Origin of the sequence: Brevundimonas naejangsanensis DSM 23858 (assembly GCF_000421705.1) — a bacterium.
GTDB classification, from domain to species: Bacteria; Pseudomonadota; Alphaproteobacteria; order Caulobacterales; family Caulobacteraceae; genus Brevundimonas; species Brevundimonas naejangsanensis.
In genome coordinates, this window is sequence record NZ_ATXN01000002.1 from 446,303 (window position 1) to 502,341 (window position 56,039).

The window sequence follows — 56,039 nt, forward strand, 5'->3', positions numbered from 1 at the left end:
ACCCAGTTCCGCGTCCCGGCCGACGCCCGACCTCAACTGGACCTGTTCGATCTGGCGTCCTGATCAGCGCCGGAAGACGCCGACCAGTTCGATATGAGTCGACCAGATAAACTGATCGATCGGCGTGACCTTCTCCAGCTGGAAACCGGCGTCGACCAGCACCCGCGCATCGCGGGCGAAAGTCTGGGGATTGCACGACACCCCGACAACGACTGAGGCCTTGGTTCCCGGCAATTGCTGCGTCTGCTCCAGTGCGCCTGCGCGCGGCGGATCCAGCACAATGGCTTCGCAGCCCTTGAGGTCATAGGGCGACAACGGACGGCGGAACAGGTCGCGCGCCTGAGCTTCGATTCCCTTCAAACCCTGAGCCGTGCTCACGCCTGCCTTCAGGGCGGCGATGGAAGAAGCAGCAGAATCGGCGGCGGTCACGCTGGCGACATCGGCCAGCGGGAAGGTGAATGTGCCGGCCCCACAGAACAGATCGGCGACTTTCTTGGCCCCCTTCACCGCCGCGACCGCGCGCGCGACCATCGCAGCTTCCGCAGCGGGCGACGCCTGCAGGAAGGCGCCCGGCGGCAGGGGTACGGAGGCGCGCCCGAACCGCACGCGCGGCTGGCGCGCCATGACCAGCGTGTCGCCATCCAGACTGAGCCGCGCCAGATCGGCCTCGGCCGCCGCCGCGATGGCCAGCGCCAGTTGATCACCGTTCAGGCCGCCTGACCGCTTCTCAACGCCGGTCACGTCAACATCCAGACCGCTATCGGTCAGGGTGACATGCAGGGTCGGCGCCGATTTCGGATGCCCCAGCAAGGGCGCGGCGACTTTCGCCAGGGCGGGCAGAGCCGCCGTCAGTTGCGGATCCGACAATGGACAGTCGGTCAGTTCGACCACACGCCACGACTTGCGCGCCTTGAACCCCAGGATGACCCGCCCGTCCGGCGCCTTGCGCGCGTGCAATGCCAGGCGCCGACGACTGCCCAGCGGCGTGGCCACGGCCGCCTCGACTTCAGTCTCCAATCCCTCACGCGCCAGCGTCTGGATGACCACCTCGCGCTTCCAAGCCAGATAGGGTTCCTCGGCCCAGTGCTGCAGCGGCGCCACGCCGCATTCGGCATAGGTCTGCGAGTGGATCGGGCGCCGATCAGGGCTGGCCTCGATCAGGTCGAAGCGCTCGGCCCGGCCGTCCTTGACCTCGGCGGCGACCACCTCGCCCGGCAAGGCGCCCGTCACGAAGACCGGGCCGTCGGCGGTGTCGGCGATCCCGTCGCCCTGATGGCCCATGCGGGCGATGGTCAGCGTCTGCATCATGCGCGCCTTCTAGCGACATCTGCACGAAAATCGAAACATGAACGAAGATGAACGAGGCGCTCAAAAGCCGTTCAGCTTCGCCGTCCTATCAATGGCTGCAACAGACGGCGGCCTGATCCGTTCAGGTGCGGCATCCGTCGAAGGAACAGAAACGATGATCGCTCTCATCTCGAAAAAAGCCTCGGCCGCCGCCATCGCCGCCCTGGCCTGCGCCTCTGCCGCCGCCCTGCCCGGCGTCGCCTCGGCCCAGAGCTACGGCTACGACTATCCGCCTGCCTATGGTTACGGCGCCAACGGCTACAGCCAGGGAACCTATTACGACCCCTGCGTCCGCGATCAACGTCAGCGCGCCACGACCGGCGGTGTTCTGGGCGCCGCCATCGGCGCCATCGCCGGGTCCCAGATGGCCGCGCGCGGCCGCCGCACCGAAGGCAGCGCCCTGGGCGGGGTTCTGGGCGCCGCGATCGGCGCGGGCGTGGGCAACAGCTCGGCCGCCTGCGACAGCCGCGCTCGCCGCGACGCCGACTACGGCTATCAAGGGACCTATGTCCCGCCGGCCTATGGTTATGACAACCGGGGTTACGACAGCCGCAGCTATGACAATCGCGCCTATGACCGTCGTTATGACGACCGCCGCGACAGCTATGACTACTATCGGGAGTATCCCGACACCTACGCCTCCACGCCCCGCGACGCCGATCAGTGCCGCTTGGCCGAGAGCAACATCCGTCTTCCCGACGGTCGTATGGAGACGCGCTACGTGCGCACCTGCATGGACCAATCGGGCCGTTATCGCGTCGTCGATTAAGTTTCAGCCCCCCTGTCAATCGACGATGTGAAGAGGGCCGCCGGCGATCCGGCGGCCCTCAAATCGTTTCAGTCAGGGCTTTTGCGCCCAGAGCAGGAACTCGACATTGCCGTCGCCGCCGGTGATCGGACTGTCGGCGACCTCACGCACGCTCCAGCCGCCAGCTTCCAGCCAGTCGCGCACGCGGGCCACGGCTGCGGCATGCGCCTCGGGGTCCTTGACCACGCCCTTCTTGCCGACCGCTTTGGGGCCCTCCGCCTCGAATTGAGGCTTCACCAGAGTAATCAGGTCCGCCCCCGACGCCGCCAGTTCGAGGGCGACGGGCAGCACCTTCAACAGGCTGATGAAGCTGGCGTCGCAGACGATCAGAGACGGCGCGTCGGTGATGAGCTCAGGCGTCAGGTCGCGGGCGTCCGTCTTTTCCAGATTGGTCACACGGAGATCGGCGGCGACTGTCGGGTGAAGCTGGCCCGTGCCGACATCCACGGCGAACACCCGCGCCGCGCCGCGATCCAGACAGACCTCGGTGAAGCCGCCAGTCGAGGCGCCGACGTCGAGCACGACCCGCCCCTCGACCGCGACCGGCCACAGGTCCAGCGCTCGCTCCAGCTTCAGCGCGCCGCGTCCGACCCAGCGATGGGCGGCCTCGGCCTCGATGACGGCGTCCTCGGCGACCTTTTCCGAAGGCTTGGCGACCGCGCGGCCGTCGGCTTTCACCAACCCCGCCTCAATGGCGGCTCGGGCGCGAGCGCGGCTGTCGAAGACGCCCCGCGCGACAAGAAGCTGGTCGATCCTCACGCCCTTACAGGGATTCCAGCCGCTTCAACGCAGCCTGCAGGCGGGCCTTGCCCTCCTCCGCTTCAGCCAGTTTGGCGCGCTGTTCATCGACGACTTCCGGCGCCGCACGCGACACGAAGTTGGGGTTGCCCAGCTTCTTATTCACATGGCCGATGTCAGCGTCGAAGGCGGCGATTTCTTTCTCGAGGCGCGCGCGCTCGGCGGCGAGGTCGATGATGCCCGCCAACGACAGGGCGACCGTCGCCCCGCCCGAAACGAAGGTCACGGCCCCGGCCGGCGCGGCCTCGGCCACGGCCAACTCGGACACGCGGCCCAGGGTCAGGATCAGGTCGCGGTGGCGCGTGATGCGCTCGGCCGTAGCCGCGTCCGGGGCGACGAAGGCCAGCGGCGGCTTGGCCGACGGCGGCACGTTCATCTCGGCCCGCAGGGCGCGGATTTCGCCGATCAGATCGACCAGCCAGCCGATCTCTGCCTCGGCCGAGGCATCGACAAAGGCATCCGGCAGCACCGGCCAGGTCTCACCCATCAGCAGGCCGTCGCGCGCCGGGCCTTCCCTGCCCAGTTCGGCCCACAGTTCCTCTGTGATGTAGGGCATGACCGGGTGCAGCAGCTTCAGCGTCTGGTCGATGGTCCAGGCGGTCATGGCGCGCGTCTCGGCCTTTGCCGCTTCATCAGCGCCGTTGAACACCGGCTTGGCCAGTTCCAGATACCAGTCGCAGAAGACGTTCCAGATGAAGCGATACAGGGCGCCCGCCGCATCATCGAAACGACCGCCTTCGATAGCGTCCGACACCTGACGCTCGGCCTTGGTCAGTTCGCCGCGGATCCAGCGGTTGATCGTCTGCTGCACGCCAGCAGGGTCGAAACCCTCGACGCGACGCGCCTCGTTCATCTGGCTAAAGCGGGCGGCGTTCCACAGCTTGGTGCCGAAATTGCGATAACCTTCAATGCGCTGTTTCGAAAGTTTGATGTCGCGCGTGCCCGACAGGATGGCCATGGTGAAGCGCAGCGGATCGGCGCCCAGTTCGTCGATGATGCCCAGAGGGTCGATGACGTTGCCCTTGGACTTCGACATCTTCTGGCCCTTCTCGTCGCGGACCAGACCGTTGATGATGATGCGCTTGAACGGGACTTCGCCGTCCATGAAGTGCATCCCCATCATCATCATCCGGGCGACCCAGAAGAAGATGATGTCCGCCGCCGTGACCAGATCGCTGGTCGGATAGAAGCGCTCCAGATCTTCGGTCTTTTCCGGCCAGCCCATGGTGGAGAAGGGCCACAGGGCAGAACTGAACCAGGTGTCCAGAACGTCCTCGTCCTGGGTCAGCACGACCTCGGAATCATAGTCGGACAACGCCTGTTCACGGGCGTCCTCTTCCGTTTCGGCGACGTAGATTTCGCCATTCGGACCGTACCAGGCTGGGATGCGGTGCCCCCACCACAGCTGGCGCGAGATGCACCACGGCTCGATGTTGCGCAGCCATTCGAAATAGATCTTCTCATAGCTCTTCGGCTCGAAGACGGTCGCGCCGTGCTCGACCGCCTTCAGGGCGGGCTGGGCCATGACCTTGGCGTCGACGTACCACTGGTCCGTCATCCACGGCTCGATGACGACGCCAGAGCGGTCGCCGTGCGGGACCATGTGCCTGGTCTTCTCGATCTCACGCAGCCAGCCCTCTTCCTCGGCGCGGGCGACGATGGCCTTGCGCGCGGCGAAGCGGTCCATGCCCTCGTATTCTGCGGGCACGTCCGGCGTGTCGGCGGCGGTGATGCGACCGAAGGCGTCCATGACGTTCAGGGCTTCAAGTCCTGCACGCTTTCCGACCCCGAAGTCATTGAAATCGTGGGCAGGCGTGATCTTCACCGCGCCAGAACCTTTGGTCGGATCGGCATAGTCGTCGGCGACGATCGGAATGCGACGGCCGGTGATCGGCAGGGTTACGAACCTGCCGACCAGACCCTTGTAACGCTCGTCCTCAGGATGAACGGCCACGCCGGTGTCGCCCAGCATGGTCTCCGGTCGGGTCGTGGCGACGACGATGAAGTCGCGCGTCTCGAACTCCGTCGCCTTGCCGTCCTCGTCGAAGGCGACCGGGTGCTGATAGGTCACGCCGTCCGACAGCCTATAGGCGAAGTGCCAATAGGCGCCGTCGACCTCCTTCTGCTCGACCTCAAGGTCGCTGATGGCGGTCTGGAAATGCGGGTCCCAGTTCACCAGACGCTTATCGCGATAGATCAGGCCGTCCTTGTGCAACTGGACAAAGACCTTGCGGACAGCGGCGTTCAGCCCCTCGTCCAGCGTGAAACGTTCGCGCGACCAGTCGCAGGAAGAGCCCAGACGGCGCAGCTGGCGCACGATGGTCCCGCCGGACTCGGCCTTCCACTCCCACACCTTCTCGATGAAGGCGTCGCGGCCCAGATCGCGGCGACCGATGTTGCCCTCAGCCGCCAGCTTGCGCTCGACCACCATCTGGGTGGCGATGCCCGCGTGGTCGGTGCCGGGCAGCCACAGGACGGCCTTGCCCTTCATGCGGTGATAGCGGGCCAGAATGTCCTGAAGCGTGTTGTTCAGGGCGTGGCCGATGTGCAGGCTGCCGGTTACGTTCGGCGGCGGAATGACGATTGAATAGGCGTCGGCGGCGCCGTCGGTGGGCTTGGCCGCGCGCGGGGCGAACAGGCCGCTGTCCTCCCACCGGGCGTAGATGCGCGGCTCGGCGGCCTTGGGTTCGAACGTCTTCTCAAGCATGGTCATCTCGTTTCCCCGCGGCGTCGCGCGAATGCGCCGCTGATCGGGGCTGGAATTCTTCGGTAAAGCAAAGGGCGGCCCCGCCGGAACCGCCCTTATGTGACTTAATGATCGCCGCAGCCCACGGCTAGGTCAAATCAGTGCCGTCGCGGCGAGAACCACTCCTGCCCCGTGCGCTGAATCGACCCCACCGCGGCCAGGATCGCCAGCATCTGCTCAACGCGATCCGTCTTGCGGCGGCCGTTCGGCCCGGCGAAACGGCTTGACAGTTCACCAAGCGACAGCGGCCCGCCCTCAAGCCGCAAAACATCCAGGACTTCTGCGGCCAGCTCTTCCGGAGCCTCCGGCAAGGGACGGATATCCCTTATCTGGGGGCGCAATGTCTCGACCGCCCGAGCCCGCCCCGCCGGCTTCACCCGGTCCTGCTGATAAGCGGGTCGCAAGAAACGGATATCGCCTCTCGCCTCCTGACCCGCACGCTCCTGGTTCAACGCCAGCAAGGCCGCCAGAATAGCCTGATCCGTCATAGCCGAAGGCCAGCCATAGGCTCGATGAACCGCTGCATCCAACTCCCGGTGCAGACGATCCAGCTCGTCAAATCGGCCTGAGCATCGCTCATTATAGAGCGCCGTCATCGTCAGGGCGTCGTCCAAAGCCATCAACTCCTGACGCTGGGCCTCGATGGCTTCGGCAGCGACGCCGATCTCCAGGCCCGCCATTCCATCGAGACACGGGAACGGAAAGGAGTCGAAACAGGCCGTTATAGACGGGCCGGTCCTCGAGGCGCCCGCCCTGCGCCAACGCCCACAGCCCATGCGCACGGGACGACAGCACGCCCAGAACACGTGGATCATCCGACGCGACCGCCACCACCGTGTTGTCAGGCAGAACATCCGCATCCAGAAAGCGGAACCAGCGGTGCTTGGATTTCTCGACCGTAGCGATGTAGCGGGGCAGCCCGCGCAAGGCGTCGCGAAAGGCGCCTCGCGGCTCACCGAACACCCACCATTTGTCGCGATAGGCAGCCCGACTGTTCCCGTCACGCTCGACCTTCACCGTGTCTTTCAGGCGCCCAAAGAGCTGTGGCCAAAAGCGCCGGACATCGTCCTCTTCCAGGCCGTACAGGTCGATCACCTTCACGCCGCGAGGGCGGGCCGCCAGATCGCGCCCGTTTCGATAGGCCCGGATCGGCGGCGCATCCACGCAATCGCGCGCCAGTTCGTCGGCCTCGCTCTCCGAAACGATAAAGCCCGCGCCGTGCAGCTTGACGCCCGGCGAACACAGGAGTGCGTTCGCCCTCAACGGCTGCGCATGGGACATCCCGCCGCCTATGGTCAGATCGGCGCCGATATCACCCCGCTTTTCATCGAATTGAAGGACGATCTCCCCGCCTGCATCCAGGCGCTCCTCGCGGATCGTCAGCAAACGTCCCTGTCCGTTCGGGGCGCCGCGCTCGGCCACAGTCATGGCGATACGCACCTCAGCGCCACGTTCCTCGCCCTTGCTCCAGGGATGGTCAGGAATGGCGAAGGTCAGCCGCATGGGCGGCTCTCCGGTCAGGTGATGCTCCAGCACGCGGCGCGAGAAATTCTGAGTGATGGAGTTGGTGGTGATGAAGCCGAACCGCCTTAGCTGGCTCTTGGGCGCCGTCAGGATTTCAGCGGCGCGATCCCACCACGCCATGACCAGATCGGCGGAGCGGAATCGCCCCTGCCGCACATGCCACAGGGCGTCGACATAGCCATCGCCTAGCTCGCGACGAAGGTTCTTGCCCGCAATGAAGGGCGGGTTGCCGATGATGAAGTGGGCGACAGGCCATTGGGTGGGCTGGGGCCGACGATAATGCACGACCTCCGTTTCCCGGTTGAACCGCCACAGACTGATCGGGCGGCCGCGCGCATCGCGATGCAGATCTTCACCCGCCGACACGAGCAGGGCGTCGGCCCGGATGATGCGGTCGCGCCCCCGTCTTGGGGCCAATTGGCCGGCGGCGGCCAGCTGGGACGGCGCCTCTCCGTTGCGGATGCGCCATTGCAGGTACCCGATCCACATGACGACCTCGGCGATCGAGGCGGCGTGGTCGGATTTCTCAATGCCCCAGAACTGGGTCGGGTTGATCTTGCGGCGCACAGCCGCGTCGGTCGCCTCGCCTCCCAGTTGCTGCAAGGCGCTGAGGACGTCCCTCTCCAGGTCCTTCATCATGGTCATGGCGACATAGAGGAAGTTGCCCGTTCCGCAGGCGGGGTCCAGCACCCGGATCGTGCATAGTCGTCGCTGGAACCGCCGGACCGCCGCTCGCGCAGCCACGGCTTCGCCCCGGGCGTAATCGCTGAAAGCACAGGCTCGCACCGCCTCCCAGTCCGCGCGCAGCGGACCTATGATCGTCGCATCCACCAGCCGCTGCACATAGGCTCTCGGCGTGTAATGCGCGCCGAGTTCGGTGCGGTCACCGGGTTCCAGCGCGCGCTCCAGAAAGCTCCCGAAAACAGCAGGCTCTACGGCTGACCAGTCGCAGCCGGCGGCGCGTATCAACACCTCCAGATCAGCCTCGCTGAGCGGCAGCGCCACCTCCTCGCGAAACAGACCGCTGCCGAACGCAGGGACATCCTGACGCAAGGCGGCGCAGTGTCCTCCGCGCGCCAGACTGCGAAATACGGTCGCCGCGCTCAGGTGAAAGCGGGCTGCATGACCGCGATAGCTTTCCAGCAGCGTCAGAAAGCCCTTTTGGCGGATCAGACCAACGCTGTCGGCGTACATCGCCAGGATGCACTGCATCACGAACATGAAGATGCGACGATCCGTGATCGGCTGAAACGCCTGCGATGGATCATGCAGCGCCCGAGCCCGCATCGAACGCACCAGGCGCCCCAACACGCCCGAAATCTCCTGCGTCGCCGCATTCACCGGACGTTGCGTGTCAAGGCTGCGGGGGGCGTCCCATACCTTTCGCAGACGTTCCCTGATCGCCGGATCACGCAAATCCGTCAGATCGATGCGGCTGCTCTTCGCATCTGGAAACGGCGCATAGCCCCTCCCCGCCCGCTCGAAGTCAGCCCACAGGTGAATGGCCGCGCCGACATCGACCATCATCAAGAACGGCGGACATTCCGGCAGGGCCGCCGCATAGTTTTCAGCTTGAGCGTGCGCCTTGCCCATCAAGCGATTCAAGGCCTCCACGCCGTCCTTCGGCGCCTTTCGTCCCGGCCATTCAACAGGGCCGCCAACTGACGCAGGTCCATATCCTCGCCCGTAGCCTGTTGGGGCGACAGCTTGAGCTCCATCACGAAAGAGCCGTGCTTGAAGCAGTCGATGGATTTGTTGGTTATACGCCCCTCGCCGAGAGGGAATTTCACCGTGCGCTCGAAACAGTAGTCACGGTCCCCAACTGCCTGCTGCCCCGGCGCCGCGACGCCCAGGACGGCGCAGAGTTCGATGATGAAGCTCTGGCCGTTCGCCCTTTCGCTGATCGTCGCCTCGCTCCAGCGCGCGATGAATTGTTCGACGTCCATAAGCTGGTTCCTCCCCCGAAGAACCTAACCTTACCGCGAATAAATATATAACTACAACTTATTCGCGCATTCAGGACAACGCTCACGCCGACCACCTGACCGCGGCCGCCCTAACCGAGAGAGAAACAAATGTATCGCGTACCGGCACGAGGCCGCGCTCCCGCGGACCGCTTGCGTCAGAGTCCGGCTGCGCGACCCGCCACATATCGGCAGTGCAGCAGGGGCTTGCCCAGCCAATAGGCCAGTTCGGCCGGGCGGCTGATGTCCCAGACGGCCAGATCGGCGGCCTTGCCCGCCTCCACCGTGCCGATCTCATCATGCAACCCTAGCGCGCGGGCCGCATTGCGCGTGGCGCCCGCCAGAGCCTCTTCCGGCGTCAGACGGAACTGGACGCAGGCCAGGTTGATCGCCGCCGTCATCGAGGCCACGGGGGAAGTGCCGGGGTTGCAGTCCGTCGCTACCGCCATGCGCGCGCCATGCTGGCGCAACAGGGCGATCGGCGGCGCCTGCGTCTCGCGCAGCATCAGGAAGGCGCCCGGCAACAGCACCGCCACCACGCCCGCCTCGGCCATGGCCTTCACGCCCGCCTCGGTCGTGTGCTCGATATGGTCGGCCGACAGGGCCTGATAGCGGGCGGCCAGCGCCCCACCGCCGCCGTCCGATAACTGGTCGGCGTGCAGCTTGACCGGCAGGCCCAGTTCCTCGGCCTTGTCGAACAGGCGGCTGACCTCCTCGACCGAGAAGGCGATGGGCTCGCAATAGGCGTCCACCGCGTCGACCAGCCCCTCGGCATGGGCGGCGGGCAGGATTTCATCCACAGCCTTGTCCACATAGGCGGCGCGGTCGGCCTTATGCTCCGGTGGGACGGCATGAAGGCCGAGATAGGAGGTGCGCACCCGCACCCCGGCCTCGCGCCCGATGCGGCGAGCGACGCGCAGCATCTTCAGTTCGCTGTCGTGGTCTAGGCCATAGCCGGACTTGATCTCGACCGTGGTGACGCCGGTCGCCTTCAGCCCTTCCAGCCGCGCCAGGGCCGAGGCGTAGAGCTGATCCTCGCTCTCTTCGCGCGTGGCGCGCACGGACGAGACGATGCCGCCCCCGGCGCGCGCGATCTCTTCATAGGTCGCGCCTTCCAGCCGCTGCTCGAACTCGCCCGAGCGGTCGCCGCCGAAGACCAGATGGGTGTGGCAGTCGACCAGCCCAGGCGTGACCCAGCGCCCGCCCAGACGGTCGGTTTCCACAGCCTTATGCACAGGCAGGTCCGCGCGCGCCCCGACCCAGACGATGCGCCCATCCTTGATCAGGATGGCGGCGTCCTCGATTGCGCCATAGGGCTCGCCGCCCTCGGTCATGGCGGCGACGCGGCAGTCGGTGATCAGCAGATCGGCGTCGATCATCGGGCGGCGACTCCAGCCAGAATTTCACAGAACCACCGCCCTGCCGTCAGGGAGCCGAGGTCGCCGACTTCCAGCGACGGGTCGTATTCGGTCAGGTCGACGGCGCGCACCTTAGAGCAGGCGCCGATGGCGCGGGCGGCATCGAAGAAGTCGTGGACCGACACCCCGCCCGGCCGTGCGCCGGGGCTGGCGGGCCACTGGCTGCGGTCGATGACGTCGATATCGAAGTCGACGTAGATGACTTCGCACAGGGACGACAGCCGCTCCAGTTCCTCGACCACGACATTAGCCAGACCCCGCTGGCGACACTCTCGCGCGGTGCGGACGCTGATGCCTGAGCCTTCCGCCTTTTCGTGGGCGCGGCGTGTGTTGGCGAAGGGGGCGAGGCCGACCTGGCTGATGCGATGACCGTCGAGCCCATCATCCAGCAGGGCCTGAATCGGGTTGCCGTTGGTCAGGCCCTGATCCGTGTCGCGCAGGTCGAAGTGGGCGTCCAGCGTCAGGACGCCGACGCTCGAAAGCCCCTTGGCGAGCCCCAGCGCGTGGACGCCCGGCCGGGTGATGGCGTTGTTGCCGCCGACCAGAATCGTGAGGTCGCGATGGGCCTGCGCCGCCACCGCGTCGCGCACCGGCTCAAAGGCATCAAACGGCGAGACGGCCTTCAGCGCCACATCGCCCGCGTCGTGGACCTTGATATCAAGCTCCAAGCCAGTCTCAACGTCGTAGGTCGACAGGCGCGGCAGAACCCCACGCAGCGCCTTCGGCCCCAGATCACAACGGCCCGGCGTCAGCGACCGCTCGTTCAGCGGCGCACCGATCAGGGCGACGCGCGCGTCGGGATGATGGCCCACCAGATCGCCGACAGATCGCCACCCCAGGGCTTCAGACGGTTCGCTCATCGGGTCATCCTTTGGTCGGAGAGAAGCGGGCGACCAGATCATAGGCCGCGCCGGGGAAAATCTGTGAGGCCCAGGTCACGCCCTGACCGTCGCGCCAGGTGCGACGCTCAAGCCGCAGACAGGGCGCGCCGTCGGCCAGCCTCAGACCCGCCGCCGTCTCATGATCGGCGCCGACGGCAGAAATGCGGTGCTCGGCCTCGGTCCAGGGCATATGAGCCAGCAGCCAACCGCCTGGCGGCTGCGTGGTGAAATCGGCGGCTTCCGCCTCGGGCGCCGCCGTCAGTGAGATCAGGCGTCTCTCGAACACGAACGGCAGGTCATCCGCCAGATGAAGCGTCTGCAGTTCAATCACCCGCTCGCCCAGACCCTCATCGTCCTCACCCGCAGGGCGCACGATTCGGCCCAGCAGGCGGTGGGAATAGGCCAGCCCCCTGCCCTCGACCTCGGACTGGATGTCGGGGATGGCGACAAGGGCCGAGGAATGCACGGGCGGATGGGCCACGACCGTCCCAGCGCGGCGACGGCGCACCACCAGTCCCCTCGCCGCCAGATCGGACATGGCCCGCGACACCGTCATGCGGGCGCAACCGTATTCCGTGGTCAGTTCAGCCTCGGTCGGAATGCGGAAGCCCGGCCGCCACTCGCCCGAGGCGATGCGGCGCTCGATGTCGCCCGCGATGCGACGATGAAGCGGCTCCTGATCCATCATGCGAAACTGCCCCTTGCGCGCATTAATGTCTAGACATAACACTGAGCCCAACATTCGACGGCCGAAGCCGCATGGAGGATTCGATGTCCACGCCAAACACTCACCAGAATACCAGAGTGGTCCGCAGCCCGCGCGGGCCTGAAAAGACCGCAAAAACCTGGGCCGCCGAGGCCGCCATGCGGATGCTGATGAACAACCTCGACCCCGATGTGGCCGAGCGCCCTGAAGACCTGGTCGTCTATGGCGGCATCGGCAAGGCCGCGCGCAACTGGCAGGCCTTCGACACCATCGTCGACCAGCTCCAGAGGCTGGAAGCAGACGAGACGCTGATGGTCCAGTCGGGCAAGCCGGTCGGCGTGTTCCGCACTCATGTCGATGCGCCGCGCGTGCTGATCGCCAACTCCAACCTGGTGCCCAAATGGGCGACGTGGGACCACTTCAACGAACTCGATAAGAAGGGCCTGGCCATGTACGGCCAGATGACCGCCGGATCGTGGATCTACATCGGCACCCAGGGCATCGTTCAGGGCACCTATGAGACCTTCATGGAAGCGGGTCGCCAGCACTATGGCGGCGACTGGTCGGGCAAGTGGATCCTGACGGCGGGCCTGGGCGGCATGGGCGGCGCCCAGCCGCTGGCCGCGACCATGGCCGGCGCGTCCTGCATCACCATCGAGTGCCAGCGCAGCCGCATCGAGTTCCGCCTGCGCACCCGCTATGTCGACGTCATGGCCGAGACGCTGGACGAGGCCCTGACCCTGCTGGAGCAGTCATTCAAGGACAAGAAACCCTTATCGATCGGTCTGTTGGGCAATGCGGCTGATCTTCTGCCCGAAATGGTCAAGCGCGGCGTCCGCCCCGATCTGGTGACGGATCAGACCAGCGCACACGACCCGGTCAACGGCTACCTGCCCTCGGGCTGGACCGTCGCCGAGTGGGAAGAAAAGCGCGTCAGCGACCCGGCCGCCGTCGAGACCGCCGCCCGCGCGTCGATGGCGACCCACGTCAAAGCCATGCTGGACTTCCAGAAGATGGGGGTCCCCACGACCGACTACGGCAACAACATCCGTCAGGTCGCCTTTGACGAAGGCGTCGAGAACGCCTTCGACTTCCCCGGCTTCGTGCCCGCCTATATCCGCCCGCTGTTCTGCCGCGGCATCGGGCCGTTCCGCTGGGCCGCTCTGTCGGGTGATCCCGAGGACATCCGCAAGACGGATGAGGCGATGAAGAAGCTGTTCCCCGACAACGCGGGCCTGCACCGCTGGCTGGACATGGCGGGGGAGCGCATCGCCTTCCAGGGTCTGCCGGCGCGCATCTGCTGGATCGGTCTGGGCGACCGTCACCGCGCGGGCCTGATGTTCAACGAGATGGTCGCTTCGGGCGAACTGAGCGCCCCCATCGTCATCGGCCGCGATCACCTGGACAGCGGCTCCGTCGCCAGCCCGAACCGCGAGACCGAAGCCATGATGGACGGCTCGGACGCCGTGTCCGACTGGCCTCTGCTGAACGCCCTGCTGAACACGGCGTCGGGCGCGTCGTGGGTGTCGCTGCATCACGGCGGCGGGGTCGGCATGGGCTATAGCCAGCACTCAGGCGTGGTCATCGTCGCCGACGGCACCGAAGAAGCCGCCAAACGTCTGGAACGCGTTCTGTGGAACGACCCGGCCACCGGCGTCATGCGCCACGCCGACGCCGGATACGACATCGCCAAGGACGCCGCGCGCGAACATGGCCTGAACCTGCCCTCGCTGGACCTGTAAGCTTATGACCACCACCATTGAAATCGGCGCCGCGCCGCTCACCCTCGCCCAGCTTCGCGCCGTCCTGAACGGTCCGGTCACGGTCAGCCTGACCGACGCCGCCTGGGCTAATGTCGAAAAGGGCGCGGCGACCGTCGCCGCCATTCTGGACGAAGGCCGCACGGTCTATGGCATCAACACCGGCTTCGGCCTGCTGGCCAACACCAGCATCGCGGCGGAAGATCTTGAAACCCTTCAGAAGAACCTGGTGCTCAGCCATGCCTGCGGCGTCGGTGAGCCGCTGAGCGAGGACACCACCCGCCTGCTGATGGTGCTGAAGATCGCCAGCCTGTCGAAGGGCGCCTCGGGCGTACGTCGTCACACGCTGGAGACCCTGATCGGCATGGTCAACGCCGAGGTCCTGCCGCTGATCCCGTCAAAGGGCTCGGTCGGCGCCTCGGGCGATCTGGCGCCGCTGGCCCATATGTCGTGCGTCCTGATCGGCGTCAGCGAAGCCCGCTATCAGGGTCAGGTGCTGGACGCCGTTTCGGCTCTGGCCAAGGCCGGACTGAAGCCGGTCGTACTGGGCCCCAAGGAAGGTCTGGCCCTGCTGAACGGCACCCAGTGCTCGACGGCCCTGGCCCTGACCGGCCTGTTCGCGACCGAGGACGTCTTCGCCGCCGCCATCGCCGCCGGTGGCCTGTCGGTCGACGCCCTGTTGGGCTCGGACGCGCCGTTCGATCACCGCATCCACGCCCTGCGCGGCCAGCCGGGTCAGATCGACGTGGCCCGTCGTCTGCGTGAACTGCTGAACGGCAGCGCCATCCGCGACAGCCATCGTCACGACTGCGCCAAGGTGCAGGACCCCTACTCCCTGCGCTGTCAGCCGCAGGTGATGGGCGCGACGCTGGACGTGCTGCGCAACGCCGCCGCCATGCTTGAGCGCGAAGCCAACGCCGTGACCGACAATCCGCTGGTCTTCATCGAGGACGGCGATGTCATCTCGGGCGGCAACTTCCACGCTGAACCCGTTGCTTATGCAGCAGATCAGATCGCCATGGTCCTGTGCGAGATCGGCAATATCTCCGAACGCCGCACTTCGATCCTCGTCGATCCCAAGATGACCGACCTGCCCGCCTTCCTGGTCAAGGACAGCGGCGTGAACTCGGGCTTCATGATCGCCCAGGTGACGGCGGCGGCCCTGGTGGCCGAGAACCGCATGGTGGCTCACCCCTGCGTCATCGACACGGTGCCGACCAGCGCCAATCAGGAAGACCACGTGTCGATGGCCACGCACGGCGCGCGCCGACTGCTGGACATGGCCGCCAATACGGCGACCGTCGTGGGCATCGAACTGCTGGCCGCGGCGCAAGGCATCGAGTTCCGCCGTCCACTGACCTCCTCGCCGGAGCTGGAGCAGACCTACGCCATCGTGCGCGAGGCCTGCGGCGCCTATACGGAAGACCGCTATTTCGCGCCGGACATCGCCCGTGCGACCGAGGGCGTCCGTGCTGGCCGCTATCGCGCCTTCGCCGGCGATCTGCTGCCTTCGGCTTGAACTGGACGGCGGTTGAGCGCTTTCGTAATCAGAACGAACGCAGGATGCCGCCGATCATGAGCAGAAGCGCCGTCATTATGGCCTCCGCCGCCCTGGTTCTGACCGGACTGGGGGCGGCGGGCTGGGCCGTCTGGAACTCCACCTCGGCCGCGCACGGCGGGCGGGCCCCTGGGTACGGCGTGACCGTCGAGGTCGTACCACCGGTCGAGCCGGATCTGCCGCCCGGCTCCATCATGACCGTGGGCGAGCTGCGCGACGGCTATGAGCACGATGCGGAGCGCGTCGCCGCCCCTCCCCGCGACGACGAACCCTATGTCGAAAGCGCGTGGCTGGAACTGACGCCGGAACCGTCACAGCCGCCCTATTACGACACGCCGTCCGATCCCGGCCCGCCTCTCTCGTCCCGACCGGCGCCGGAGCTGGAACGCGACCACTACGGCTTCGGCTTCGATGCGCCGCAGCCGGACTACGCCGCCGAACGCGCCGCGCGTCAGTCGGCGCTGCAGGAGCGGCCCCAGCGCCACAACAGGCCGGCGGCCGAAGAGATGTTCTATTAAAAAAGGCCCCGGTTTCGCCGGGGCCTTTTGCGCATCACCGCATGGTGGTGACGGAAACCGTGTAGTCGCCTTCCTGCGCCGAACTGAGGCTGTTGGCGCGGAAAGAATAGGAACCGGGACGCAGGGTCTCGGTGATCATGGCGCTGGTCCCGCCGCCGCTGTCGTCGTCGGCGGCCAGGCTCTCGCCATCGCACTGCGGCCCTTCGTGTAGCGAGAGGTAGGCGTCGAACTGCGCCGAATCCATGCGGATCGACACATTGCCTCCGTTGCTGATGTTCAGGGCATAGCAGTCGTAGAAGGAGCCGTCGTCGGCCTGGCGGTCGCTGAACTCCAGACGGCCCTGACGGCTTTCACCAACCGAGATCGGCACGATCTGGGTGGTCGGCCGCAGGCGCTGGCCTTCCGAAACGGTCAGGCGGAACGACCCGGTCTCGCCTTCGCTCAGCGTATTGGCGCGGATGATCCAATTGCCGCCGTTCGAGATGAAGCGTAGCTGCGAGTCGGTGCCCATGTCCGGCCCGTCGTCGTTCGTCACCGAGGTCTCGTCGCAGTCCGTCCCGGCGCCGGCCATCAGATAGGTGTCGAAATCCGACGACCGCATGGTCACCGTATAGGCCTGACCGGCCTCGGTCTGGACGACGTAGCAACGATAGTGCGAACCGTCGTCCATGCGCGCGTCCTTGGCGCTGAAGTTGCCGTTGACGGTCTGCCCCGGCCGGATGGAGCTCTGGGCAGCCGCAGCGCCGGCCAGAAGGAGCGAGGACGCCAGAACCGACGTCATCAACACAGCGCGCATGGGAATCTCCTTGGGTGCGACGCAAAAATCTAGGGGCGGAAATGCCCCGCTTATGTGACAGGAAGCAACGGAACTCGTTTCAACGCCGCTAAATTTGAAGCGTTTACGCAGAAACACACGGTACGCAGCTGCCTTATGACCAGTTGAAACTGTTCAATGACGGCCTCGGTCGAGACGGTAGCGGCCTGAATCACGCCCGAGGCCATGCCCACCATGTCGGCGCCCAGCCGGATCGCCTTGGCCGCATCCACCCCATCCCGGACGCCGCCCGACCCGATCAGAAGGGCGTCCGGCAGGGCGTTGCGCGCCTCGGCCAGGGCGCGGGCCGTCGGTATGCCCCATCCGGCGAAGGCCAGGGCATGGGCCTTGTCTGCGGGATCGGTCGCCCGTTCGCCTTCGATCAGGCCCCAGTTGGCGCCCCCGGCACCGGCCACATCCACGCCCGCCGCCCCCATCGCCATCAGACGCTGGGCCGTGACGGCGGAAATCCCCGCCCCCGTCTCCTTGACGATGACCGGAGCGTCCAGATCGCGGATCAGGGCCTGAAGCGCCGCGCCCACGCCCCACCAGTCGCGATCTCCCTCAGGCTGGCAGGCCTCCTGAAGGGGGTTCAGGTGAACGACCAGGGCGTCGGCGCCGATCATGTCCAGCGCCCGGCGCGCCTCGTCCCGCCCGAAGCCGCGCGTCAGCTGGGCCGCGCCGATATTGGCCAGGATCGGCGTGTCCGGCGCCTTGAGCCTGAGCGCGAAGTCCAGCCCGCCCGCCGCGCCGCCTTCCAGCGCCGCCCGTTGCGAACCGACGGCCAGGGCGATGCCCAGATGCTGGGCCGCTTCGGCCAGACGGGCGTTGATCGCCTCGGCCCTGGCAGGGCCGCCGGTCATGGCGCTGATCAGCAGGGGCGCCTTCAGCCGCCGTCCCAGAAAGTCGACGCCCAGGTCGATCCGGGCATGGTCCACGTCCGGCAGGGCTTCGTGCACGAAGCGCCAGTCGTCGAACCCCGCCGAGACAGCATGACGCCCTCCGCCCGCCAGCACCACGTCCAGATGCTGATCCTTACGACCCAGGATCAGGGCCGAGGCGGCGGTGTCGCTGGCGTTGTTCAGGGCTGCCGCTCCGTGATCAGCACATAGTCGCCGGTCGAGTTGGCGCTGAAGCTGCGGGCGCGCAGCACATAGGTCCCGTCGCGCGGCGCGGTCCAGCTCAGGCGAGCGTGGGTGTCGGACAGGCTGTCGTCATCCGTGTCCAGCTCGAAGTAGTCGCCGTCCTTCTCCTCGCCGACCTCGACCACCGCGTCAAAGCTGCTGGCGATCAGGGTGAAGCGCAGCTTTTCGTCGGCCTTGGCCTTGAAGTGATAGGCGTCATAGAAGACGCCTTCGTCGGTGATGCTGGCCCGTTCGGTCAGGCGGCCGCGCACGGTCGATCCGATCAACAGGCTGCCCGGCGAAGGCTCTCCCCCCAGATCCGTCAGCTCCAGCGAATAGAGCCCCTTGGCGTCGCGCGACCAGGAACGCGCGCGCAGCACATAGTCGCCGGTCTCAGGCAGGGTGAAGATCAGGCGCGCATCCGTCCCCTGACCCAGACCGTCGTCGTCGCTGGCGATCTCGCTGAAATCGTCCTCGTCCTGACCCAGTTGCAGATAGGCGTCGAAGTCGCCCGACCGCATGACGGCCTGAATGCGCTGGCCCTCGGCCCCGCTGAAGACGAAGGCGTCATACAGGCGTCCGTCATCATCGGTGGCGTCGCTGGTCGCCAACTCGCCCTCGACGGTCTGGCCGAAGGCGATGGCGGACGGCGGCGGGGGCGGCGCGATCTCTTCGATCTTGAGCGTATAGGGCCCCTCGCCGCTGGAGAAGGCGCGCGCCTCGATCAGATAGTCGCCGTCCTCAGTCAGGGTGTGCGTCAGCCGCGAGTTCAGGTCCCCGGCGCTGTCGTCGTCGCTGGCCAGACTGTTGTGATTGGCGTCGAACAGTTCAAGGAAGGTGTCGAACCCATCGGCCTTCATGGTGATGGCCAAACGCTGTCCGGCCCGGCCGCTGAAGCGGTACAGATCCGCCGGAGCGCCGGAATCGCTGCTGGCGCTATCCGGCGTCAGGCGCCCACGCGTTTCATCGCCGACCGAGACCGGCGTGGCGGTCGGCGCGGGCGGTCCCTGTTCCAGCGCCAGTCGATACGTCCCCTGCGCCGAGCCGTCATAGGAGGTGGCGCGGACCAGATACTCTCCGTCCTGGGGCGCCGTGAACACCAGTCGCGCGTTCAGGCTGGACCCGCCGTCGTCATTCTCGGCCATCTGCACGAAGGCGCCGTTCACAATACGGCCGACGCGCAGGAAGGCGTCGAAATCGTCCGATTCCAGGTCGATCCTCACCCGCTCGCCCGCCGAGGCCCGGAAGGCGTAGGCGTCATAGCGATTGCCGTCATCATCCTCGGCGCTGTTGGCGCCCAGGCGGCCAGAGGCGTCACGACCGATGGCGACGCGGCCGGGACGCGGCAAGCGCGGCGCGGCGCGCTCCTTCAGCGACAGGCGATAGTCGCCGGTCTCCATCCCCGAGAAGGTGCGCGCACGCACGATATAGACCCCGGATTCCGGCGCAGTGAAACGCAGGCGCGCATTCAGGCTGCCTGCGCTGTCGTCATCGCTAGCCAGCGACTGTCGCATCGAGCCTTCGGCGTAGACTTCCAGATAGGCGTCGAAATCATCCGCCGTCATCTCGGCTTCCAGCCGCTGGCCAGCGCGCAGGTTCAGCCGATAGTCGTCATAGCGATAGGCGTCCCCGCCCCGCGTGCGGGCGTCGCCCTCTTCCAGCCGCCCCCGGATGTCGTCTCCCAGCCGGGCATCAGCCGCCGTCTGGGCCCAGGCCGCGCCGGTGGACAGGAGGGCGACGGCGCTGGCCGCAGCGAACAGGGAATAACGCATAAAAACCTCTTTGCTGGCGTCATCATAGACGCCGAACCGCAGCGCCTGTAAATCGCGGCCACGCTTTCCAGTTCCCGGCAGATGGAGCCAAATATGGCTGTCGAACCCGCCCGCGCCTCTCTGATCGACGGCAAGGCCTTCTCACAGACCCTGGTGGAGCGCGTCGCAGCGGCCGCCGCCCGGCTGGAATCCGCCCACGGCGTCAAGCCCGGTCTGGCCGTCGTCATCGTCGGCGAAGACCCCGCTAGCCAGCTTTATGTCCGCAATAAGGGCGAGACGACGCTGAAGGCCGGGATGCGGTCCGACACCCACCGCCTGCCGGTCGAAACGAACCAGGACGAACTGTTGGCCCTGATCGCGTCGCTGAACGCCGATGCGGGCATCCACGGCATCCTCGTGCAGCTGCCCCTGCCCAAACATATCGATTCGTCCGCCGTTCTGGACGCGATCTCGCCGGACAAGGATGTTGACGGCTTCCACGTCGTCAATGCCGGACGTCTGGCTGTCGGCCTGCCCGGCATGATCCCCTGCACCCCGCTGGGCAGCCTGATGCTGCTGAAGGACCAGTTGGGCGACCTGTCGGGCCTGAACGCCGTCATCGTCGGCCGCTCCAACATCGTCGGCAAGCCGATGGCGCAACTGCTGCTGGGCGAAAGCTGCACTGTCACCATCGCCCACTCGCGCACCCGCGACCTGCCCGCCCTGTGCCGCACCGCCGACATTCTGGTGGCCGCCGTCGGCCGCCCCGAAATGATCAAGGGCGACTGGATCAAGCCGGGCGCCGCCGTCATCGACGTCGGCATCAACCGCGTCCCCTCGCGCGATCCGGTCAAGGCCGCCGAGGGCAAGACCCGCGTGGTCGGCGACGTGGACTTCAACGAGGCGGTCGAGGTCGCCGGACGCATCACCCCTGTCCCCGGCGGCGTCGGCCCCATGACCATCGCCTGCCTGCTGGCCAACACCTACACCGCCGCCTGCCGCGCGGCGGGCGTAGAGCCGGAAGACGTGAACGGCTGAGGCCTGCGTCAAAAATCCAGCCTTGAAGCGGAGCCTTTCGGCCCCGATAGTCTTTAGCGATCAGCGGTCATGAGGACCGCCCCGCAGGAGCTTCTTCATGGCTGGATTTTCGCCTCGCATCGCGGCCGTCGCCGCCGTCGTCGTCCTGGCTCCGGCCGTGAGCGCCTGCGGCTACAACACCATTCCGACCAAGCAGGAGCGCGCCGAAGCCGCCTGGGCCGACGTTCAGAGCCAGTATCAGCGCCGCGCCGATCTGGTGCCCAATCTGGTCGCCACCGTTCAGGGCGCGGCCATTCAGGAACGCACCACCCTGACCCAGGTGATCGAGGCCCGCGCCAAGGCCACCAGCGTCAACATCGACGCCTCCAACCTCGATAACGCCGCCGCCTTCCAGCAGTATCAACAGGCGCAGGGCGAGCTTTCCAGCGCCCTGTCGCGGCTGCTGGTGACGGTCGAGGCCTATCCCCAGCTTCAGGCCAACCAGAACTTCCTGACCCTGCAATCGCAGCTGGAAGGCACCGAGAACCGCATCTCTGTGGCGCGCCGCGACTACAATGAGGCCGTGCGCGACTACAACACCACCCTGCGCACCTTCCCGAGCGTGATCTGGGCCAAGACCCTGCACGGCGGCTCCAAGCCAATGCAGCTGTTCACCGCCACGGCCGAGGCCCAGTCGGCGCCCAACGTGAACTTCGACCTGGGCGTCCAGCCCGGCGGCGGCGCGCCTGCGACGACGCCCGGCGCCGCGCCCGGTTCGACGCCGCCCGCCCCGGCGGCGCAGTAAGCCTGAAATGAACCCTTCCGCCCTCGCCCTGAGGGAAGGCGCGGCGCGGGGCCTCCTCCCCGCGCTGATTCTGGCCCTCACCCTGTGGCTGACCGCCCTGCCCGGCGCCAGCCTGGCCGCCGAAATCCGTTTTCCGGCGCTGACCGGCCGCGTGGTCGATGACGCCCAGCTGCTGACGCCGGAACAGGAACAGACCCTGACCGGCAAGCTGGCGACGCTGGAACAGCAGACCGGCGACCAGTTGGTCGTCGTCACCCTGCCCTCGCTCCAGGATCAGGAGATCGAGGACTTCGGCTACCAGCTCGGCCGTCACTGGGGCATCGGCCAGAAGGAGAATGACGGCGGCGCCCTGCTGATCGTCGCGCCGAACGAGCGCAAGGTGCGGATCGAAGTCGGCTATGGACTGGAGGGCGTGCTGACCGACGCCTATTCCTCGCTCATCATCCGCAACGACATCCTGCCGGCCTTTCGTCAGGGCGACTATGCGGCAGGCATCATCGCCGGGACCGACTCCATCATCGCGCAACTGACCGCCGATCCGGCCGAGGCCCAGGCGCGTGCTGAAGAAGCCAAGAGCCTCGCGACAGAGTCGACCAAGCCGGTGCTGCCGGCGATCATCATCCTGTTGGTGTTCGCCTTCATCTTCTTCAGCATGGTCGGCGCAGCTGCGGGCGGTCGCAAACGGCGGGGCGGACGCGGCGACGGCCTGTCCCCGATCCTGATCTGGGCCGCCAGCGAAGCCTTGAAAGACCGCAATCGCGGCGGGCGCGGCGGCGGCTGGGGCGGCGGCGGATTCGGCGGCGGTGGTGGCTTTGGCGGTGGAGGCGGCGGCTTCGGCGGCGGCGGCGCCTCGGGGGGATGGTGATGCAGTTCACGACAGACGACCACGCGCGCGTCGCCAGGGCCATCGCTCAGGCCGAAGCGCACACGTCGGGCGAAATCTTCTGTGTCGTGGCGCGACAGGTGTCCTCCTATCGCGACGTCAGCCTGGGCTGGGCGGCCGCTACGGCCCTGCTGCTGCCGCTGGGGTTGATCCCGTTCGGATTCAACGGCGACTGGCTGGCTTTCGGCCACGGCTGGGAGATCGCCCATGCGCCCGCCGCCTCGGCCGAGATCGGGCGCGCCCTGGCGGCTTATGGGCTGGTGCAGGCGGGCGTCTTCCTCGCCGTCTTCCTGCTGTCGCTGATCCCGGCCGTGCGGCGACTGCTGACGCCCGCCGCCCTGCGCCGCACGCGCGTCCGCCGCGCCGCCATGCAGCAATTCCTGGCCCACGGCCTGCACGTCACCGAGGCGCGCACCGGCGTCCTGATCTTCGCCGCCCTGGCTGATCATCAGGTCGAGGTGGTGGCCGACGAAGGCATCCATTCCTGCGTCAGTCCTGAGGTCTGGGCCGACGCAGTCGCCGCCTTGACCAAAGCCCTGCGTCATGACCGCCCGGTCGAGGGATTCGAACAGGCCATCAACCTGTGCGGCGGGGTGCTGGCGGAACGCTTTCCGCCCAAGCCCGCTGATCAAAACGAGATCCCCGACAGACTGGTTGTCATCTAGTCTGGCTATCAGGGCCTCGCGACCGCCGCATTGAGCCGCGACAGTCGCTGCGATCGCGGGCAAGGAATTCATGCCGAGACTTCTGACCTACAACGTCCATCGCTGCGTCGGCGTCGACCGGAAGCTGGACGTGAACCGCATCGCCGATGTCATCGCCGAGCATGAGCCTGACGTGGTCTGCCTGCAGGAACTGGATGTCGGCCGCGCCCGCACCGGGCATGTCGATCAGGCCAGCGCCATCGCTCAACACCTGGCCATGAGCGTGCAATTCCATCCCGCCATGAAGGTCGAGGCCGAGCTCTACGGCGACGCCATCCTGACCCACCGTCCCGAGCGGCTGGTGCGCGCCGCCGCCCTGCCCACCCTGCCCGGCATCAAGGGGCTGGAGCCGCGCGGCGCCCTGTGGTCTGCGGTCGATTTCGACGGGGCGGTGGTCAACATCATGAACACCCACCTGGGCCTGATCCCGCGCGAACAACGGCTACAGGTCGCCGCATTGATCGGCGAGGAATGGCTGGGCGATCCAATGTGTCAGGGACCGACCATTCTGACCGGCGACTTCAACGCCACCTCCATCACCCGCCCCTATCAGGCCCTGACGCGGCGGCTGGACGACGCCCAGCGGCGCTTAGGACTCAAGCCCTCCATCAAGACCTTTCCCTCCAGCTTCCCGGCCATCCGCATCGACCACTGCTTCGTCAGCCGCGAGATCCGCGTGACAGGCGCCCGCACCCCGTCCTCGCCTCTGGCGCGCGCCGCGTCGGACCATCTGCCTCTGATTATCGACTTCGAGATCGAAGGTCAGCGCCAGGATCAACCCGGCGCCTGACCGCCCTCGGACCTGGGCCGGGTGCGGTGCGAGCGGTTCAGCCGCTTCCACGGCCGCCAGGCGTCGGTCGCCGACACCGGATCGCCGAACTGCCACTCGGCGAACATCCGCTCGACCCGCGTCGGCTCTGCGGCGCCCAGCGGCTTCATCCGCGCCTGACCAAAAGTCTGGATCGCCTGCGCCACCGAACCCAGCAGGGTTTCCGCCTCGGCGAAGGCCTCGCCCGAGACGCCGATGAAATGGCCCAGCGAGTGGCGACGAAAGCGCCGGATCACATCGCGCTGCTGATCCGTCTGCGCCTCGACGGCCACGTCGCATTCCGTGTCCAGCCCCATCGAGCGGTTGTTCAGATTGCTGGAGCCGATCCGCAGCAGCTTGTCGTCGATGATGGTCATCTTGGCGTGAACAATGATCCGCTCGCCCTCGTCCGTCACCGGATAGAAGGCGGTGAAGCGGTCATGGCGGTCCGCCTGCTCCAGCCGATACAGCACCTCGGCCCGCGCCGTATCCATCGTCAGACCGTCGAACCAGCTGGGGCTGCGCCCGGTCGAGACCAGCACCACCTCCGGCCCGTCCGGCTCGGCCAGACGTTCGGCCAGCGCCGCCGCCAGCAGGGGCGAGGTGAAATACTGGTTCTCCATATAGATCAGCGACCGCGCCTGCCGGATGGCCTCCAGATGCAGGGCCTCATTCTCGCGCACCTCAGGTCGGCCCCGGACCTGCGGTTCCGTGCGGGAGATAGCGACCGGAACATCATGCAGCGTCGGCTCGACGCCATCGGGCCAGGCGTCGCTCCCTCGCGGCGTCGAAGCTTCCAGCACCTCGCCCGTCGCCCGCCGCCAGCGTTCGCGCGCCAGCTCGCCCAGGTTCTGCGCCGCCGGTCCGTCCAGTACGCACATCACCTCATGCCGCGGCGCCGGAATGACGCCGGTCGGCTCGCACCGGCGCGGATCGCCCGAGAAATGCTCTTCGGTGTCCCAGCGGTCGGTCGAGATGTCGCCGCCGCCGCAGAAGGCGATCTGATTGTCGATCACCACCACCTTCTGATGATGGCAGGCGCCCAGAATACCCGGCCCGTCCAGCCGGAACTCCACGATCCGGCGGCGGAACCACCTCTGGGCCTTGTGCGGGTAGAAGCCCTGCGACGCCGCGATCAGCAGGGGCGAGCGCCAGATCAGCAGGCGCACGTCCAGGTCCGGCTTGTGCCGCACCAGAGCCTTCAACTGATGACCGATCTCGGCCCGGCGGTCGGTCAGCGGCCCCTCCGGATCGAGCCGCGTGCGGGGATCGAACTGCCAGCCCAGAATCAGGATCGACCGTTTCGCCTTGTGCAGCGCCGAGGACAGGGCGTCGAAATAGGCCTTGTTCTCCATCAGCGGCGCGAAACGATGCGCAGGCGCAGACCGCCACACGCCCGGACCCGGCTCGATCAGACTGGCTTCATAAGAACGATCTGGCCCCATGACCCTCCGATGGCCGATTCGCGTGACGGCTTGATGCGCGGCCTCTACAGCAGAGGTCGAGCGGTTGCAGATCGTTCCATTTTCGCATCAGCACGGTCAATGGCGACGCTCCTTCACTTCGCCGCATTGTCGCCGGAACCGTGATCTGTCATTATGCGCGCCATGCAAGCTCTGATCGAAATGGTGATCGGCCTCATCGCACTGCTCGCCGCAGTCGCGCTGTCGCAGTTCGGCGTCGATCTCAGCCCGACGAAGAAGTCGGATGGCGAGATCCACCGGGTCGAAAAGAAGTGCGGCGACGCCCCGTCCACCCACATTCAGGTCAACGCCCCGACCTCCTGCTGATCCACAGCTTAGGCTTAGTGAAGCCGCCGCTTCAGGCCGGATAATACGCCCTCCAGCCTTTTCGCTTCTCGTTACAGTCGTTAGGGTCGCTCCGCACACGACCTCGCCCGCGTCTCCAGGCGACCAGTAATCGAGATCGACGCCCATGAAATCCCGCCCTCGGCCGCCGCTCAACCTGACCGACTCCGAGCCCGCCCTTGAGGACGAGGCCCCCGTGATCGCGTCCGACGCCCAAGCTGATGCGGCCACGCCCGAGCCGATGCCTGAGCATCCGCCGCTGCCTGAATCCGCCCCCGTCCCAGAACGGCCGATGTCTGAGCGTCAGCGCCGCCGCCTGGCCGAACAGCAGGCGATCGCCGAACAGCGCGCGGCTGAGGCGGAAAAAGCAGCCCGCACCCTGGCCATTCTGGGCGAGTCGGCCGACGCGCCGCCCGCCACCGTCGAATCAACGCCCCTTACCGTTCCCCCCTCCCCTCGCGCCAAGTCGGCCAAGGGCGGCGCCAACCACGCCTATCTGATCGCCGGGCTGGCGTCGGCCCTGTGGGTCGGCGGGCTGGCGTCCTGGTTCGCCTATGAGCTGGGCTCCGGGATGATGGAGTTGGATCCGCTGCGGCTGGCGGTCTACGGCCTGATCCTTCTGGCGCCGGTCGGCCTTTCGATCCTGCTGGCCCACGCCGTGCGTCAGGGCGCCGGTCTGGCGCAAGAGACCCGTCGCGCCCGCGAAATGGCGAACGCCCTGGTCGGCCCGACCGCCCTGGCCGCCAACGAAGCCGGTCAGGTGCTGACCAGTCTGCGCGGCGATATCGACCTGGCCGCACAGGCCGCCGAACGCGCGCGCAACGACATGGCCCAACTTCGCGAGGCCCTGGCCAAGGAAACCGCCCTGCTGAACGAGGCTGCCGAACGCGCCGGCGGCACGGCCCGCCAGTTGACCGAAAAGATGTCGGCCGAGCGGGAGCAGATGCACGGCCTCAGCGGCCGTCTGGAAACCCAGGCCTCCAACGTGGTCGAAACGGTCGAGCGCCAGTCGCGCATGGTGGCCGACGCCTCCGACCTGGCTCAGACGCAGTTGCGCGAGGCCGAAGCCGCCCTGGCCGCCCGCGCCGCCGACCTGGCCGCCGCCGCCAATGAAGCGCAGGACGCCGCCCGCGCCGCCGCCGACGACCTGGCCCGCCAGACCCTGCGTCTCGAAACCGCCGGCTCCGGCGTCGCTGAACAGATTCAATCGGTCGAGGAAGGTCTGGGCCAACAGCGCGCCGCCCTGGTCACCGCCGCCTATGCCCTGCGCACCGATCAGGAAGACTTCTCGGCCCAGGTGGAGAGCCAGCGCGCGCAGCTTCTGGATCACCTGTCCCAGACCCGCACCGCCGCCGACGACCTGAACCTGAAGGGCGAAGAGGCGGCCAACGCCATCAAGGCCCAGGTCGAGGCCGTGGTCGATCAGTTCCAGGCCCTGGTGCAGTTGTCTCAACGTGAAGCCGACGGCTTCGACCACGCCACCAAGCTGGCGCTGGACCGGTTCGAGGCGCTGTCCGCCGAATCCCGCGACCTGCTGGTCGAAGAGACGCGCCGTTCGCTGGCGGCGCTTCAGGCCACGGCCGACGCCCAGCGTCAGGCGGCCGACACGGCCATCGAACAGGCGCAGATTCGCGCCGACCGCCTGGGCGAATCCCTGTTCGACGCCGCCCAGCAGGCCGACGCCGCCGCCGAGGCCCGCATCGAGGGCGCCCGTCGCATCATCGGCCAGACGGCTGAGATGGTGGACCAGACGGGCGAGCGCCTGATCGACAGCCTTCACGCCACCCTGACCCGCGTCACCGAGGCCCTGACCCAGGTCGAACAGGCCGTGTCCGAGATGGACGAACGCGCCAGCCGCCTGCCCCAGGAAGCCCAGAACCGTGTGGACTCGGTCCGCGCCGCCGTCGAAAACGGCCTGACCGCCCTGAGCGCCGCCTCCCGTAAGGCGGCCGAGGACACCGAAGCCCTGGAAAACGGCTTCCAGGAACGCGTCCGTCGCAACTACGACATGCTGACCGAGGCTGTGCGCCTGATGGGCGCCGTGTCCGGCGAAGGCGGCCGTCGTCGTCCCTTGAACCAGCCCGCCCCGACCGAGCGCTCCGCTGAACGGCCGCATGACAGCCTGCGCGGACGGCTGCGCCCGCAGAACGCACCGGAGGGAGACATCGAAGCCATCCCGGCCGCGCCGCAGGCCCGACCGGCGCCGCCGCCGCGTGATACGACGCCGCCCGCGCCGCCCCACAGACACGAGGCGCCCGCCGCCGATCTGGACTGGAACGATCTGTCCGCTCCCAACGGCGGCCCTCAGACCGACGCCGCATCGCACGCCCCGGCGGCGCCGATCGGTTCGCCCGAAGAGATCGACGCCTTGGCCTCGCGCATCACCGACGCCATTCGGCGCATGGGCGTGGACCCCAACGCCCTGCTGCCGCGCCCACGCATCGAGGAAACGGCCCAGGCCTTCGCCGCCCATGACCCGTCGCGCGCCCGCCAGATCGTCCGCCGGGTGGCGCCCGCCGCCGTCCGCAGCGTCTCGCGCCGCGTGCTGAGCGACGACGCCCTGCGCGCCGACGCCGAGGCCTATGTGCGCGCCTTCGCCCACGGCCTGAGGCTTCAGGCCGAGCGCGGCGACGCCCATGACATTCAGGCGCGGCTGGCCACGGACGAAGGCCGCGCCTTCATGCTGCTGGACGCCGCCGTCGGCGACCTGAGCTGAGAAATCAGCTCAGGCTTGACCTCACGACGATTTTACCGGCACGCTCACTGAGCATAGCGCCATCCCGACGTACAGGAGCCACGCCCCTTGGTGGACACGGATTCCCGCACCCGTCCTGATCGACGCCCCGCCCTCGCCATCTGCGTGTGGAATCCGGATTACCCGACCTGGGATCTGGTCGAAGACCTGTCCGGCGAGCCCTGGAGCCCGCCCGGCGCCCGCACCCAGCCGATCCCGGGCGATACCGACGCCCCGGCTCTCGCCGACCGCCTGATCGCCGCGCTGAAGGATCAGGACTGCGCCGCCCTGCTGCTGATCGGCCGCACCAGCCATCCCGGCCCCTTCCTTCTTCAGATGCGGGCCGAGAACCGGCGTCTGGACGGCGCCGGCCGACTGGATGAGACCGGCCCGGGCGTTGCGCGCGTCACCGCCCCAATCGCCGAGATGTTGCGCGATCTGACCGCTGCGGGCCTGTCGGCCATCGCCGCCTCTGACGCCGAAGAAGACGCGGGCAGCTACATCCTTTACCGCGCCCTCGCCGACCTGCCCGACAGCCTGAACTCACCCTCCATCGGCCTGCTGCGCGCGCCCGAGGGCGCGACCGAAGAGGCCATGCGCACCGCCATCAAGGCCGTCGCCTCGGCGATGGCGCGTCATTTGACGCCCCTGCCCCGCTCAAGCGCGGCCTGAGCCGCCCAACCGTCGCGCCAACAGCAGTCCCGTCACGCCGCCGACCAGCGCCAGTCCAGCCATGCTGAGATAGGCGCGCGAACCGAAAGCGTCGTACAGCGGCCCGCTGGCCAGGGTCGCCAGGCCGATCAGCACCCCGGCGGAAAGGGCCGAGCTCAAAGTCTGCGCCGCCGTATGGCTATCCGGCGGACACAGGCGCTCGACGATCTGCACGCCCGCCAGATAGGTGGCCGCGAACGTCAGGGCGTGCAGCGTCTGCAACGGCCACAGCAGCCACAGCGGCGGCGCAAAAGCCATGACGGTCCAGCGCAGCACCGCCGCGCCCGCGCCCAGCGCCAGAATGAACCAGGGCCCGATCCCCCGCCTGCGGCGCCACGGCTCGACCACCCACATGAAGCCGATCTCGACCAGGACGGAAAAGGCCCACAGCAGGCCCGTCATGCTCTCGGCCACGCCCTGCGCCCGCCACAGGATGGCGGAGAAGCCGTAGTAGAAGGCGTGCGCCGCCTGCACCGCACCTACGGCGAAGATGGCGGTCATGAACACCGGGTCCGCCGCCAGACGCCCCAATCCGCGAAACCGCTCGAACCCCGACAGCGGCCCGTCGTCGCCTACCCGCTCGTCCGGCAAGATGCGCCACGCCGTCACGGCGATCAGCAAGGACGCCGCCACGGCCCAGATGATCACGACGTCCGCCGACATCCGCGTCAGCAGCCAGCCCATTACGACATTGGCGACGACAAAGGCCGCCGAACCACACCCGCGCGGCAGGGAGAAGGGAAAGCCCTCTCGCGCCGCGACCTTAAGGGTCAACACGTCGCTGAGCGGGATCAATGCGGCCGCGGCCGTCGCCCCGATCAGCCAAAAGACGGCCCACGGGACGACGCCCTGCACCAGCCCCGCCCCGCCATAGCCGACCGCCATCGCCAGCCCCAGCAGGGCGATCGGCGTGCGTCGGCGCCTGAAACCATCGGCCCAGACAGCGATCAGCGGCCCGGTCAGCGCCCGCGCCAGCATGGGGATCGCCAGGAGGGCGCCGATCTGCGCACCGCTCAGCCCCTGAGCGCGGAACCACAGCCCCGCGAACGGCAGAGTCACGCCGCTGGCGCCGAACAGAAGGATGTATTGCAGGGCCATGCGCGGGGCGGACATCATGGCGCGCCATAGCAGACTTCCCCCGATTTGTGGTCTAGACATAAGCCATGAGGTCCTACCGCAAGCTTCTTGTCTTCGCCGGGTTCAACGGCGCCATGGCCGTGGCGCTGGGGGCCTTCGCGGCCCACGGCGCAGCGCCCGCTGTCAAAACCCTGCTGACCACGGGCGGCCAGTATCAAATGGTCCATGCGGCCTTAGCTGTAGCGCTGGCGCTATGGAACGGCGGCGGGCGTCTGGCGCGCCTCGCCGGATGGCTGGCTGCCGCCGGGGGGCTGATCTTCTGTCTGGCCCTGGCCATGATCGGCCTGCTCAGCCTGCCCGTGATGGGGGCCGTCGCCCCGATCGGCGGGGTCATGATGATCGCGGCCTGGTGCCTGGTCGTCGTCGCCAGCCTCAAAGCCGCACCCAACAACGCCTAATCTCAAAGCAGAACAGGGTCCCAGCATGTTTGCCGTGAACGAAACGCCCCGCCGTGACCTCTATCCCGAGATCGAAGCCTACGCCTCAGGCTGGATGCCGACCGACAGCGTCCACGAGATCTATTACGAGGAAAGCGGCAATCCGCATGGCGTGCCGGTCATCGTCCTGCACGGCGGCCCCGGCGGGGCGGTCAATCCGGGGATGCGGCGCTATTTCGACCCGGCCAAATACCGCATCGTCATGTTCGACCAGCGCGGCTGCGGCCTGTCGCGGCCCAACGCCTCGCTGGAAAACAACACCACCTGGGACCTCGTCGCCGACATCGAGCGCCTGCGCGAGAAGCTGGGCATCGACAAATGGGTCGTGTTCGGCGGGTCGTGGGGTTCGACCCTGTCGATGACCTACGCCATCAAACACCCGGATCACTGCCTGGCCCTGGTCCTGCGCGGCATCTTCCTGCTGACCAAGAAAGAACTGCACTGGTTCTATCAGGACGGCGCCTCAATGATCTTCCCGGACGCCTGGGAGCGCTTCCTGGCCCCGATCCCGCAGGCCGAGCGCGACGACCTGATGGCCGCCTATTACAAGCGCCTGACCGGCGACGACATCGAGGAACGCAACCGCTGCGCCGTCGCCTGGGCCACCTGGGAAGGCGAGACCGTCAGCATCCAGGGGCCGTCGGGCAAACCGGACAAGTTCGCCGATCCTGAGTTCGCCGTCGCCTTCGCCCGGATCGAGAACTGGTATTTCACCAATGGCGGCTTCATGGATAGCGAGAACTGGATCCTCGAAAATATTGACACCATCCGCCACATCCCCTGCTGGATCGCGCAGGGGCGCTTTGACGTGGTGACGCCGATCTCGGGCGCCTGGTCCCTGCACCGCGCCTGGCCCGAGGCCAAGCTGGACATCATCGGCGACGCCGGCCACGCCTCGACCGAGCCGGGCATCATCGACAGCCTGATCCGCGCCACCGACTGGGCGGCGACCTTATAATCCGTCATCCCGGCCCCGCGGCCGACGTTTCCGGGATGACGCTTTAGCCTTAGGCCCCTGCCGGTTTCGGGCTGGTCTTCTGAACCATCTCGTTGAGTTGGAAGCCGATGCGGCGCGCCTCGCGCTCTTCCGGCTTCTTCACCGCGCTCAGCACCACATTGATCTGGCTGTAGTGCTGGATCAGGCGCACAGGCTTGCCGTCGGCGTTACGGCCGAAGAACATGATCAGATCCGGTCCCCAGAAGCCGACGTCCACGATCTGCATCGTGCCGTCGCCCGGCAGGCCGACCACGCGCGCGCCGATCTCCTCGTCCTTGTCGAGATTGGCCTCGAATTCCTCGATCAGCTTGGACAGGCGGACAAAGGCCCATTCCGCCGGATTGTCCCGCATCCGCACGCCCTCCGCGAGGGCAGCCGCCTCGTTCTTAGGATCCGCCAGCACGGGCTGCGGACAGGGCGTGTCGCCGCAGTCCGAAAACATGGCGGGGTCGGCCTTGGGCGCTTCGGCGGCGGCTTGGATTTCGGGCGTTTCTTCAGTCATGCCGCAAACCTAGCGCGCACAAGCGGTCAGAACAGCCCCTGTCCCTTCGGCAGTTCGACATAGCGGTGCACGCGCGTCGACAGGATCAGGCCGAAACCGACCATCACCGTCATCATCGACGATCCGCCATAGGACAACATCGGCATGGGCACGCCGACGACCGGCGCCAGCCCCATCACCATCGCCCCGTTGATGAGCATGAACAGGGCCACGAAGGCCGTCATGCCCGCCGCACTCAGACGACCGAAATGGCTGTGCGACAGCGCCGCGATCCGCAACGAAATCAGGATCAGCGCCACATAGCAGGCGATGACGGTGAAGGAGCCGATGAAGCCGAACTCCTCCGACACCGTCGAGAAGATAAAGTCCGTGTGGCGTTCCGGCAGGAACTCCAGCTGGCTCTGACTGCCCAGACCATAGCCTTTGCCCATCAATCCGCCCGAACCCAGGGCGATCTTGGACTGGATGATGTTGTAGCCCGTGCCCGACGGGTCGGCTTCAGGGTTCAGGAAGGTCAGAACCCGGTTACGCTGATAGTCGTGCATGCCGAACATCACGAAAGGCGGGATGACGGCCACGGCGGCGGCGACGCCTGCGCCGATCACGCGCCAGCTCAAGCCCGCCATGAACATCATCACCCCCCCGGTCAGGCCAATGATCATGGCCGAGCCGAGGTCCGGCTGCTTGGCCACCAGGATGAAGGGAACGCCGATAATCCCGGCCGGAAACAACAGCTTCCACGACCAGCGCGCGTCCTGAGCCGAATGTCCATGATACCAGCGCGCCAGGGCCAGCACGAGGCCGATCTTGACGAACTCGGCCGGCTGGATGCGGATGAAGCCCAGGTGCAGCCAGTTCTTGGCGCCGCCCGCCACGTACCCCAGCGGAGTGAACTCAACCAGCATCACCATGAACAGCAGGACGCCATAGACGGGATAGGCCGCGTGGAACCACCACTTCGGGTGGACCATGGCCAGACCGATCATGCCCGCCAACAAGACCCCGAAACGGATCAGATGCTTGGCCGCCCACGGCTGCCAGTGGCCGCCCGCGATCGAATAGAGCATCGCCGTGCCGATCCCGGCCAGAATGCACAGCAGGCCGATGATGCGCCAGTCCAGCTCTGCGAACTTGGTGGACAGGCGATCGCGTTCGCCGGGGCGGGTCAGGGCGGAAGCGGTCATTGTCCGGGCTCCGTCAACGGCGGCGGGGCGACGGCGGCGCCTGCTTCGGCATCGCCGTTGTCGATGGGCTCGCCTCTGGCTTCAGCCTCGCGGACGCCCGCGTCCTCCTGAGCCTCGAAACCGGCCGATTCGATGCGGGCGCGGATCTCGGGGTCCTTGAGCAGGGCCACCTTCATCGCTTCGCGCGCGCGCGGCGCCCCAGCAGTCCCCCCGCCCAGACCGCCATGCTGGACGATAACCGAGACGGCGTAGCGCGGGTTGTCGGTCGGCGCATAGGCGACGAAAAGGTTGTGGTCCTTCTGGTCCCACGGACGGCCCGCCCCCTTGCGCGACCCGGAGCCATAGTTGCGCGCCTGGGCCGTGCCGGTCTTGCCCGCCATCTTGACCGTGCCCAACCCCAGCTGACTATTGCGGAACCCCGTACCCCCAGCGGCGGTCACCGCCTCCATGCCGTCGCGAAGCACCTGAATCATCTCGGGCGTATAGGGCAGGTCGGCGAAGGCGCTGCCGCCCTGCTCGACCCCGCCGATCGACTTGATCAGGCGCGGCGTCACCGCCTTGCGGCCATTGGCGATCCGCGCCGTATAAACGGCCAGTTGCAGGGCGTTCACCGTCAGCGCGCCCTGGCCGATGCCATAGCTGGGATTCTCGCCCGGATACCATTTCGTATCGCCGCGCACCGGATTCTTGCGGCGCCATTCGCGGTCCGGCACCAACCCGGCCTTCTGGCCGCCGATGCCGATATCGAATGTCTGCCCAAAGCCCAGATCCCGCGCAGTCTCGGCGATGGCGTCAGGCCCCATCTCTGCCGCCAGCGTCATGAAGTAGACGTTGCACGACGCCTTGATGGCCCCGCGCAAATCCAACGAGCCATGCCGCCCCAGACAGGCGAAGCGCCGCCCCAGATAGAAGCTGCCGCCGCAGAAGATGCGCCGCGACGGGTCCAGCCCCCGCTTCATCGCCGCCAGTCCCACGACCGGCTTGAAGGTCGAGCCCGGCGCGAAGGTGCCGCTCAACGCCTTGTCCAGCAGGGGGCGGCGCTCATAGTCGGCCAGGGCGCGATAGATCCTGGACGGCACCCCCGACACGAACAGGTTCGGATCGAACGACGGCGAAGACACCATCGCCAGGATGTCGCCGTTGCGCACATCCATGACCACCATGCTGCCGGCTTCTTCGCCGAAGACTTCGAGCGCCCTCTGCTGGACGTCGTTGTCCAGCGTCAGCACGATCTCTGACCCCTGCACCGCCGGACGCGAACCCGCGATGTCCTCTGCCACGACGCGGCCCCGCGCGTTGACCTCGACCCGCTTGCCGCCTTCGACGCCGCGCAGATCCAGGTCCAGCGAGCGTTCAATGCCCTGACGGCCGATACGGAAACCGGGGTTGAACAGGATGGCCGGCGGCTGCTCGCCCTTGTCCCGGATCGCCTTGACGTCGCGATCCGAGACCTTGGCCACATAGCCGACCACATGGGCGTAGGCGCCGCCGTGCGGATAGTAGCGGGCCTCGTTCATGTCAGCCATGACGCCGGGCAGTTCGGCCGCGTGCAGATTGACCTTGGAGAACTCTTCCCACGTCAGGTCGCTCTTGACCGGAACCGGCGAGAATCGCGGCGCGGCGTTGACCTCGCGGATGATAGTCCGTCGCCGCTCCAGCGTGTCCGGCAGCAGTTGGCCCAGCAGGTCCAGCGTCTGATCCAGGTCCTTGGTCTCGTCGCGCACGACCAGCACGCGGAAGCTGGGCCGGTTGCCGGCGATGACTACGCCGTTGCGGTCCTTGATCAGGCCCCGCGGCGGCGGGACCTGACGGAAGTTAAACTGATTGCGGGTCGCCAGGGTGGCGAACTCTTCGGACTTGAACAGTTGCAGATGCGCCAACCGCCCGACCAGGGCCAGACCGCCCAGCGCCGTCGCCCCGCCCATCAGCATGGTGCGCCGCAGGAAGGAGCCCTGCCGTTCGTTCACATCGGAAAAGAAGATATGCGGTTCGCTGCTCATCGGAATCGCACGTCCGCGTCGTCGAAACGCTCGATCAGCCAGCCGGCCAAGGGAAAGAGCAACAGCGTCGGGATCATCTGCCCCATGATAGCCAGCAGATTGGGCGCATTCCCAAGGCTGCCGCGCGTCACAAAATAGGCCACCGCAAACGCCAGACCTGTCGAGGCGACATAGAGGGCGAACAGGACGATGGTCGCCTGCCCCGCCAGATATTTCGAAGCCAGCAGAATGGCTCCATAGATCAGCAGCAGGTTAAGCGCCCACATCCCTGCCTTGCCGCCCCAGAAGAAGTCCAGAAACAGCCCCAGACCGAACAGCACGACCGGCGCCAGCATCGACGGCCGGATCAGCGGCCAGGCGAAGGCCAACACCATCGGCCAGACCGGCTCAGGCAAGGTCAGGCCGAACAGGCGCAGCGGAATGGCGAACAGAATGGTCACGGCTGCGGCGATCAGCGCTGGGTAGCCGATCCACTGCATCGGACCGACCATCCGTACGGTGATCGTCCGTCTCACTCGCGGCCCCCGTCGGGCGTTCCAGCCGCAGGTGCGGCAGGCTGGGTCGCGGCTTCGAGCGGCGTCGCGGTCGGAACCGGCGGCGGGGCGGCGTTGGCGGCGCGCACACGGTCGGCGGCGGCCTTGACGGCGGCGGCGCGGCGGGTCGCCACGTCCTGAATGGCGGCGGCCTGAGCGGCGGTCGGCGGCGGCGCCGTCTTCAGGCTGGACAGCGGCGGCGCGTTCAGCGCGTTCTGGTCAGCCAGCTGGCCGAAATCCTGGAACAGCAGGACGCGCACATAGTCGATGGCGGTGCGATCGCTGTACAGCTTGACCCGCCAGGAGCCGTCGACCCCCTTGGCCACGACGCCGACCGGCAGGCCGCGCGGGAATCCGCCGCCATCGCCCGAGGTCAGGATGCGGTCGCCGTCCTGCACCGAGCCCTGTCCACGCACATAGTCCAGACGCGGGCTGCGGCTGCCGTCTCCGGTCAGCATGGCGCGTGCGTCGGTGCGTTCGACCATCACAGGAATACGCGAAGCCACATCGGTCAGAAGAACCATGCGGCTGTAACCGCCGGCGGCGCCCGCGATGCGGCCGACCAGGCCGTGCTCGCTCAGGACCGGATTACCGACGCGCACGCCCTTGGCGGCGCCCACGTTCAGCAGGCGCGAACGGGCGAAGGGGCCGCGCGCATCAGTAATGGCCCGCCCGGCCGTCATCTCGATCGGCGGTTCGGTCTGCAGGCCCAGCAGTTGTTCATAGCGCGCGTTGAGGTTCTTGAGCGCCAGGGCGTCGTCGCGCCATGCGCTCATCTCCGCCAGTTCACGACGCAGGCGGCGGTTCTCGGAGACGGCGAAGAAATAGCCTTTGACGAAGTCGACCGCGTCGCCCGTCCATCGCACAGGAGCCGCCAACACCCCGCCCGTCGTTCCGGCGGCGGTATCGAACGCAGCCTGTGCGGGCTGGAGATCATCCACGCTGGGCGGCGGGCGATCGGCGAGCAGAAGCATGATCGCCGCGACGATGCCGCCGACAACCATGACCGCAGCCGTCCAGGCCAGCGGCACCTTCAGATTCTCGAACGGTCCGTCGCGAAACGCCACGGCCAGCCCTTCCTGCTAGAGCTCAGGGATCAGCGGGCCGAGGCCCGCCTTCGCGTGTGAAACAACCGTCGGGGGCGGCCTATAGCAGTCTGCGGCGCCCCCGGCGGCCAGTCAGTCTGTTAGAGCGACGCCTCAAGCACGCCCTTCATCCACGACGGGTGCTCCAGCACCTTGCCGCAGCCGATGGCGACGCACGACAGCGGATCGTCCGCCACCTGAACCGGCAGGCCCGTGTGGTCGCGGATTTCGGTGTCCAGGCCGCGCAGCAGAGCGCCGCCGCCCGTCAGCATGATGCCCTTGTCGGCGATGTCGGCGGCCAGTTCCGGCGGCGTGGCTTCCAGCGCGACCTTCACGGCTTCGACGATCTGGGCCACCGGCTCGGCCAGGGCTTCCGCCGCCTGACGCTCGCTCATCTTCACTTCGCGCGGCACGCCCTGCATCAGGTCGCGGCCCTTGACCTCGATCGACAGGCCTTCGCCGTCGGCCGGGACGCGGGCGGTGCCGATGTCCTTCTTGATGCGCTCGGCGGTCGTCTCGCCGATCAGAAGGTTATGGTTGCGGCGCATATAGGCGATGATGGCGTCGTCCATCATGTCGCCGCCGACGCGCACCGAGCGCGAATAGACCACGCCCGACAGCGACAGCACGGCCACCTCGGTCGTGCCGCCGCCGATGTCGACGACCATCGAGCCGGTCGGCTCATGGATCGGCAGACCGGCGCCGATCGCGGCGGCCATCGGCTCGGGCAGCAGGCCGACACGGCGCGCCGAGGCGTTCAGGCAGCTGTCGTGAATGGCGCGGCGCTCAACCGCCGTGGCGCCCGAGGGGACGCAGACGATCATCTTCGGATTCACGAAACCCTTGCGGTTGTGAACCTTGCGGATGAAGTGCTTGATCATCTCTTCGGCGACTTCGAAGTCGGCGATGACGCCGTCGCGCATCGGGCGGATGGCTTCCATGTGGCCGGGCGTCCGACCCAGCATCTGCTTGGCCTCAAGGCCGACAGCGTGGACGATCTTGCGGCCGCCGACGTTGCGCAGGGCGACGACCGACGGCTCGTTCAGAACGATCCCCTTGCCGCGCATATAGATCAGGGTGTTGGCCGTCCCCAGATCCATCGCGATGTCATTGGAAATCATGCCGAAGAGGGGTGAAAGCATGGGCGTCGGTTACCGCTTTAGTTCGGGCCTGCAAGGGCGTGAATTTCATTCGTCCGCTGTGGCGACGCCCTACCCCCGCTTCGCGTAACCGCAAAGCCGTCCTGACCGTCTTCGCCGAGCCGACTACAGGCCCGTTTGCCCTCATGCCGCGGGGATTGCAAGCGCCTATGGCTTCTCGATCACAGGCTTGTCACGGCAAGGCTTGAAAGCCTTGCCAGTCAAGCTTTCCAGCCCCGCTTGGGCCGCATCAGACCGCCGGAATGCCTTCGGCCTCAAGCACGCGCTGTACGGCCGGGCGCGCCTGCACCCGGTCAAGATGGTCGTTCAGCCTGGCGAACCGGGTCTTGTCCAGCAGCCCCGCCTGACGCGCCCAGCGCGTGAAGACCATCAGATAGCCGTCCGCCATCGAATAATCTTCGCCCATGACCCAAGGGCCGGTCAGCACATGGTTCTCGGCCAGATCGTACTTCTCCAGCGCAATCTTCACGGCCTCCTCCCTCGCCTCGCCTTCCAGCGCCGGTCGTGAGAACAGCGTCTTGCCGATGGCCGGATGCAGCGACGAGGCCAGCCAGCCGTTGACGGCCTGCATCCGCGCGAACTCGAACGGGTCTTTCAGATCGGCCAGTCCGGCCTGCGGATGCGTCTGCGCCACATAGGCCAGGATGGCTGCGTTCTGGGTGATCACGCCCTCGGAGGTCTGAAGCGCCGGGGTCACGCCCGCCGGATTGATCGCCAGATATTCCGGCGTCCGCTGCTGACCGGCGCGCAGGTCGATCTTCTCGATCTCATAATCCGCGCCCGCCTCTTCCAGACCGATGTGCGAGGCGATGGCGCAGGCGCCGGGGGAATAATAGAGCTTCAGCATGGTCGTTCTCCGATCAATCGACTGACAGGCCGCGCGCAGCCTCACGGCGCTTCACCCACTCGCGCACAGCCAGCATCAATACAAGCCAGACGGCGGCGACCGCCGCAAGGATCACCGAGGTCCAGACGCCGTCGCCGCTGACCGCCGCCATGAAGGATCCGCCGAAGAAGGCGACCAGCGCCGTCTTGGGCAGGACCCCCAGCGCGCACCCCGCCAGATAGGCCGGGAATGAGGCGCGCACGGCACCGAAGGCCATGTTCACGACGATGAAGGGCGCCGAGGGGACATTGCGGATGATGAAGCTGGCCGAAAAGGCGTTGCGGCCGACGAACCTGCGGATGCGCTCAACCGTCCCGCCGCCGTATCGCTCCAGCGTCCGTGCGGTCGGTCCGCGCCCCAGCCAATAGGTCACGGCCGCCGAGGCGATGGTGGCGATCCAGCTATAGAGAAATCCGAACCACGGCCCGAACGCCACGACGCAGGCGGCGATCAACAGGAACTGCGGCACGCCGATGAAGGCCGACAGGGTGAAAACAACAACCGCCGCCACCAGTCCCCACGGCCCGGCGCGATACCCCGCCAGCCAGTGCTCCAGTCGATCCTCAGCCCCCAGCGCCAGTTGTGTCTTGCCCAGAGCGAACAGGGCGATGATTCCCGCCAGCAGCAGCAGGGTCACGGCCAGGGTGCGCCACCGCCTGGCCTCCATATTCAGCAGAAAATCGACGACCCGCCGCATAGATTTCGCCCAAATCGCCTTTTGATCGTCCGCGACGCGCACAAACGTTGTGCGGCCCTGCGGGGTTGCGTATCAAGCCTTCGCCTCCCCGGCTCTCTTCACATCCTCCAGACAGGATAGCCATGTCCAGCCTTCAGTCCGCCTCCCTCGCCCGCGTCAAGCCTTCGGCCACCCTGGCCGTGACCGCCCAGGCGCGCGAGCTGAAACGTCAGGGACGTGATGTCATCGGCCTGGGCGCCGGCGAGCCGGACTTCGACACGCCCGACAACGTCAAGGCGGCGGCCATCGAGGCCATCAAGCGCGGCGAAACGAAATACACCGACGCCGACGGCATGCCCGAACTGAAGGCGGCGATCGTCGCCAAGTTCGCCCGCGAAAACGACCTGACCTACGAGACCAACCAGATCCACGTCGCCTCGGGCGGCAAGCCGGTGATCTACAACGCCTTCGTCGCCACCCTGAATCCGGGCGACGAGGTGATCGTGCCCGCGCCCTACTGGGTGTCCTACCCGGACATGGTGCTGCTGGCCGGCGGCGAGCCCGTCACCGTGGTCGGCGAGGAAGCCGACGGTTTCAAGCTGCGCCCCGAAGTGCTGGACGCGGCCATCACGCCCAGGACCAAGTGGCTGATCCTCAACTCCCCGTCGAACCCGACCGGCGCCGCCTATACCCGGGCCGAGCTGGAAGCCCTGGCCGAGGTGCTGCGTAAGCATCCGCAGGTCTGGATCCTGACCGACGACATGTATGAGCACCTCGTCTATGGCGACTTCGACTATGTCACCATCGCCCAGGTCGCGCCGGACCTGTATGACCGCACCCTGACCTGCAACGGGGTGTCCAAGGCCTATGCCATGACCGGCTGGCGCATCGGCTATGCGGGCGGCCCCAAGCCCCTGATCGACCTGATGCGCAAGGTCGCCAGCCAAACGACCTCCAACCCCTCCTCCATCAGCCAGTGGGCCGCTGTCGAGGCCCTGAACGGCCCGCAGGACTTCCTGGCTGAGCGCGCCGCCGCCTTCGAGAAGCGTCGCGACCTGGTCGTCTCCATGCTGAATCAGGCCGACGGCATTCGTTGTCCGAAGCCGGAAGGCGCCTTCTACGTCTATCCGTCGATCGAGCAGTTGATCGGCAAGACGACGCCTTCGGGCGTGGTCATCGACAATGACGAAACCTTCACCGCCGAGTTGCTGAACGCCGAGGGCGTGGCCGTGGTCCAGGGCGCGGCCTTCGGCCTCAGCCCCTATTTCCGCATCAGCTACGCCACGTCGGAAGCGGTGCTGGAAGAAGGCTGCACCCGCATCCAGCGCTTCTGCGCCAGCCTGAAATAAGCTCTCAGTGAACCGGCGCCGGCGGAATGTTCAACGTCGGCGCCGTTTTCAGGATGAACTCGCTGCACCAGACGATGGCGCGACGCGAGTTGTCGACCACCCCGCCGGGAATGCGTGACAGGCGACAGGCGGCGTCCGGCTCGCCCTCAACCTCGGGCCCTGCGTAAAGCACGATCGGGCCGTCGGGCAGGCTGCCCTCGCGATACAGCATGATCAGCGGCGGCACGGAACGCACGGCCAGCGCCGCGTCATCCCGCGTCATGTCCTCGCCCAGAAGAGCGCGCGCCTGACCGCCCGGATCGCCCGACTCCAGACGAAACAGCTGCGCGCTCAGGGCGTCGCCCGGCTCTGGCCTCAATGTAAAACTTGGCGGCTGTTGCGCGCCCAGTTGCCCGGCGACAAGAAGCGCCGCCAGCATCAGGTCGCCCGGCTGACAGCGAAGTCGGCCAGGGACTCCAGCGCCGAGCGCCACGGCCCAGCGGGCAGCGCCTGCAAGGCGGCCTTGGCGCGGTCGGCGTATTCAGTCGCCGTATCCAGCGTAGCTTCGACCGCGCCGCTGCTGACGATCAACTGGCGCGCCCGCTCGAAATCCTCGGGCTTGCGGTCGCCCTTGGTGATGACGCGGTCCCAGAACAGGTCCTCGGTTCCTTTGGTCCGCTGAACAGCCAGCAATAGCGGCAGGGTCGCCTTGCCCTCATTGAAGTCGTCGCCGGCGTTCTTGCCCAGCGTCTCAGTCGCGCCGCCGTAATCCAGCGCGTCGTCCGCCAACTGGAAGGCGATGCCCAGACCCATGCCGTAGTCACGCAGGGCCGCGACCTGTCCATCCGTGGCGCCCGCTCCGACCGCGCCGGACTCGGCGGCGGCGGCGAACAGCTCGGCCGTCTTGGCGCGGATGATCTGCAGATAGGTGTCCAGGTCCAGATTCAGGTCATGGGCGCGCGTCAGTTGCAGCACCTCGCCCTCGGCGATCACGGCCGAGGCCCGCGCCAGAATGCCGAGCGCACGCAGCGAATCCGTCTCGACCATCAGCTCGAACGCGCGCGCGAACAGGAAGTCGCCCACCAGCACCGAAGAGGCCGCGCCCCAGATCAGGTGCGCCGCGACCTTGCCCCGGCGCATTTCCGAGCCGTCGACGATGTCGTCATGCAGCAGGGTGGCGGTGTGGATGAATTCGACCGAGGCGGCCAGTTTCTTGGGGCCTTCGATGTCGCCGGTCTGGCCCGCCGCGCGCGCCGCAGCAACGGTCAGCAGGGGACGCAGACGCTTGCCGCCCGCCGAGACCAGATGTTCGGCCAGCAGGGGGATCACCGGCACATCGGACTGCATCCGCGCGATGATCAGGGCGTCGACCGCCGCCATGTCGTCCTTGGCCAGACGAACCAGGGCGTCTACATCGCCCTTGGGCCGGGAGGCGACGGCGAGAGCTGCGTCCACGAAAATCTCTTTCAGCACAGGGGCGAAGGGGGAGATTCGCCCGAAATTCACACGCATCCGCTTGCCCGGACGCGACGCGGCGCACAATGGTGGCGGCGTCATGATGGGTCAAGCCGAGTCATCCCTTACAACCGCCGCCGATGTTGCGGAATCCGCTCTGCTGGGCGGACGCATACGCCTGCGCCAGCCTGCGCGCGGCTATCGCGCCGGTCTGGACGCGGCTCTGCTGGCCGCCGCCGTCGGCGCCCGACCGGGCGAACGGGTGATCGAGGCCGGCTGCGGCGCCGGGGCGGTGCTGATGCAGATCGCGGCGCGACGGCCCGAGGCCCTGCTGACCGGACTGGAGCGCGACGCCGCCGCCGCCGCCCTGGCCCGACAGAACGCCGAGCTGAATCAGGCCGCCTCGCGCACGACCATATTGGACGGCGACGTGGCCCACGCCTTCCGCGCCCTGGACCTGCCGCCGTTCGACTGGGCGATCAGCAATCCGCCCTTCTTCGACGATCCCGGCGCCCTGCGCGCCCCCGCCGAGGGCAAGCGCGGCGCCTGGATGGCCGACGACGGCCTGTCCGCCTGGACCGGCTTTTTGCTGAAGGCGGTGCGCGAGGGCGGACGCATCGTCATCATTCACCGCGCCGACCGGCTGGCCGACATCCTGGCGCTGCTGGCGCCCAAGGCCGGTTCGTTCGCCATTCGCCCGATCCAGCCTTACGTCGATCAGCCCGCCAAACGGGTGCTGGTCCAGGCCATCAAGACGGGCAAGGCGCCGCTGCGCCTTCTGCCGCCGTTGATCGTACACGACCGCGCGGGGGCCAAGCACACCCTACAGGCCGAGGCCATTCTGCGCGGCGAGGCCGAACTCGGCTTCTGACCGCCAGGCCTCTACCCCTTCAGCAGGCGATCACGCGCTGCATTGACGCGGGCGGCCAGGCCTTCGGTCCCGCCCTGATCGGGATGGGCGCGCGCCATCAGGCGTCGCCAGGCGGCCTGCACCGTCTGCGCGTCGGCCCCGGCCGTTACGCCCAGGATCGCCCGCGCCTCGGCTTCGCTCATCCGCTCTGAGGGCTGAGCCTTCGACGCTACGGGCCTGACGCGCGACTGCACCGCCAGCCAGACCCCGGCCAGCGCCATGCCGCCGCTGATCAGCCAGGCCCCGCGCGCCGCCGCCAGCACCGCCCCGGCCAACAGGGCCGCGCTCAGTATCGTCGCCGAAATGCGCCAGTGACCGCGCCGGGCGCGCTCGGTCTGACGGCCCAGCCGCACCAGAGCCCACAGGGCCACGGCGGCCAGACCCAGCCAGATCAATCCCATAAAGCTCTATCGGCCCATGAAGCAGTCAGGCCGCCGCGTCCATCGCCGCGATGGCGTCGTCCAGCCCCAGCGCCTGCATCAGATTGCGCATTTCCTGCCGCGCGGCCACGTGGGCCAGCGACACCGACACCGGGCGGATATCGTTCGACAGGTCCGCCACCGTCAGGCCGAAGGGGAAGAGTTCGCGATAGATGACCCGGTCGCGCAGGCCCGGCCCGACGCGGAAGCCGACCCGTTTGGCCAGCTTGGCCATGCGCGAGGCCAGACGGCGACGGTTGCGGGCCTCGGCCACGGCCAGACGGTTGGTGACCACGATCCAGTCGATCGTCACCTGGCGGCCCTCGGTGATGGCGCGGTGCTTGCGCGCCTCCCAGACGCTTTCCGAATAGATCGAGGGGCGGATCAGATCCAGCGTCACCGGGTCCACCTCGCCCAGCAGGTCGAAGTCGACGAAGCTGTCGTTCATCGGAGTGACGATCTGATCAGCCCGGCCATGCGCGGCGCGCGACAGCGGCGTATCCCCGCCCGGCGTATCGATCAGGATGACATCCGCCGACGACTTGGCGTAGCTGAACGCCGCCTCGAAACGCGACAACTGCTCGGCCTCATCCGCCTTATGCAGCACCTTGCCGTCGCCCATGTCGGGAACAATGGGCAGCGGCAGCACATGGCCGTTGGCCTTGGTCCAGGCGGCGCGGTTGGCGAAGAAACGCTCCAGCGAGCGCTGGCGCAGGTCCAGGTCGATGATGGCGACCTTGCGACCGGCATGAAGAAGGCCGGTGGCGATGTGAATGGCCAGGGTGGACTTACCCGCCCCGCCCTTTTCATTGCCGATGACGATGACCTGAGGCTGCGCCATGTGAAATCCCACTGTGATCAGCAGGCGCGACTCATCTCTGTCCGCAGCCCGCCCATGCCGCGCAGGATCGGGCCGCGAGAGCCAATCGTCAACGAAACCTTAAGCTGAGCCTGTGGACGATCAGGCCGCCGCGCCGCGGGAGCGCGCACACCAGGGGTCCGACGCCGCCAGATCGCGGCACAGAATCTGCGCCTGTTCAGCCGTAGCGGCGACTTTCAGCCGGACCAGACGGCGCCCGCCGACCTCGACCGCCTCATAGGCAGGCTGAAGCCCCGACAGGGCCGCCCCGCCCGTGCTGCGGCTCAGGCGCGACCACGCCGCCCGGGCGCCCTCCTCGCTGGAAAAGGCGCCGAGCTGCACATGGCGCGCTGTCGGCATCGATGGTCGTTCCGTCGGGACGGCAGGCGCAGGGGCCTCGAAATCAGGATAGGCGCTTGCGGCAGGCGCAGCCGTAGAGGTCCGACGAACCTTGCCCAGACCATCCTTGGCGACCAGACCTTCGCGCGCGTCCCACAGCTCGTGCGGGGTCATGAGCTCGACCTTCAGCGGCGCTGCACGCTGACGCGGAGTGGCGGACGACGCCGACGCCGCCTGACCCTCCACTTCAGCCGATACCGGAATGGAGGCGACAGACTGCGCCAGAGCCTCGAAACGGTGCGGATCGCGCTCGTTCACGCCGCAACTCGCCAGCACCAGGGCGGCCGCCGAAAGGGCGACGGCAAGCGGCAGTCGAGGCAGGACGGGCTGGACCATGACGCCACCCTCGCCCGCCCTGCTTTGAGACGGAGTTAACGCGCCGAGTCAGCCTATGGCGCCGACGCCGCCCTCGATCTCTCCCGGCGCCACATCGGCGTCGGTCAGGGCCAGGGTCCAGCCGTGGTGCGTATTCAGGCCCCAGCGACGCGCGCCCGAGCCGTCGCCCGCATCGCCGCCCGCCGTGACCACCACGCGGCGGCCCTTGGGCAGGGCCGGCGGATCAATCTTGCCAACGGCCAGAGACGTCGGCGTCTCGCCGCCGTAACCGTCGAACACGCTCAGCATCGACCACTCGCGACGCAGGCCGATCCACCAGGGATCATCGCCGCTGATGGACAGGACCGCCACGCCCTTGCCCTCGGCCGCATGAGCCAGAGCGGCCTGCGGATCGAGGACCAGCTTGATGTCGGCGGCGGCGCCGAAGCGCAGGCGGGCGCCGTCCACCGCCTTGGATGGATCGATCGGGGCCCAGACCTGGACCTGCAGACGACCCTGGCGCGCCAGACCCCAGCCGACGATCTCGCGCCACAGGTGTTCGACGGCTTCGCGGTTTTCAGGGTCGCACTGCTTCAGGATGCGGGCCTGAACGGCCTGCTCGCGATCGGGGCGCAGCTTGGTGTGGGGGCCGGTCGGCGCGTCCTTGGCCTTGCCCACCTGGGCGGCGACGGACAGGCGGCGCTCGAACAGCTCGAGAATCTGATCGTCCAGGCTGTCGATTTCGGCGCGCAGGGCGGCCAGCGCCTTCTGTTCGGCGCTCAGTTCAACGGATTCGGCGGGCCAGACTTGCTGGATGGCGGATTGCGACATGGGAGATGGCTTTCGGCATGGATTTCGATGGGGAGGTCGCGTCCCGCCGACAGAAGGTCAGGCGTGAACGCGCGTACTGGCCGCTTGGGGAGAAGCGGTCGCCAGCGAGACTGTCAGGGTTTGGTTAGAAGCCCGACGCCTCAGCCGGCGTATCGAAAGCCGTAATAGCCGTAGCCAAAATAAAAGCCGGCCACCGCGCGCGAGGTGGTTTCAAGGGTCATTTGTGCGCGCAGCGAGGACATGAATCCGGTCCAGTTTCTGGATCAGGGTTGATCCGACCGGGCCTTACAACAGCAAATTTTATGCGCGGTCAAGCCTCAGGAGCCGTAAAGAGGACAAACCGTGTGCGGTTGTCGCTGAAATCCTGCAGATCGTTGCGCAGAACCGACAGGCCATAGACCTCAGCCGCGCGAGCGGGCGCGACGGCGGCGCGCGAGACGTCGCCCGCCTCGGCCACCGCAGCGGCCGCGCCCCCGGTGTCGAACACCTCGACGGCCGTGATCGCCATCTCTTTCAGCGCCTTGGAGCACTGTTGCAGGGCCACAGGGTGGCTCTCGGCCGTCTTCACGTCCGACAGCCGCGCCTCGGGCACGCCCAGCAGGGCCAGCCGGATCGGCCGCCAGGCGTCGCTGACCGCTACCAGTCCCGCCTCTCGAACAAGCGTAGCGGCGGGCTCGACCACGCCCACGGTCGAGTTCTCGACCGGGATCAGGGCGCAGTGGCAGTCGCCGCTCAGGACGGCGTCGATCGCCCCCTGAAAGGTCTCGAAGCCGACCGCTTCGTCCCACGGGCGCAGGTCGAGGCAGGCTTCATGGCTGAAGGCGCCCGGCGCGCCCTGATAGGCGACGCGGCCGGGCGTTTCGTCGTCTGACGTCATGCGGCCTCGGACCGGGCCTGCCGCCCGGCCTTGAGGCGCTCGGCGACCAGGAAGGCCAGCTCCAGCGCCTGATCCGCGTTCAGGCGCGGGTCGCAGTGGGTGTGATAACGGCTCGACAGGTCGTCCTCGGTCACCGCCTGGGCGCCGCCGATGCATTCGGTGACGTTCTGGCCGGTCATTTCCAGGTGGACGCCGCCGGGATGGACGCCCTCGGCCTCGGCCACGTCGATGAAGGTGCGGACCTCGCCCATGACGCGATCGAACGGACGGGTCTTGTAGCCGTTGCCAGCCTTCAGCGTATTGCCGTGCATCGGGTCGATCGACCAGATGACGCGCTTGCCCGCCGCCTTCACCGCCCGCATCAGGCCCGGCAGGCGGTCGCCCGCCTTGTCATGGCCGAAGCGGCCGATCAGCGTCAGACGGCCCGGAGTGTTGTTCGGGTTCAGGGCGTCGATCAGCGGCAGCAGGTCGTCCGCCGTCATGGTCGGCCCGCACTTGACCCCGATGGGGTTGGAGATGCCGCGCATGAACTCGATGTGGGCGCCGTCCAGTTGGCGGGTGCGCTCGCCGATCCACAGCATGTGAGCCGAGGTGTCGAACCATTCGCCGGTCGAACCGTCCAGACGCGTGAGGGCGCTCTCGACGTTCAGCAGCAGGGCTTCGTGGCTGGTGAAGACCTCGACGCGCGACAGGTCGGGATGCGTCTCGGGCGTGACGCCGACCGCCTCCATGAAGGCCAGGGCCTCTGTGATCTTGTCAGCCAGCTCGCGGTAGGCCGCGCCCGCGCCGTCGTCGGCGAAGCCCAGAGTCCAGCGGTGGATGTTGTAGAGGTCCGCATACCCCCCGCCCGCAAAGGCGCGCAGCAGGTTCAGCGTCGAGGCCGACTGGTTATAGGCGCGGATCAGGCGCTGCGGATCGGGCGTGCGCTCTTCCGGCGTGAAACCCATGCCGTTGATGATATCGCCGCGATAGGACGGCAGCTCGACCCCACCGATCTCCTCGACCGGCGACGAGCGCGGCTTGGCGAACTGACCGGCGATGCGGCCCACCTTCACCACCGGCTTGCGACCGGCGAAGGTCAGGACCACCGCCATCTGCAGGATCAGGCGGAAGGTGTCGCGGATGTTGTCGGTCGAGAACTCCTTGAAGCTCTCGGCGCAGTCGCCGCCCTGCAGCAGGAAGGCGTCGCCCGCCTCGACCTGGGCCAGGTGGCTGGTGAGCTTGCGCGCCTCGCCCGCAAAGACAAGGGGCGGCATCGCGCGCAGCTCGTCTTCGACGCGCGCCAGTTCGGCGGCGTCCGGATAGTCCGTCGGCATATGCAGAACGGGCTTGTTTCTCCAGGATTCGGGGGTCCAGCGCTTACTCATGCCGCCAAGATAGGCTTTTAAGCGATCTGGAACAACAAACCTTGCAGAAAATTACCCGATCAGCGGTTTCCATGCCTCACCCTCGGGCAAGGGTGCGAACAAGGCCTCGATCTGGGCGTCCGAAACCGAAGAAAGCTCGGCGGGCGACCACTTCGGCGCATTGTCCTTATCGATGATGACGGCGCGGACGCCCTCCTGGAAGTCGTGGGTCTGCACCACCCGCCCGCCCAGGGCGTATTCCATCGCCATGTTGTCGGCGAAGTCGGTCAGGGTCGCCCCCGTGCGGATCTGGCGCAGCGAGACCTTCAGCGACTGCGGCGACTTGGTCTTCAGGATGTCCAGTTGCTTCAGCGCCCAGTCCGAACCGTCGGCCTGAAGGGCGGCGACGATCTCCTCGACCGTGTCGAAGGCGAACAGGCGGTCAATGGCCTCGCGGTGCGGCGCCAGCGGCGAAGGCCCAGCGTCCCCGGCGACGCGGTCGGCGACCGCCTTGGGATCGGCAGGCGCGGCCAGCAGATCGGCCTTCAGGCCCTCGATAGCCTCGCTCGGCACGTAATGAGTGTGAATGCCCAAGGCCACCGTATCCGCCGCCTTCAGCCGCGCGCCGGTCAGGGCCAGCCAGACTCCCGTCTGGCCCGGCAGGCGCGGCAGGAACCAGCCGCCGCCCACGTCGGGGAACAGGCCGATGCCGGTTTCAGGCATGGCGTAGGTGGTGCGCTCGGTGGCGATGCGGACGTCGGCGGGTTCGCTGATGCCCACGCCGCCGCCCATGACGATGCCGTCCACCACCGCCGTGATCGGCTTGGGATAGACGAACATCAGATGGTTGAGTTGATACTCGGCCTTGAAGAAGGCCTTGGCTTCTGACGCGTCCCCCGCCCCGCTCTCGGCGATCATGCGGATGTCGCCCCCGGCGCAGAAGCCGCGCTCGCCCGCGTGGTCGATCAGCACCGACTGAACCGCGTCGTCCGCGCGCCAGGCCGACAACGCCTCGATCATCGCCTCGCACATCGCCCGGTTCAGGGCGTGGATCGCCTTGGGCCGGTTCAGGGTGATGCGGCCGACACCGTTCTCGATGCGGGTGATGACTTCGAGTTCGCTCATTTCGCCAGCTCCCGCGCGATGATCACCCGCATGATCTCGTTCGTGCCTTCCAGAATGCGGTGAACGCGCAGGTCGCGCACGATCCGCTCCAGCGGATAGTCCTTCAGATAGCCGTAGCCGCCGTGCAGCTGCAGCGCCTGATCGGCGATCTGGAAGCAGGCGTCGGTCGTCAGGCGCTTGGCCATGGCGCACCACTTGGTCTTTTCGGCGTGGCCGGTGTCGATGGCCCAGGCGCCGCGAAGCACCATCAGACGGGCGGCCTCAAGATCCGTGGCCATGTCCGCCAGCTCGAACTGGGTGTTCTGGAACTGGCCGATCGCCTGACCGAACTGCTTGCGGGCGGCGACGTATTCTTGCGCCGTCTCCAGCGCCAGACGTGCCCCGCCCAGCGAACAGGCGGCGATGTTCAGACGCCCGCCGTCCAGACCGGCCATGGCGTATTTGAAGCCCGCGCCTTCCTCGCCCACCAGATTGGCGACCGGCACCCGGCAGTCGTCGAAGCTGACCACGGCGGTCGGCTGGGCGTTCCAGCCCATCTTCTTCTCATTGGCGCCGAAAGACAGGCCCGGCGTCCCCGCCTCGACCACCAGGGTCGAGATGCCCTTAGGCCCCTCCCCGCCCGTGCGGACCATGACGACATAGACGTCCGACGTCCCGGCGCCGGAAATGAACGCCTTGGCGCCGTTCAGCACATAGTGGTCGCCCTCACGCACCGCCGTCGTTCGCAGCGCCGCCGCGTCCGAGCCCGAGCCGGGCTCAGTCAGGCAATAGCTGGCGATCTTCTCCATCCCGACCAGCGACGGCACAAAGCGCGCCCGCAGCTCGTCCGAGCCGAAGCTGTCGATCATCCACGTCGCCATGTTGTGGATCGAGATGAAGGCCGCCGTCGCCACGTCGCCGCGCGACAGCTCTTCAAAGATCACCGCCGCCTCGACCCGGCCCAGACCCATGCCGCCGTGTTCCTCGCCCGTATAGATGCCGGCGAAACCCATCTCGGCGGCAGCCTTCAGCACGTCGACCGGGAAATGCTTGTCCTCGTCCCAGCGAGCCGAGTGCGGGGCCAGTTCGGCCTCGGCGAAGGCGCGGGCCGCGTCCTGAATGGCGCGTTGATCCTCGGTGAGGGCGAAGTCCATGAAAGCTCCCGCATTACAGCCTGCCCTCTGACGGGGCGTTCGGGGCGCTTCTAACGGCTGGTGAAGCGCGCGTCACCTTGCTGTCGGCGCCTGCTCAAGATTTCCGCTCATCCCGGCGGACGCCGGGATCCAGTAAGAGCGACGAGCACAGGGTTGATGTTCGGGGAGCAGGCAGGGCGAATTTCAAATGATCAGTCTGAGGCCAAAGCACTGGGTCCCGGCGTCCGCCGGGATGAGCGGGGAGAAAGGGTGTTCGCCCGCTTGGACAGTTCGTCTTTTGCCTCTCCCCTCGCTTTGTTTTAAGCCCCGCCCATGACCATCCCCTTCCAGCCTGCCGCCTTCCCCTACGCCCGCCCGCGTCGCCTGCGTTCGCAGCCGTGGGTGCGCCGTCTGGTCGCTGAGACGATCCTGACGCCCGCCGATCTGATCTGGCCGCTGATCGTCCATGACGGCCCGGAAGACCGTCAGCCGGTCGCCTCCATGCCGGGCGTCTTCCGGCTGTCGCCCAAGGAGGCCGCCAAGGCCGCCGTCGAGGCGCGCGATCTGGGCATTCCGATGGTCGCCCTGTTCCCCAACGTGAACGACAGTCTCAAGGACAATGTAGGCGCCGCCGCCACCGACCCGGACGGCCTGATTCCCGACTGCATCCGCGCCATCAAGGACGCCGCGCCCGAGATCGGCGTCATGACCGACGTGGCGCTGGACTGCTACACCGACCACGGCCACGACGGCGTTCTGGAGAATGGCCGCATCGTCAATGACCCGACGCTGGAGCGACTGGCGGAACAGGCCTTCATCCACGCCCACGCCGGCGCCGACGCCGTGGCCCCGTCCGACATGATGGACGGCCGCGTCCAGGCCATCCGCGAGGCGCTGGAGGCCAACGGCCTCAACGACACCCTGATCATCAGCTATGCGGCCAAATACGCGTCGGCCTTCTACGGCCCATATCGCGACGCGGTGGGCTCTTCCAAGTCGCTGACGGGCGACAAGAAGACCTATCAGATGGACTTCGCCAACGCCGAGGAGGCCCTGCGCGAAGTGGCGATGGACCTGTCGGAAGGCGCCGACGCCCTGATCGTCAAGCCGGGCCTGCCCTATCTGGATATCGTCCGGTTGGTGTCGCAGACGTTCAAGGTTCCGACCTTCGCCTATCAGGTGTCCGGCGAGTACGCGATGATGCAGGCCGCCTTCGCCAACGGCTGGCTGGACCCGGACCGCGCCATCCTTGAAAGCCTGCACGCTTTCAAGCGCGCGGGGGCGTCCGGCGTCATCAGCTATTTCGCGCCTCAAGCCGCGCGGATGATGGGCTAAGCCTTTATCCAGAATCAGGCGGTCGGATCGACCGCCTTGCCGTATTTCCCGCGAAAATAGGTCAGGGCGTCGCCCGGTCGCGTATCGAACGCCTCGACCCGGCCGACAATGACCAGGTGATCGCCCATGACGATGCGGTCGTGGGTCTGACAGGTCAGGCGCGTCACCGCGTTCAGAAGGCGCGGCGGCTCGGGATCATCAACCGCGAACTCATCGTCCGACAGACGGCACACGCCCCAGGCGAAACGGTCGGACATGGCCTTGTCCTCGACCGGCAGCATATGAACGGCGAAGCGCTCGGCCCCGGCGAAGGCGTCATGTCGGTCGGACTTGATGTCCATGCACCACAGCACCAGCGGCGGGTCCAGCGAGACGGAGGTGAAGCTGTTCACCGTGATCCCCATCGGCCCGTCGACCGTATGGGCCGTGACCACACATACCCCCGTCGCAAACCCGCCCAGCGCCCGGCGATAGGCGCGAGGATCGAATTCGGCGGCAGGAAAAACGGACGCGTCGGACATGGCCCTCAGCTAGGCCGTGCGGCCCCCATCGGCAAGGGCGCAAGCGCGCTGCATCACGTGCAACCGCTTCTTAAGCCCCGCATGGGATGTAAGGCGAACGAACACGGTTAAGACGGACCCCGCCCCATGGCGCTGAATGATCGCCCGATCCTGATCAAGAAGGTGAAAAAGGTTTCCGGCGGCGGACACCACGGCGGCGCGTGGAAGGTGGCCTATGCCGACTTCGTCACCGCCATGATGGCCTTCTTCCTGCTGATGTGGCTGATCAACACAACCGACCCGGAACAGAAACGCGGCATCGCCGAATACTTCGCCCCCGCCAGCGTATCCGCCTCCACCTCGGGCTCAGGCGGCATTCTTGGCGGCACGTCGCTGGGCGATTCCGAAGGAGCCAAGGGCGCCGGCTCCAACGCCGTCATCGAACAACTGGCCCCGGCCGCGCCCGACGCCCCCCAGGATGCAGGCCAGAACTCCAACCTGGCCTCGGCCAGCGAAGCCGCCCTGCGCGCCGAGATCGCCCGGCGCGAGGCCGCCGACTTCGCCAGCGCCGCCGAATCCCTGCGTCAGGCCATGCAGTCCATGCCGGAACTGGCCGAACTGTCGAAACAGCTGATCATCGATCAGACGCCGGAAGGCCTGCGCATCCAGCTGGTCGATCAGGAAGGCCGCTCGATGTTCGAGAACGGCTCGGCCCGCCCCAATCCGCGCGCCCAACTGTTGCTGCGCGCCGTGGCCAAGGTCATCAACCAACTGCCCAACCGCATCTCCATCACCGGCCACACCAGCGCCGTCGCCGGCTCCAGCCGCGCCAGCAGCCCCGGCGACTGGCCCCTGTCCTCGGCCCGCGCCGACGCCTCGCGCCTGACGCTGCAGGGTGCGGGCGTGAACGCCGACCGGGTCTATTCGGTCGCGGGCAAGGCGGGGTCCGATCCGCTGTATCCGGACGATCCGTCGCTGGCGGGCAACCGCCGCATCGCCATCGTCCTGCTGCGCGAGGCGCCGGTCCTGCCCACGGACACCAGCCTGTGAGGAAGCGCGGCGATACGCCCGCCGCGCGAAGAAGGCTTGCGAAAACGGCTGGTTGCGCGCCAAATCAGGACATGAGCCGCGCGTACCCATCCAGCCCCTGTGCGGGCGCTGACACCGTCACGGAGCGACAGCCGTGACCCAGCACTTCTTCTCGCGCCAGCTCCGCTTCTTCATGACGGCCAGCGCCCCCTGCCCTTACCTGCCGGGCAAGTTCGAGCGGAAGGTCTTCGCCAACCTGCCGTTCAGCGACGGCGCCGACGTCAACGACGCCCTGACCCAGGCCGGGTTCCGCCGCAGCCAGAACATCGCCTATCGCCCGGCATGCGAGGCCTGCGCGGCCTGCGTCTCGGTGCGGATTCCGGTGGCTGAGTTTGAGATGTCCCGTTCACGCCGCCGCATCCTTGCCCGCAACGCCGACCTGTCCCGCGACCTGGTCGAGGCCGAGGCGACGATGGAGCAGTTCGACCTACTGCAACGCTATCTGAACGCCCGCCACCCCGGCGGCGGGATGAGCGACATGAGCTGGTCCGACTATGTCTCCATGGTCGAGGACACCGCTGTTCGCACCCATCTGATCGAATACCGCCTGCCCAGCGAAGACGACGGGCCCGGCCGTCTGGTCGGCGTCTGCCTGACCGACCTGCTGCATGACGGGCTGTCCATGGTCTACAGCTTCTTCGACCCGGATATGGAGCGCCGCAGTCTGGGCCGCTTCGCTATCCTGGACCACCTGCAACAGGCCGAGACGGTGGAACTGCCCTATGTCTACCTCGGCTACTGGGTCCAGGGTTCGCCGAAGATGGACTACAAGGCCGAGTTCCGCCCGCTGGAGGCTCTGCGCCCCTGGGGCTGGGAGCGGCTGTAAGGCCCTTCTCCCACAAGGAGAGAAGGAATTACGTCGTCGGCACCGCCGTGCCCGTGGCTTGGGACACCCCGCCCCAGGGGCCATCATCACGGCCGCCAGCGAACTGCACCAGCGCCGCGATGCGTTTCTCAATCGGCGGGTGCGTCGCGAACAGGCCCGAAAAACCCGTCTTCTCGGTCGTGTTGTCCAGGAACATGCCGCGCAGTTCGTCCGGCGCCTCGATCTTCGACTGGCCCGACACCTTTCTCAGCGCCGAGATCATGGCGTCCGGGTTCTTGGTCAGTTCCACCGCCCCGGCGTCGGCCACATATTCGCGCGTCCGTGACAGCGTCATGCGGATGACGGCGGCCAGCCCAAAGCCGATCACCCCGATGGCCAGACCGATCAGGATCAGCGGCATGGCGTTCTTGTTGTCCCGCCCGCGGCCGCCGCGCATGTAGAACAGGCTGCGGAACACCAGTTCGGCGATCACGCTGATGATGCCGGCAAAGATCGAGGCGATCACCATGGTCCGCACGTCCTTGTTGATGACGTGCGTCAGTTCGTGCGCCAGGACGCACTCCATCTCATCCCGGCTCAGGGTCTGCATCAGGCCGCGCGTGACGGTGACGCTGTAGTTGCCCTCATGCAGGCCCGACGCATAGGCGTTCAGCGACGGGCTCTCGATGATGCGCAGGGCGGGCGTCTTCATCCCGCGCGAGATCGCCAGATTCTCCAGCAGGTTATAGAGTTCCGGCTCGACCCGACGCTCGACCTTTCGCGCGCCCGTCATGACGTCGATCATCATCTGGTTGCCGAAATAGGCGATGACGAACCAGGTCGCCGCAGCGATGGCGGCGAAGGGCACGGTCCAGCCCAGCATCGAAGCTGCCAGCGCCAAATCCTGCCCCAAATCCCCGCCCGAGTTGGGCAGCAAGCCGAACCCCATCATCAGCACCTGAACGCCGAACAATATACCGACCAGCAGCACCGGGAACCCGGCCAGCAGGATCGCTGACCGGGCGTTGTTCCGCCAGATATGGGTCTTGAGGCCGACGGCCTGACCGAAAACCGCCATTGGGGCTTAGAACTTCACCGTCGGCGGCGCGGCGTTCAGGCCGGCGCGCTCGCTCTCGCCCACGTCGAAGAAAGGCTTGTCGGCGCCGAAGCCGAACATCCCGGCGAACAGGACGGTCGGGAACTGGCGGCGAACAGCGTTGAACTCGCTGACGGCGTTGTTGAAGAAGCGACGCGCGGCGGCCAGCTTGTTCTCAATGTCCGACAGGTCCATCTGCAACTGCTGGAAGTTGGTGTTGGCCTTCAGGTCGGGATAGGCCTCGGACACAGCGAAGAGGCGCCCCAGCGTCGCCGTCAGCATGTTCTCCGCCTGTACCTTTTCATCAACCGTGCGAGCGCCCGCGGCGGCGGCGCGCGCCTGTGTCACAGCGTCCAGCGTGCCGCGCTCGTGCGTGGCGTAGCCCTTCACCGTCTCGACAAGGTTGGGGATCAGGTCCTGACGCTGCTTCAGCTGCACATCGATGTCAGCGAAC

55 protein-coding genes (2 of these 55 running past the window's edge) are annotated in these 56,039 nt (G+C 67.2%); 20 read left to right on the forward strand and 35 right to left on the reverse strand.

Features of this window, described 5'->3' with window-relative positions:
- Window positions 1-63, forward strand: the 3' portion of a protein-coding gene (locus H556_RS0102375) for a PA0069 family radical SAM protein (protein ID WP_024352917.1). It extends 1,014 nt beyond the left edge of the window; only the last 63 of its 1,077 coding nucleotides appear in the window; the start codon falls outside the window, past its left edge; it ends in the stop codon at window positions 61-63.
- On the opposite strand, the gene H556_RS0102380 is transcribed toward H556_RS0102375, so the two are convergent.
- Window positions 64-1,305, reverse strand: coding sequence for a class I SAM-dependent RNA methyltransferase (locus H556_RS0102380; RefSeq protein ID WP_024352918.1), 1,242 nt, complete (start codon window positions 1,303-1,305; stop codon window positions 64-66).
- A 157-nt stretch (window positions 1,306-1,462) separates the two neighbouring features.
- On the opposite strand from H556_RS0102380, the gene H556_RS0102385 reads away from it, so the two are divergent.
- A complete protein-coding gene (locus tag H556_RS0102385) occupies window positions 1,463-2,116 on the forward strand; it encodes a glycine zipper 2TM domain-containing protein (protein ID WP_029673143.1) in 654 nt (217 codons plus the stop codon).
- Between the two features lie 72 nt (window positions 2,117-2,188).
- On the opposite strand, the gene H556_RS0102390 is transcribed toward H556_RS0102385, so the two are convergent.
- From H556_RS0102390 to H556_RS0102415, 8 genes are all read right to left on the reverse strand, one after another.
- Window positions 2,189-2,914 carry a TlyA family RNA methyltransferase gene (locus H556_RS0102390; protein ID WP_024352920.1) on the reverse strand — a complete coding sequence of 242 codons (726 nt, stop codon included), beginning with the start codon at window positions 2,912-2,914 and terminating at the stop codon, window positions 2,189-2,191.
- Window positions 2,915-2,918: 4 nt separating this feature from the next.
- Window positions 2,919-5,660 carry a valine--tRNA ligase gene (locus H556_RS0102395; protein ID WP_024352921.1) on the reverse strand — a complete coding sequence of 914 codons (2,742 nt, stop codon included), beginning with the start codon at window positions 5,658-5,660 and terminating at the stop codon, window positions 2,919-2,921.
- A 137-nt stretch (window positions 5,661-5,797) separates the two neighbouring features.
- Window positions 5,798-6,313, reverse strand: coding sequence for a hypothetical protein (locus H556_RS16590; RefSeq protein WP_245559398.1), 516 nt, complete (start codon window positions 6,311-6,313; stop codon window positions 5,798-5,800).
- Window positions 6,279-8,828, reverse strand: coding sequence for a class I SAM-dependent DNA methyltransferase (locus H556_RS15545; protein WP_245559399.1), 2,550 nt, complete (start codon window positions 8,826-8,828; stop codon window positions 6,279-6,281). The genes H556_RS16590 and H556_RS15545 overlap by 35 nt, the downstream gene beginning before the upstream one ends.
- Window positions 8,825-9,169: a type IIL restriction-modification enzyme MmeI gene (locus H556_RS16595; RefSeq protein ID WP_245559400.1), complete on the reverse strand. Its 345-nt coding sequence runs from the start codon at window positions 9,167-9,169 to the stop codon at window positions 8,825-8,827. Before H556_RS16595 ends, H556_RS15545 begins: the two co-directional genes overlap by 4 nt.
- 176 nt (window positions 9,170-9,345) lie before the next feature.
- Complete coding sequence (gene hutI / locus H556_RS0102405; RefSeq protein ID WP_419185424.1) at window positions 9,346-10,563, reverse strand: imidazolonepropionase; 1,218 nt, start codon at window positions 10,561-10,563, stop codon at window positions 9,346-9,348.
- Complete coding sequence (locus H556_RS0102410) at window positions 10,563-11,465, reverse strand: agmatinase family protein (protein ID WP_024352923.1); 903 nt, start codon at window positions 11,463-11,465, stop codon at window positions 10,563-10,565. Before H556_RS0102410 ends, hutI begins: the two co-directional genes overlap by 1 nt.
- A gap of 4 nt (window positions 11,466-11,469) precedes the next feature.
- Window positions 11,470-12,171, reverse strand: a complete 702-nt coding sequence (locus H556_RS0102415) for a UTRA domain-containing protein (protein ID WP_035302770.1) — start codon at window positions 12,169-12,171, stop codon at window positions 11,470-11,472.
- Window positions 12,172-12,257: 86 nt separating this feature from the next.
- On the opposite strand from H556_RS0102415, the gene hutU reads away from it, so the two are divergent.
- From hutU to H556_RS0102430, 3 genes are read left to right on the forward strand one after another with little or no spacing between them, the layout of a single operon-like run.
- A complete protein-coding gene (gene hutU, locus H556_RS0102420; protein WP_024352925.1) occupies window positions 12,258-13,934 on the forward strand; it encodes a urocanate hydratase in 1,677 nt (558 codons plus the stop codon).
- 4 nt (window positions 13,935-13,938) lie between these two features.
- Window positions 13,939-15,471 carry a histidine ammonia-lyase gene (gene hutH / locus H556_RS0102425; RefSeq protein WP_024352926.1) on the forward strand — a complete coding sequence of 511 codons (1,533 nt, stop codon included), beginning with the start codon at window positions 13,939-13,941 and terminating at the stop codon, window positions 15,469-15,471.
- 56 nt (window positions 15,472-15,527) lie between these two features.
- On the forward strand, window positions 15,528-16,028 hold the full coding sequence (locus H556_RS0102430; protein WP_245559401.1) for a hypothetical protein: 501 nt from the start codon (window positions 15,528-15,530) through the stop codon (window positions 16,026-16,028).
- Window positions 16,029-16,062: 34 nt separating this feature from the next.
- Here the strand turns inward: H556_RS0102430 and H556_RS0102435 are convergent, their stop codons facing one another.
- The 3 genes from H556_RS0102435 to H556_RS0102445 are packed head-to-tail and all read right to left on the reverse strand — an operon-like array spanning window position 16,063 to window position 19,738.
- Window positions 16,063-16,824, reverse strand: a complete 762-nt coding sequence (locus H556_RS0102435) for a hypothetical protein (RefSeq protein WP_024352928.1) — start codon at window positions 16,822-16,824, stop codon at window positions 16,063-16,065.
- Window positions 16,825-16,874: 50 nt separating this feature from the next.
- A complete protein-coding gene (gene fni / locus H556_RS0102440) occupies window positions 16,875-17,927 on the reverse strand; it encodes a type 2 isopentenyl-diphosphate Delta-isomerase (RefSeq protein ID WP_336433126.1) in 1,053 nt (350 codons plus the stop codon).
- Window positions 17,924-19,738, reverse strand: coding sequence for a PPC domain-containing protein (locus H556_RS0102445; protein ID WP_024352930.1), 1,815 nt, complete (start codon window positions 19,736-19,738; stop codon window positions 17,924-17,926). The genes fni and H556_RS0102445 overlap by 4 nt, the downstream gene beginning before the upstream one ends.
- Before the next feature lie 93 nt (window positions 19,739-19,831).
- Between H556_RS0102445 and H556_RS0102450 the strand changes: the two genes are divergently transcribed.
- The 5 genes from H556_RS0102450 to H556_RS0102470 all read left to right on the forward strand — a co-directional run bounded on the left by H556_RS0102450 (window position 19,832) and on the right by H556_RS0102470 (window position 23,916).
- Window positions 19,832-20,755, forward strand: coding sequence for a bifunctional methylenetetrahydrofolate dehydrogenase/methenyltetrahydrofolate cyclohydrolase (locus tag H556_RS0102450; protein ID WP_024352931.1), 924 nt, complete (start codon window positions 19,832-19,834; stop codon window positions 20,753-20,755).
- Between the two features lie 97 nt (window positions 20,756-20,852).
- The gene (locus tag H556_RS0102455) at window positions 20,853-21,539 is read left to right on the forward strand and encodes a LemA family protein (protein WP_024352932.1); all 687 of its coding nucleotides are present in this window, start codon (window positions 20,853-20,855) and stop codon (window positions 21,537-21,539) included.
- 7 nt (window positions 21,540-21,546) lie between these two features.
- Entirely contained in the window at window positions 21,547-22,404 is an 858-nt protein-coding gene (locus tag H556_RS0102460; protein WP_024352933.1) for a TPM domain-containing protein, read from the forward strand.
- The gene (locus tag H556_RS0102465) at window positions 22,404-23,087 is read left to right on the forward strand and encodes a TPM domain-containing protein (protein ID WP_336433124.1); all 684 of its coding nucleotides are present in this window, start codon (window positions 22,404-22,406) and stop codon (window positions 23,085-23,087) included. Before H556_RS0102460 ends, H556_RS0102465 begins: the two co-directional genes overlap by 1 nt.
- 70 nt (window positions 23,088-23,157) lie before the next feature.
- Entirely contained in the window at window positions 23,158-23,916 is a 759-nt protein-coding gene (locus H556_RS0102470; protein WP_024352935.1) for an endonuclease/exonuclease/phosphatase family protein, read from the forward strand.
- Here the strand turns inward: H556_RS0102470 and H556_RS0102475 are convergent.
- Window positions 23,901-25,379 (reverse strand): phospholipase D-like domain-containing protein, encoded by a 1,479-nt coding sequence (locus tag H556_RS0102475; protein WP_024352936.1) that lies wholly within the window; start codon window positions 25,377-25,379, stop codon window positions 23,901-23,903. The genes H556_RS0102470 and H556_RS0102475 overlap by 16 nt on opposite strands.
- A 153-nt stretch (window positions 25,380-25,532) precedes the next feature.
- On the opposite strand from H556_RS0102475, the gene H556_RS0102480 reads away from it, so the two are divergent.
- The 3 genes from H556_RS0102480 to H556_RS0102490 all read left to right on the forward strand — a co-directional run bounded on the left by H556_RS0102480 (window position 25,533) and on the right by H556_RS0102490 (window position 29,148).
- Window positions 25,533-25,724, forward strand: a complete 192-nt coding sequence (locus H556_RS0102480; RefSeq protein ID WP_029673146.1) for a hypothetical protein — start codon at window positions 25,533-25,535, stop codon at window positions 25,722-25,724.
- A gap of 145 nt (window positions 25,725-25,869) precedes the next feature.
- Complete coding sequence (locus H556_RS0102485; RefSeq protein ID WP_024352938.1) at window positions 25,870-28,458, forward strand: coiled-coil domain-containing protein; 2,589 nt, start codon at window positions 25,870-25,872, stop codon at window positions 28,456-28,458.
- Window positions 28,459-28,548: 90 nt separating this feature from the next.
- Window positions 28,549-29,148: a hypothetical protein gene (locus tag H556_RS0102490; protein WP_245559402.1), complete on the forward strand. Its 600-nt coding sequence runs from the start codon at window positions 28,549-28,551 to the stop codon at window positions 29,146-29,148.
- Here the strand turns inward: H556_RS0102490 and H556_RS0102495 are convergent.
- A complete protein-coding gene (locus H556_RS0102495; RefSeq protein ID WP_024352940.1) occupies window positions 29,134-30,303 on the reverse strand; it encodes an MFS transporter in 1,170 nt (389 codons plus the stop codon). The genes H556_RS0102490 and H556_RS0102495 overlap by 15 nt on opposite strands.
- A gap of 47 nt (window positions 30,304-30,350) precedes the next feature.
- Here H556_RS0102495 and H556_RS0102500 point away from each other — a divergent pair, with 47 nt between their 5' ends.
- Together H556_RS0102500 and pip are read left to right on the forward strand one after the other, a co-directional pair.
- Window positions 30,351-30,722, forward strand: coding sequence for a DUF423 domain-containing protein (locus H556_RS0102500; RefSeq protein ID WP_024352941.1), 372 nt, complete (start codon window positions 30,351-30,353; stop codon window positions 30,720-30,722).
- A gap of 25 nt (window positions 30,723-30,747) precedes the next feature.
- Complete coding sequence (pip, locus tag H556_RS0102505) at window positions 30,748-31,719, forward strand: prolyl aminopeptidase (protein ID WP_024352942.1); 972 nt, start codon at window positions 30,748-30,750, stop codon at window positions 31,717-31,719.
- A 49-nt stretch (window positions 31,720-31,768) separates the two neighbouring features.
- Here pip and H556_RS0102510 read toward each other — a convergent pair whose 3' ends face one another.
- From H556_RS0102510 to H556_RS0102545, 8 genes are all read right to left on the reverse strand, one after another.
- The gene (locus tag H556_RS0102510) at window positions 31,769-32,260 is read right to left on the reverse strand and encodes a DUF6173 family protein (RefSeq protein ID WP_024352943.1); all 492 of its coding nucleotides are present in this window, start codon (window positions 32,258-32,260) and stop codon (window positions 31,769-31,771) included.
- A 26-nt stretch (window positions 32,261-32,286) separates the two neighbouring features.
- A complete protein-coding gene (rodA, locus tag H556_RS0102515) occupies window positions 32,287-33,444 on the reverse strand; it encodes a rod shape-determining protein RodA (RefSeq protein WP_024352944.1) in 1,158 nt (385 codons plus the stop codon).
- Complete coding sequence (gene mrdA, locus H556_RS0102520) at window positions 33,441-35,444, reverse strand: penicillin-binding protein 2 (RefSeq protein ID WP_024352945.1); 2,004 nt, start codon at window positions 35,442-35,444, stop codon at window positions 33,441-33,443. The genes rodA and mrdA overlap by 4 nt, the downstream gene beginning before the upstream one ends.
- Window positions 35,441-35,959 (reverse strand): hypothetical protein, encoded by a 519-nt coding sequence (locus H556_RS0102525; RefSeq protein ID WP_024352946.1) that lies wholly within the window; start codon window positions 35,957-35,959, stop codon window positions 35,441-35,443. Before H556_RS0102525 ends, mrdA begins: the two co-directional genes overlap by 4 nt.
- Complete coding sequence (gene mreC / locus H556_RS0102530) at window positions 35,956-37,044, reverse strand: rod shape-determining protein MreC (protein WP_024352947.1); 1,089 nt, start codon at window positions 37,042-37,044, stop codon at window positions 35,956-35,958. Before mreC ends, H556_RS0102525 begins: the two co-directional genes overlap by 4 nt.
- Before the next feature lie 119 nt (window positions 37,045-37,163).
- Window positions 37,164-38,204: a rod shape-determining protein gene (locus H556_RS0102535; protein ID WP_003168146.1), complete on the reverse strand. Its 1,041-nt coding sequence runs from the start codon at window positions 38,202-38,204 to the stop codon at window positions 37,164-37,166.
- Window positions 38,205-38,451: 247 nt separating this feature from the next.
- Entirely contained in the window at window positions 38,452-39,069 is a 618-nt protein-coding gene (locus H556_RS0102540) for a glutathione S-transferase family protein (protein ID WP_024352948.1), read from the reverse strand.
- Between the two features lie 13 nt (window positions 39,070-39,082).
- The gene (locus H556_RS0102545) at window positions 39,083-39,805 is read right to left on the reverse strand and encodes a TVP38/TMEM64 family protein (protein WP_024352949.1); all 723 of its coding nucleotides are present in this window, start codon (window positions 39,803-39,805) and stop codon (window positions 39,083-39,085) included.
- Window positions 39,806-39,927: 122 nt separating this feature from the next.
- Between H556_RS0102545 and H556_RS0102550 the strand changes: the two genes are divergently transcribed.
- Window positions 39,928-41,133: a pyridoxal phosphate-dependent aminotransferase gene (locus H556_RS0102550; protein WP_024352950.1), complete on the forward strand. Its 1,206-nt coding sequence runs from the start codon at window positions 39,928-39,930 to the stop codon at window positions 41,131-41,133.
- A 4-nt stretch (window positions 41,134-41,137) separates the two neighbouring features.
- Here the strand turns inward: H556_RS0102550 and H556_RS0102555 are convergent, their stop codons facing one another.
- Together H556_RS0102555 and H556_RS0102560 are read right to left on the reverse strand one after the other, a co-directional pair.
- The gene (locus tag H556_RS0102555; RefSeq protein WP_024352951.1) at window positions 41,138-41,551 is read right to left on the reverse strand and encodes a hypothetical protein; all 414 of its coding nucleotides are present in this window, start codon (window positions 41,549-41,551) and stop codon (window positions 41,138-41,140) included.
- Window positions 41,551-42,624, reverse strand: coding sequence for a polyprenyl synthetase family protein (locus H556_RS0102560; RefSeq protein ID WP_029673149.1), 1,074 nt, complete (start codon window positions 42,622-42,624; stop codon window positions 41,551-41,553). The genes H556_RS0102555 and H556_RS0102560 overlap by 1 nt, the downstream gene beginning before the upstream one ends.
- 43 nt (window positions 42,625-42,667) lie before the next feature.
- Here H556_RS0102560 and H556_RS0102565 point away from each other — a divergent pair, with 43 nt between their 5' ends.
- The gene (locus tag H556_RS0102565) at window positions 42,668-43,438 is read left to right on the forward strand and encodes a tRNA1(Val) (adenine(37)-N6)-methyltransferase (protein ID WP_024352953.1); all 771 of its coding nucleotides are present in this window, start codon (window positions 42,668-42,670) and stop codon (window positions 43,436-43,438) included.
- 11 nt (window positions 43,439-43,449) lie between these two features.
- Here the strand turns inward: H556_RS0102565 and H556_RS0102570 are convergent, their stop codons facing one another.
- From H556_RS0102570 to H556_RS0102610, 8 genes are all read right to left on the reverse strand, one after another.
- Window positions 43,450-43,878: a J domain-containing protein gene (locus H556_RS0102570; protein WP_024352954.1), complete on the reverse strand. Its 429-nt coding sequence runs from the start codon at window positions 43,876-43,878 to the stop codon at window positions 43,450-43,452.
- A gap of 25 nt (window positions 43,879-43,903) precedes the next feature.
- Window positions 43,904-44,737 (reverse strand): division plane positioning ATPase MipZ, encoded by an 834-nt coding sequence (locus H556_RS0102575; protein ID WP_024352955.1) that lies wholly within the window; start codon window positions 44,735-44,737, stop codon window positions 43,904-43,906.
- 120 nt (window positions 44,738-44,857) lie between these two features.
- Window positions 44,858-45,490, reverse strand: a complete 633-nt coding sequence (locus tag H556_RS0102580) for an SPOR domain-containing protein (protein WP_024352956.1) — start codon at window positions 45,488-45,490, stop codon at window positions 44,858-44,860.
- A 48-nt stretch (window positions 45,491-45,538) separates the two neighbouring features.
- Entirely contained in the window at window positions 45,539-46,300 is a 762-nt protein-coding gene (locus H556_RS0102585) for a chorismate mutase (RefSeq protein ID WP_024352957.1), read from the reverse strand.
- 310 nt (window positions 46,301-46,610) lie between these two features.
- The gene (locus H556_RS0102595; protein ID WP_024352958.1) at window positions 46,611-47,177 is read right to left on the reverse strand and encodes a prephenate dehydratase domain-containing protein; all 567 of its coding nucleotides are present in this window, start codon (window positions 47,175-47,177) and stop codon (window positions 46,611-46,613) included.
- Window positions 47,174-48,544 carry a class II 3-deoxy-7-phosphoheptulonate synthase gene (locus tag H556_RS0102600; protein WP_024352959.1) on the reverse strand — a complete coding sequence of 457 codons (1,371 nt, stop codon included), beginning with the start codon at window positions 48,542-48,544 and terminating at the stop codon, window positions 47,174-47,176. Before H556_RS0102600 ends, H556_RS0102595 begins: the two co-directional genes overlap by 4 nt.
- Window positions 48,545-48,595: 51 nt before the next feature.
- Entirely contained in the window at window positions 48,596-49,648 is a 1,053-nt protein-coding gene (locus tag H556_RS0102605) for an enoyl-CoA hydratase/isomerase family protein (protein ID WP_024352960.1), read from the reverse strand.
- Entirely contained in the window at window positions 49,645-50,781 is a 1,137-nt protein-coding gene (locus H556_RS0102610; protein WP_024352961.1) for an isobutyryl-CoA dehydrogenase, read from the reverse strand. Before H556_RS0102610 ends, H556_RS0102605 begins: the two co-directional genes overlap by 4 nt.
- Window positions 50,782-51,093: 312 nt before the next feature.
- On the opposite strand from H556_RS0102610, the gene hemB reads away from it, so the two are divergent.
- On the forward strand, window positions 51,094-52,095 hold the full coding sequence (hemB, locus tag H556_RS0102615; protein WP_024352962.1) for a porphobilinogen synthase: 1,002 nt from the start codon (window positions 51,094-51,096) through the stop codon (window positions 52,093-52,095).
- Window positions 52,096-52,109: 14 nt separating this feature from the next.
- Here hemB and H556_RS0102620 read toward each other — a convergent pair whose 3' ends face one another.
- Window positions 52,110-52,616, reverse strand: coding sequence for a flavin reductase family protein (locus H556_RS0102620; RefSeq protein WP_024352963.1), 507 nt, complete (start codon window positions 52,614-52,616; stop codon window positions 52,110-52,112).
- Between the two features lie 126 nt (window positions 52,617-52,742).
- Between H556_RS0102620 and H556_RS0102625 the strand changes: the two genes are divergently transcribed.
- Entirely contained in the window at window positions 52,743-53,645 is a 903-nt protein-coding gene (locus H556_RS0102625) for a flagellar motor protein MotB (protein WP_024352964.1), read from the forward strand.
- Between the two features lie 133 nt (window positions 53,646-53,778).
- The gene (locus tag H556_RS0102630) at window positions 53,779-54,510 is read left to right on the forward strand and encodes an arginyltransferase (protein WP_024352965.1); all 732 of its coding nucleotides are present in this window, start codon (window positions 53,779-53,781) and stop codon (window positions 54,508-54,510) included.
- Between the two features lie 28 nt (window positions 54,511-54,538).
- Here the strand turns inward: H556_RS0102630 and H556_RS0102635 are convergent, their stop codons facing one another.
- Window positions 54,539-55,567, reverse strand: coding sequence for a M48 family metallopeptidase (locus H556_RS0102635; RefSeq protein ID WP_024352966.1), 1,029 nt, complete (start codon window positions 55,565-55,567; stop codon window positions 54,539-54,541).
- 6 nt (window positions 55,568-55,573) lie between these two features.
- Window positions 55,574-56,039, reverse strand: the 3' portion of a protein-coding gene (locus H556_RS0102640; protein WP_024352967.1) for a LemA family protein. It continues 104 nt past the right edge of the window; only the last 466 of its 570 coding nucleotides appear in the window; its start codon lies off the right edge, out of view; its stop codon occupies window positions 55,574-55,576.

What these genes read in the sequence shown, in the direction of transcription:
- H556_RS0102380 (WP_024352918.1), bottom strand. Translation starts at nt 1,305, where the DNA reads ATGCAGACGCTGACCATCGCCCGCATGGGCCATCAGGGCGACGGGATC.
- H556_RS0102385 (WP_029673143.1), top strand. Translation starts at nt 1,463, where the DNA reads ATGATCGCTCTCATCTCGAAAAAAGCCTCGGCCGCCGCCATCGCCGCC.
- H556_RS0102395 (WP_024352921.1), bottom strand. Translation starts at nt 5,660, where the DNA reads ATGCTTGAGAAGACGTTCGAACCCAAGGCCGCCGAGCCGCGCATCTAC.
- H556_RS16595 (WP_245559400.1), bottom strand. Translation starts at nt 9,169, where the DNA reads ATGGACGTCGAACAATTCATCGCGCGCTGGAGCGAGGCGACGATCAGC.
- H556_RS0102410 (WP_024352923.1), bottom strand. Translation starts at nt 11,465, where the DNA reads ATGAGCGAACCGTCTGAAGCCCTGGGGTGGCGATCTGTCGGCGATCTG.
- H556_RS0102415 (WP_035302770.1), bottom strand. Translation starts at nt 12,171, where the DNA reads ATGGATCAGGAGCCGCTTCATCGTCGCATCGCGGGCGACATCGAGCGC.
- hutU (WP_024352925.1), top strand. Translation starts at nt 12,258, where the DNA reads ATGTCCACGCCAAACACTCACCAGAATACCAGAGTGGTCCGCAGCCCG.
- hutH (WP_024352926.1), top strand. Translation starts at nt 13,939, where the DNA reads ATGACCACCACCATTGAAATCGGCGCCGCGCCGCTCACCCTCGCCCAG.
- H556_RS0102430 (WP_245559401.1), top strand. Translation starts at nt 15,528, where the DNA reads ATGAGCAGAAGCGCCGTCATTATGGCCTCCGCCGCCCTGGTTCTGACC.
- H556_RS0102435 (WP_024352928.1), bottom strand. Translation starts at nt 16,824, where the DNA reads ATGCGCGCTGTGTTGATGACGTCGGTTCTGGCGTCCTCGCTCCTTCTG.
- H556_RS0102445 (WP_024352930.1), bottom strand. Translation starts at nt 19,738, where the DNA reads ATGCGTTATTCCCTGTTCGCTGCGGCCAGCGCCGTCGCCCTCCTGTCC.
- H556_RS0102450 (WP_024352931.1), top strand. Translation starts at nt 19,832, where the DNA reads ATGGCTGTCGAACCCGCCCGCGCCTCTCTGATCGACGGCAAGGCCTTC.
- H556_RS0102455 (WP_024352932.1), top strand. Translation starts at nt 20,853, where the DNA reads ATGGCTGGATTTTCGCCTCGCATCGCGGCCGTCGCCGCCGTCGTCGTC.
- H556_RS0102460 (WP_024352933.1), top strand. Translation starts at nt 21,547, where the DNA reads ATGAACCCTTCCGCCCTCGCCCTGAGGGAAGGCGCGGCGCGGGGCCTC.
- H556_RS0102465 (WP_336433124.1), top strand. Translation starts at nt 22,404, where the DNA reads ATGCAGTTCACGACAGACGACCACGCGCGCGTCGCCAGGGCCATCGCT.
- H556_RS0102470 (WP_024352935.1), top strand. Translation starts at nt 23,158, where the DNA reads ATGCCGAGACTTCTGACCTACAACGTCCATCGCTGCGTCGGCGTCGAC.
- H556_RS0102475 (WP_024352936.1), bottom strand. Translation starts at nt 25,379, where the DNA reads ATGGGGCCAGATCGTTCTTATGAAGCCAGTCTGATCGAGCCGGGTCCG.
- H556_RS0102480 (WP_029673146.1), top strand. Translation starts at nt 25,533, where the DNA reads ATGCGCGCCATGCAAGCTCTGATCGAAATGGTGATCGGCCTCATCGCA.
- H556_RS0102485 (WP_024352938.1), top strand. Translation starts at nt 25,870, where the DNA reads ATGAAATCCCGCCCTCGGCCGCCGCTCAACCTGACCGACTCCGAGCCC.
- H556_RS0102495 (WP_024352940.1), bottom strand. Translation starts at nt 30,303, where the DNA reads ATGATGTCCGCCCCGCGCATGGCCCTGCAATACATCCTTCTGTTCGGC.
- H556_RS0102500 (WP_024352941.1), top strand. Translation starts at nt 30,351, where the DNA reads ATGAGGTCCTACCGCAAGCTTCTTGTCTTCGCCGGGTTCAACGGCGCC.
- pip (WP_024352942.1), top strand. Translation starts at nt 30,748, where the DNA reads ATGTTTGCCGTGAACGAAACGCCCCGCCGTGACCTCTATCCCGAGATC.
- H556_RS0102510 (WP_024352943.1), bottom strand. Translation starts at nt 32,260, where the DNA reads ATGACTGAAGAAACGCCCGAAATCCAAGCCGCCGCCGAAGCGCCCAAG.
- rodA (WP_024352944.1), bottom strand. Translation starts at nt 33,444, where the DNA reads ATGACCGCTTCCGCCCTGACCCGCCCCGGCGAACGCGATCGCCTGTCC.
- mrdA (WP_024352945.1), bottom strand. Translation starts at nt 35,444, where the DNA reads ATGAGCAGCGAACCGCATATCTTCTTTTCCGATGTGAACGAACGGCAG.
- H556_RS0102535 (WP_003168146.1), bottom strand. Translation starts at nt 38,204, where the DNA reads ATGCTTTCACCCCTCTTCGGCATGATTTCCAATGACATCGCGATGGAT.
- H556_RS0102540 (WP_024352948.1), bottom strand. Translation starts at nt 39,069, where the DNA reads ATGCTGAAGCTCTATTATTCCCCCGGCGCCTGCGCCATCGCCTCGCAC.
- H556_RS0102545 (WP_024352949.1), bottom strand. Translation starts at nt 39,805, where the DNA reads ATGCGGCGGGTCGTCGATTTTCTGCTGAATATGGAGGCCAGGCGGTGG.
- H556_RS0102550 (WP_024352950.1), top strand. Translation starts at nt 39,928, where the DNA reads ATGTCCAGCCTTCAGTCCGCCTCCCTCGCCCGCGTCAAGCCTTCGGCC.
- H556_RS0102555 (WP_024352951.1), bottom strand. Translation starts at nt 41,551, where the DNA reads ATGCTGGCGGCGCTTCTTGTCGCCGGGCAACTGGGCGCGCAACAGCCG.
- H556_RS0102560 (WP_029673149.1), bottom strand. Translation starts at nt 42,624, where the DNA reads ATGCGTGTGAATTTCGGGCGAATCTCCCCCTTCGCCCCTGTGCTGAAA.
- H556_RS0102565 (WP_024352953.1), top strand. Translation starts at nt 42,668, where the DNA reads ATGATGGGTCAAGCCGAGTCATCCCTTACAACCGCCGCCGATGTTGCG.
- H556_RS0102570 (WP_024352954.1), bottom strand. Translation starts at nt 43,878, where the DNA reads ATGGGATTGATCTGGCTGGGTCTGGCCGCCGTGGCCCTGTGGGCTCTG.
- H556_RS0102575 (WP_024352955.1), bottom strand. Translation starts at nt 44,737, where the DNA reads ATGGCGCAGCCTCAGGTCATCGTCATCGGCAATGAAAAGGGCGGGGCG.
- H556_RS0102580 (WP_024352956.1), bottom strand. Translation starts at nt 45,490, where the DNA reads ATGGTCCAGCCCGTCCTGCCTCGACTGCCGCTTGCCGTCGCCCTTTCG.
- H556_RS0102585 (WP_024352957.1), bottom strand. Translation starts at nt 46,300, where the DNA reads ATGTCGCAATCCGCCATCCAGCAAGTCTGGCCCGCCGAATCCGTTGAA.
- H556_RS0102595 (WP_024352958.1), bottom strand. Translation starts at nt 47,177, where the DNA reads ATGACGTCAGACGACGAAACGCCCGGCCGCGTCGCCTATCAGGGCGCG.
- H556_RS0102600 (WP_024352959.1), bottom strand. Translation starts at nt 48,544, where the DNA reads ATGAGTAAGCGCTGGACCCCCGAATCCTGGAGAAACAAGCCCGTTCTG.
- H556_RS0102605 (WP_024352960.1), bottom strand. Translation starts at nt 49,648, where the DNA reads ATGAGCGAACTCGAAGTCATCACCCGCATCGAGAACGGTGTCGGCCGC.
- H556_RS0102610 (WP_024352961.1), bottom strand. Translation starts at nt 50,781, where the DNA reads ATGGACTTCGCCCTCACCGAGGATCAACGCGCCATTCAGGACGCGGCC.
- hemB (WP_024352962.1), top strand. Translation starts at nt 51,094, where the DNA reads ATGACCATCCCCTTCCAGCCTGCCGCCTTCCCCTACGCCCGCCCGCGT.
- H556_RS0102620 (WP_024352963.1), bottom strand. Translation starts at nt 52,616, where the DNA reads ATGTCCGACGCGTCCGTTTTTCCTGCCGCCGAATTCGATCCTCGCGCC.
- H556_RS0102625 (WP_024352964.1), top strand. Translation starts at nt 52,743, where the DNA reads ATGGCGCTGAATGATCGCCCGATCCTGATCAAGAAGGTGAAAAAGGTT.
- H556_RS0102635 (WP_024352966.1), bottom strand. Translation starts at nt 55,567, where the DNA reads ATGGCGGTTTTCGGTCAGGCCGTCGGCCTCAAGACCCATATCTGGCGG.